Source organism: Desulfosporosinus sp. SYSU MS00001, assembly GCF_049943955.1.
Classification (GTDB): Bacteria; Bacillota; Desulfitobacteriia; order Desulfitobacteriales; family Desulfitobacteriaceae; genus Desulfosporosinus.
This window is the reverse complement of record NZ_JBNFTW010000007.1, coordinates 1-57,671: the sequence shown is the minus strand read 5'-3', so window position 1 is coordinate 57,671 and position 57,671 is coordinate 1. Positions and strand designations below refer to the sequence as shown.

The following is a 57,671-nucleotide window of genomic DNA, read 5'->3' as shown; positions in this document are numbered from 1 at the left end:
GTCAGAGATAACATTTCCTTCAGAATCAACGCCAAAATCCTTTCCCAAACATTTGATGATCAGCTTATCTCCGGAAAGAGCAGCCCCTAACCGTTCTACTGATGCGGGAAAGTTTATCTTACTGATTTCATTTTTCAAAGGTACAAGAACTTGCTTCAATTGCTCTTCCGGGGTCGATTGGCGAACGATCTTTCCTTCTAATTCCTGAATAAGCGTCCTCTCTAAATGAGGGCATCCAGTGAACTGTTTTTCTCCCTTAATTACTGCTGCAGCAAAGGCAAGACAAGTTGCCAAGCCGCATTGTCTGCAATTTGATCTAGGGAGCAATTTGTAAACTTCCAAAGGATTATCCAGTGACATGTGCTTTGCCACCCCCTATTTTGAAACGCTGCATAAGTTCTTCTGAGACTATTTTACATCTCTAAGTTTTTTTGAGGACCTTAAGATTGTAAAGTCAGGTCCTATATAGACTCTATACATAAAATCTAACATAAATTCTATTAAATAATTAATCTTCTAACTCTAATGCTGTTTCTAAAGCTATTTCAATCATATTTCGGAAGGTCTTTTGACGCTCTTCGGAGGTTGTAATTTCATGCGTTATAAAACTATCGCTGACAGTCATTATTCCAAGGGCCCTGACGTTAAATTTTGCAGCTAAAGTATAGAGGGCTGCTGCCTCCATTTCCACTGCCAAAACTCCAAACTTAGCCCAGTGCTTCCAATCATCAGGTTCATCTCCATAAAAGGTATCCGTGCTTAATATGTTGCCGACTCGAACAGGGACTCCTAATTTTAGAGCATTATTATAGGCCTTCATGAGCAAGGAAAAATTAGCCGTTGGAGCATAATCCATATTGTTGAATCTAAGTTTGTTCATGTTGGAATCAGTTGAGGTACTCATTGCCAGAATGACATCTTTAAGATGAATATCCTCCTGCATAGCACCGCATGTACCAATGCGAATTAAATTCTTGACTTTAAACTCGGTAATAAGTTCATTAACATAGATTGAGATTGAGGGCATTCCCATTCCAGTTCCTTGAACAGAAACCCGTTTTCCTTGATAAGTACCTGTAAATCCGAACATGCCTCTTACTTGATTATAACAAACAACATCTTGAAGAAAGGTCTCTGCTATGAACTTTGCTCTCAAAGGATCGCCGGGTAAAAGAACGGTCCTTGCAATCTCGCCCTCTTTAGCGCCAATATGTATACTCATAAACGTCACCTTCCTAAATTAAACAATTCTAATCAATCTTATTTTACCCGATTCTATGACGATCTGTCCACTTTAATGGAATAAGCCCACCAAAAGGCGGGCTTATTCCTAAAACTAATCCATAAATTTTCTTCATTTATCCTCTAAGAAACTATAAGCAGTACGTTCCCAACCGCACTAGAAAAGAAGAAAAAGGTTCCCTCCGATTATGCTGTCCCGGAGGGACAAAGAGGATATACATGAAAAAGACTTAAGGACCAATGTCCTTATGCCTTATTATACAATATCCCCAGAGGTTTGTATTGCGTTGCTTCGTGGTAAGTTTTAGGTAAGGATGAAGATTTGTCAGTCCATAAATTCCGGACAGATTAATATTGGCTTCAGCACCGAACAGGTAACGGCAGTGAAAGGATTTTAACCCTCTGTGTTGCACAGCTGCGAGGAGTGCAAACAAAAAAGGCCACCAATTAGTGACCTTTCTTTTAACCAATGGATCCCGCAAAGTTCCCCCCAGAATTAATGGATAAACGGCTCTGGATTAATTTTCAACATACTCACTAAGAAAATATGAACCAAATCATGTTAGGTTAGCAAACTAATCTCGACAAATCCTCCACTACTTCTGATAAAATGTGTTTCGGGAACAATCCTCTGAAATCTCGACCTAATTTCCTAGCAGAATCAATGACTTACTGATTACCAAAGAAATTTTATGGGACTAACGACAACAGAGTTACGGGGAGGAACTTTGCGGGAAAGCTTTCTTAACGTAAAAGAACTACCTTCTTACTAGGTAGTTATCAATTCAACGAATTCAGCACCCATTAAAACCGCAATGCTGAAAACCTCCGAAGAATCGAAACTTCACCTAGCAATGCCCTAACAAGAACTTAACTGAATCTTTTATTTATTGTTTATGATTTAATTATAATCCTATTCTGTTTTTTGTCAAGTACCTTTTTATCCCAATCAAGAGACATAATCGGTTGGAGTTATTGTGGTGGCGTCAGCGGTCTGAGGAGAGAATAACGTTACTGGAAAACAAATCAGACATAGCATCACAACAAAGATTATCAACTTCCGCAACATTATAGTTTCTCTCCTTCATACCAATGCATACTTTAGGATTTACCTCTTTAGGATTTAGATGAAATTCCCGCCGTCAACAACAATCGTTTGCCCGGTTACAAAGCCGGCATGTGCAATAAGTGCGTAAACAACTTCGGCGATATCATCCGGGGTGGCCACGCGTCCAAGGGGAGTACCGGCTGCAAGATGGGCGATATGTTCATCCTTACCTGCTACCCAACGAGTTTGTACGATTCCCGGGGCTACAGCATTGACCCTAACCTCAGGAGCTAAAACGCGAGCTAAAGATTTATTAATGCTGACAACGGCAGCCTTTGAGGCTGAATAAGCAATAGAGCTGCCTAATCCCGTCAGGCCGGCAATGGATGCCATATTGACGATACATCCCCGAGTTTTCTTAAGTTCTGGGGCGGCAGCACGGGAGCAAAAGAACGTTCCTTTAACATTTACCCCCATTATGTCATCCCAGTATTCTTCCTTTAAACCTTCTAAATCAGTATGATCTACAAAGTGAGTCATACCGGCATTATTAACAAGTATGTCTAATTTCCCAAAGTCGTTAACAACCTTCCTGATCATTAATCTGACGTCTTCATCTTTCGATATATCGGCCCGGTATGTTAGACAACGAACACCCAAACTTTCGATCTCAGCCTTTGTCTTTAAGGCGTCATCTTCCGAACGGGAATAATTAACGGCAATCTGGACCCCGGCTTTAGCAAGAATCAAGGCGATTGCTCTCCCGATTCCCGTACCTCCGCCAGTAATTAAAGCTATTTTTCCTTGCAGCATTTAAACTCCTCCTCTAAGTCTTAAATCTGTATTATATAAATTTAAAATATTGAATTCTAGTATAGCGCACCCTCTAAAACTGTACAAGTTTAATCCAGAGGGTCCTTCCAGACTTTAGGTTGCCAAAAATCGTAAAACTAATCCAAGAAAGTGAACTCGCTTACGCAAAAGCTGAACATCAGGGCTTCAGATACAATAATGTCCAGTGGGCATTATTGCCGAGCTGACTTTCCCAAAAGGAATAGCGAAGAAGGACTCTACCCCACCTGAAGATAACGAAGGACCCACCCCCACTTATAGAAATCTTGAACAAATTCTTAATCTCAGTTCGTCATTCCGGCTTTCTTATACAGCTCATAAAAGTGATGAGTCGGCCCAACACCTTTGCCTATGTCTAAAGAGTGTTCAATCGCAGCAGTAATGTATTCTTTAGCCTGGGAAACTGCTTCATCAAGGGAATAGCCTAAGGCAAGGTTAGAAGTTATAGCTGAAGACAGAGTACAGCCGGTTCCATGAGTATTCTTCGTCGCTATTCGTTTTGAAGCATAATACTTAAAGTCTTGACCATTATAGAGAATATCTGTTGAATCATCCTCCAGATGTCCGCCTTTAAGAAGAACATTCTTAGCTCCCATTTGGCAAATTATTGTTGCAGCCTCTTCCATCTCGGGAAGATTTCGAATTGACATTTTCGTCATCACTTCTGCTTCCGGAATATTAGGTGTTACGATGGTAGCTAAGGGCAAAAGCTTACGAATGAGTGTCACCTCGGCTTCAGGATTTAACAAATGGTAGCCGCTTTTTGATACCATGACCGGGTCTAGCACAATGTTCTGTGGAGAATAGTTTTTTAGAGATTCAGCAATGACCTCAATAGTGGAAATTTGAGAAACCATGCCAATTTTGAGACCATCGACTTCAATATCTTCAAAAATCGCCTTAATTTGAGCTGCTATCACCTCTCTGGAAATATCCTGAACGGCAAAAACTCCTTGTGTGTTTTGAGCCGTGACGGCGGTAATGACGCTCATGCCGAAAATGCCATGTGCGGAAAAGGTTTTTAGATCGGCTTGAATTCCTGCTCCTCCACTACTGTCTGAGCCGGCAATTGTAAGTGCTTTTTTCATTGTTCTCCCCCCATGATTTTTCATCTAATCGTGAGACTCCCACTTCTACAAGTGGGAGTGGCCCCCGTTCTCCGCTTCGGTGGGGGTAGAGTCCCCCACCGAAGCCCCGATGTTCAGCTTTAGCTGAACGAGTTCACTCTTTCAAATAAAAAGAGCCTATCTCCAGAATAGGAGTTAAGCTCTTAATTATTTAACCAAAAAGAGTAACTGCTTACCTACGCTGGCATTATCCAGATCAGGTTTATAGGGTCTTAGACTTTCCAGGGTCTAAATCTCAGCCGGCCTTTCCAGCTCCCCCGCTCTGTGCTTATGTTTTTCTAAAATCTAACACGCTCGAAATCGAAAGTCAACTCTGTGAACTCAGGGGCAAACCATGATTTACGATTTATTTTTAGGAAGCGGTCTCTTCTCGCCATCCATGGCTTCAGAGACACTTGGTCGTCCATGACCGGCGGTCTCTTCTCGCCATCCATGGCTTCAGAGACACTTGGCAGTCCAGGGGGGGATAAATGAAATTATTAAAATACGAGAATAACCGCGAAATGTCTTACAAGTGTGTTATTGTTATTGTAATTACAGATTTAAACTTAGGAGGCATTTCAATGGGAGATCCTTTACTTATGACCTTAATAGTTCTGGTAAGTATTTCGTTACTCTTACTTATTCTCTTAGTATTTCGCTCTTCTCAAAATTCAGCGAACCATTTCCAGGGAAAATTCGAGGTATTGGAGAAGGGCCTTGAACGCAGCGAACGCTTAGTTCATGGTGAAATCTCTAAAAATCGCGAAGAATCAATGCTCAACTCACGTCAGGTGCGGGAAGAACTAAGCCAAACCCTTCATTCCTTCAACGATTCAGTTTTGACTCGCATGGCGGAGATTGCTTCCCTCCAGCGCAATCAGTTGGATATTTTTTCAGATCAATTAGGCTCCCTAACTAAAACCACTGATTTAAAATTGGAACGACTGCGTCATACTGTCGAAGAACGGCTTACACAGATTCAACAGGATAACGCTCATAAATTAGACCAAATGCGCGCCACCGTCGATGAGAAACTCAGTGCTACCCTTGAGCAGCGATTGGGAGAATCCTTTAAATTAGTCAGTGAGCGGCTTGAAGCCGTGTATAAAGGACTCGGGGAAATGCAGACGTTAGCCTCCGGTGTTGGGGATTTAAAGAAAGTCTTAGCAAATGTAAAAACCAGAGGCATTATGGGTGAGATTCAACTGGGGAATTTGCTTGAACAAGTCCTTACCCCCGAACAATATGCAACCAATGTCCCGACAAAACTCGGAAGCAATGACCGCGTTGAATTTGCCCTTAAATTACCGTCACGAGATGATCAGGATAGTGTCCTTTGGTTACCCATTGATGCAAAATTTCCCTTGGAGGACTATGAACGATTGCTGGAAGCACAAGAAAAGGTAAATGTCCCGCAGGTTGAAGAGTTTGGCAAATCCCTGGAGAATCGCCTTAAGTCGGAAGGCAAAAGTATTCATGATAAATATATCGATCCGCCCCACACAACGGATTTCGGCATCTTGTTTCTGCCTGTTGAAGGCTTATATGCCGAAGTTTTGCGGCGCCCGGGTTTATGTGAATTCCTGCAGCGAGAATATAAGGTGATCATTACCGGTCCAACGACTCTCGCTGCACTTCTTAACAGTCTACAAATGGGCTTCAGAACCTTAGCCATTGAAAAACGATCGAGTGAGGTTTGGAACCTCTTAGGTGCTGTCAAAACGGAATTTGGGAAATTTGTGGAGATCCTTGAAAAAACCCAGAAAAAGCTTCAAGAAGCAAGTAATACTATTGATTCGGCAACGAAAAAATCGCGCACCATTGTTCGAAAACTCAAAACCGTTCAATCGCTGCCAGTAAACGAAACAAATCTGCTCTTAGAACAGAATGAAAGTAATATTGAAGACTAATAGGGTTCAGTGCTGTCAGTTTCTTTTTAAAAAATTGGCAGCACTTTTAATCTTTAAGAGATAATTTTTCAGCGAATTCACTAATCGTGAGACTCCCACTTCAAGTGGGGGTAGTTCCCATACCTTGTTTCAGTCGGGGTAAAGCCCATCCTTCAGCGCGATAGCATTTGTTATGGGCTAGGCGCTTTCGGCGTAAGTGTCCACAGGGCACTTACGCAGCCGAAGCCACGATGTTTTGTTTTGCCGAACGAGTTCACTAGCGAATTCATTAATAGGGTTAAAATCACCCGTAAAAAGTAAATGAGCCATCGTAAAATAGCTCATTTCATTCGATAGTGTCATTTAACGTTAACCTTAACTAATAAATCTTGCCCGTTTCCATAATTCATTATAAACTCCCCCAAATTGAAGAAGCTCTGTATGCGTCCCCTGTTCAATTACTCTTCCGTTGCCGAGCAGCAAAATCTCGTCCATGTTCTCTAAACCTAAGATGTCGTGAGTTACCAAAATTATTGTTCGCCCCTCCAGAAGATGAAAGACTTCCCTTTGTACCTCGCCTTCAGTAATCGAATCAAGGCCTGCAAATGCTTCGTCGAGAATTATGATCGGCGCGTTCTTTAATAAGACACGGGCAATAGCTAAACGCTGTCTCTGCCCGCCGGAGAGCTTTAAACCGCCTTCACCGACGTAACTATCATAACCTTGGGGTAAGGACAGGATGAATTCATGGAGCTGGGCCTGTTGAGCAGCCTCAATCAGTTCCTGATCCGTGGCCGACGGTTTAGCCAAAAGAAGATTCTCTTTAATCGTTGCATTAAAAAGATAGGTCTGTTGAGAAACGACAGCGAATAAATCCCTCAGTCGTTCTAAATCGTATTCCGGCAAGGAGTGTTCAGCAAGGAATATCTTGCCCTTCTCAGGTTCCCAAAATCTTAGGACAAGGTTGATGATGCTGGTTTTTCCCACTCCGCTCGGTCCGACGATTGCCGTTTTGCTTCCCTTTGGAATGGCAAAAGCCAAATCTTTCAGAACCCAAGGTTCAGCAGGGTCATAACGAAAGCTCACATCTTGGAAACGCAAATCTAAATTATCTCCTTGGGGAAGAAGATTGCCGTTATCATTTAGCTCTTGTTTGTTCTCTATTAGCTCTAACAAACGATCGGCCGCCGCAAGGTTTTGTTCACAATAATGAGGGAGTAAGGCTAGTGGGGAAATTGCTTCGAAGCTGCTAAACGTTCCAAGAGCCAGCATTCCTAAATCAACTCCCTTTAACCTCCCTGCTTCCACAAGCAGAATTCCCAAGACGAGAACAGACAACATGCCAAGATTGGCAATCAGTCCAATCAGCGATGAGGAAAGTGCTGAAAGCTTCATGAGTTTACGCTCATGCTCGATTATCCTGTCATTTGTCTGTTCAATTTTGTGCAAGTGTTTTCTGACCTGATTATAAGATAATAGTTCGGTCATTCCCAAGAGACCGTCAGCAACTTGGGTATTTAATTCCGCTTTAAGAGAGATAATCCGAGTTGCGATACCCTGTCCCAGTATCTTAATGAGCCAAGGCAGCAATAGTCCCGCCATTAAGAAACCGGCAGCAAGAATATAGGAAAAACGAACATCGAACCTCGCTAAAAAGATACCATATCCCAACAGAACTAAGAAAGCTACAAGGGGCGGGGCAAAAACTCGAAGATAAAAGTTCTGCTGTGTCTCTACATCCCCAACAATTCGGCTTAGAAGATCAGCACTGCGGAAGTGGCTTAAACGAGCCGGGGCGAGTGGCTCGATTTGTTCATAAAATGTTACCCGGATTCTGCTTAAAACACGAAATGTCACATCATGGGACAAATAACGTTCCAGGTAGCGGAAGACAGCGCGCGACAGCCCAAAAAAGCGTACTCCTACGATGGTTACCATCAAATCCAGAATGGGAGGATGCAGAGCAGCTCGCGCCAAAAGATAAGCCGACGCGGCCATTAAACCAATATGACTGGTAACAGTAAACACACTTAAGAATAAGGCTAGCAGTATTCTTGGCCAATAAGGAATCAGCAAACGAATTAACCAGATTATTCTTTGCATAGTGCGAGCCCTCTTGCTTTCTGAACAAGCTGATAATACAGCCCCCGTTTTATCATTAAAACATCATGGTTGCCCGCTTCGACGATGCGGCCTTGATCCAAGACAAGAATACGATTTGCCTGACGAATGGTATTAAGCCGATGAGCGATGATAATAGCGGTCTTCCCCCGTGCTAAGTTCCAGAGAGCTTCCTGAACAGCCTTTTCACTCTCGAGGTCTAAAGAAGACGTCGGTTCATCGAAGATAAGCAGAGGTGGATTTTTTAAAAAAATTCTGGCCATAGCAATTCTTTGAGCTTGACCTCCGCTTAAACGATACCCACCTTCACCCAGGATAGTGTGATACCCCTGGGGAAATGTCAGGATAAACTCATGAGCATTAGCTGCCTCCGCCGCCTTGATGACTTCGCTCATGGTCGCCTCGGGTTTTCCAAGGGTAATATTTTCTATAATGCTGCCGGCAAAGAGATAGGGATTTTGAGGAACATAGCCGATCTGTTCCCGCCAAATATTGGGTGAGATGGCCTGAAGCACTTCTCCATTTACAAAAATTTGACCTTCTGAGGGTTGAATAAAGCCCATTAAAAGTTGAATCAAAGAGGTCTTCCCTGCCCCGCTGGGGCCGACAAGGGCAATAGTTTCCCGGCAATTCAAAGATACAGTGATATCTTGTAATGCCGGAGTATCCTCCTGCTCATAGGTTAAGGTAACATGATCAAACTTAATCTGATAATCGTCTGAAAAAATCCTTGAATGACAAATATTGGAATTAGGCTCGATGATAAGATTTGGCTGAGGCACGTTTAAAATCTCAAAAATCCTTTCAGCAGCATTTATTCCGGATAGTCCAGCATGAAAATTTAAGCCAAGTGTTCTTAGAGGAGTATAAAATTCAGGGGCAAGTAATAAAAGAAACAACCCGGAAGAGAAAGAAAGTGTACCGTAAACAAGTCTTAAGCCAATCGCAACTGCAACAAGTGCGGTACTCATTGTCGCCAAAAATTCAAGAACAAGGGCCGATAAAAAGGCAATTCGCAACACACTCAGTGTTGATTCCCGAAAGGATTCACTGACCCTGGCAATAACTCTAATCTGATCTTTAGCCCGTCCAAATAGTTTTATAGTAGTGATTCCTCGTAAAATGTCCAGAAAATGTCCGCTCATCCAACTCAAACGCTGCCACTGCTGCAACGACTTTTTCTCAGCTAATTTGCCGATCAGTACCATAAAGAGGGGAATCAGTGGTCCTGTTAAAAGAAGAATGCAACCAGATTCCCAATCTAAGGGGAAAACGAAGACTAAGATGATCAGCGGGATACCGACCGCTATGAGAAGCTGAGGCAAATATTTGGCAAAATAATCTTCAAGAGCATCTGTTCCGCCAACTATGGTTGAAATTACTTCACCGCTTTTTTCTCCCCGAACATAGAAAGGACCTAAAGCGAATATCTTCTGCAGCAATCGCTGCCGCAAACCACTTTTAACACGCAAGGCTGCTTCATGGGCACATACTTCGCTTAACCACTGAAAGAGAGCTTTAACGATGACTATGGCCAGAATTAAGACCAAAGCATATTCAACAGCTTTAAAGGGCGCCTTGCCAAGAAATACTTTAGCGACAATTTGAGAAAAATACCAAGCTTGGGCAACGGCCAGGAGTGAAATTCCGACACTCAGACCAACGGTAAGTATAAGGTACCCCTTCACTTGCCTCCCTTCATTTATTAGTCGCTTATCAAACATGCCGTTCATCTCCTAAACCTTAGCGTGACTAAATGAAAAATGAGGGCTTAGTTTTCTATGGCATTCACAGTCGACATAAAGGAATGCATGGAGAACAGGCCCTCAGGCGTATTTTTAATAGTGTAAGTCTTTTTCAGTGACCCGTTTGCGGAAGACCCAGTAAGTCCAGCCTTGATAAAGCAAGACGATAGGAACCATGGTAAAAGCTACGATAGTCATGATTTTCAACGTATAAGGACTGGAAGAGGCATTATAGATTGTCAAACTCCAATTCGGATTTAAACTTGAAATCATAACGTGAGGGAAAAGTCCCCAGAACATTGCAACAGTAAATAAAAGGATTGTCAAGCCATTCAGGACAAAAGAAGCTTTTACCTTTTGCGAACGCAATAAGACATTGGCAAGTATAAGCGTAATACCCGAGGATAACAAGGTGATCCCAGCCCCCAGGCTGGAAAATAGTCCTGTTTGGAAGTACGTGCAGCCTGCCATGATTAGGACGATGAGAATAGCTAATAAGCCAACACTTCGGGCTGTTTTTGCAGCCTTTTCAGCCATTTGCCCAGTAGTTTTAAGACTGAGAAACAGAGCACCATGAAAGACGAAAACAAAAAGTGTCGTTAAACCGCCGATAATTGTATAGGGAGAAAGGAGATCAAAGAACGTTCCGACGTATTGCATCTTCGCATCAATAGGAACTCCCTTAATGAGATTGGCTACAGCAACCCCCCAGAGAATGGCCGATAAAATACTCCCGGTGAAAATTGCCCAATCCCAAGAGGTACGCCAGCCGGGGCTTGAATGACTGCTGCGAAACTCAAAAGCCACTCCCCTGATGATCAAGGCCACTAAGACTAAAAACAAGGCGAGAAAGAAACCGCTGAATAAGGTGGCATACCAATTGGGAAACGCTGCAAATATGGCTCCCCCCGCCGTAATCATCCAGACTTCATTGCCATCCCAATGGGGACCGATGGTATTAATAATTTGGCGGCGATCTACATCATTCTTTCCCAGAATAGGCAAGAGGATGCCTACTCCGAAATCAAATCCTTCGAGGAAAAAGAAACCGACAAACAAAACAGCGATTAGGATAAACCACAGACTATTTAAGTCCATAATGACGCCCCCTTCATTTCATGATTCAGTGTCTCCGGGCTTGCCTCTTCAGGACCTTGTTTAATAAATTTAACGAGGAGATAAACATCGGCAACAGCTAGGATTGAATAGATCAGGGCAAAACCGATCAGAGCTATGAGCATTGACGTCGCAGGTACGGAAGTCGAAACAGCTGCTTCCACTTTCTGCAGACCATAGACAATCCAGGGCTGACGGCCGACTTCTGCCATATACCAACCGGAAGTATTGGCAATATAGGGAACAGGAATTGTAAAAAGCAAAAGCTTTAAAAACCAAGTCTTTTGTTCTAAGCGTTTAGATTTATAGAAATACAAACCTAAAAGAGACATTAAGACCAGCCACATACCGGCAGTAAGCATAATTCTAAAGCTCCAGAACAGAGAAGTTACAGGCGGAATGTAGTTTCCTGGTCCATATTGCTGCGCGTCGGCAGCCTGAAGTTCATTAATTCCTTTAACTTCCCCAGTAAAACTGTCATAAGAAAGAAAACTCAACATGCCGGGAATTTCAAGTTGGGACGTATTTTTATGCCCTTGCTCATCAATAGAGGCAAAAAGCAACAAGCCGGCGGGATTTTCAGTTTCCCAATGTGCTTCTGCTGCGGCCATCTTCATAGGCTGAACCTTCACAAGATACATGCCTTGTAAATGCCCGATACCGGCGACTCCGAAAGTACTAATTATTCCAAAAACTACGGCCATATGAAAAGAACGGCGAAATACGTCCAGATGGTTCTTTTTGATTAGATGATAAGCACTAATTCCCATCACGAAAAAGGCTGCTGTAACAAAACCGCTTAAGACGGTATGTGGAAATTGATAGAAAACATGGGGGTTGGTCACTAAAGCCAGGAAACTTGTCATTTCCGCCCGGCCATGACGCAAAGCATAACCTACAGGCTCCTGCATAAAAGAGTTGGCAATTAAAATCCAAAGTGCTGATAAATTCGAGGAGATAGCTACCAACCAGATACTAAGCAAATGTACCTTTTTGGGCAATCTATCCCAACCAAATACCCATACTCCCAAAAAGGTTGATTCCAAGAAAAAGGCTAGCAAGGCTTCAACGGCTAAAGGTGCCCCGAAAATATCACCGACAAAGCGGGAATACTCAGACCAGTTCATACCGAATTGAAACTCTTGAACCAACCCCGTGACAACGCCCATGGCGAAATTGATCAGGAATAATTTACCCCAAAACTTAGTCATTTTTTTATAAGTCTCATTGCCTGTTCTTACATACCAGGTCTCCATCAGAGCAACTAATACTCCAAGCCCCAAAGTCAAGGGTACGAATAAAAAATGATAGGATGTTGTAACTGCAAACTGTAATCTAGATAATATTAGTTGAGTCATCGCTGCACCTCCGCTTTCATTTTTAACTCAAACTACGCTTATTCAGACATAAGCATCTTTATACAATTTACCACCTCATTTCCTTATCCTTCGTTAATGATTAAAGTTTAGTAAGATAAGTTCATTGATAGAAGTTTGGTTTGGTCGTTGGATGAATCTGATGAATGAATTAGATTAGATTAGATTAGATCAGATTAAACTAGTTTGTTTTTGTATATGTATTATTTACTTCATTGTTATTATACTAATTATAAATAAATTCGTCAACAGAGATAATGTCGAAACGAATAATGCCTAAGCCAGCCCGGAATTCCCAACTGACTTAGGCATATTATTCTTTAAATGGTTCTCAAATTATTTATAACCTTGTCCTTTAAAATAGTTCTTTTCAACAACAAGATCTGCTAAATCAATACCTGCTATTGCTTGATTTTCCTCAGTCTCTGAGGAAGCTTGTCCTACGTATTCTTTATTAGCCAAAACAGCAAAATTCTTATGCGTATTTAAGAGATTTCGTCCAAAGGCAGTGTTTTGATACGTTTTTTCACTAATACCCATTAAAGAAGCTATTGTCGGCATAGTATCAATCTGTCCCCCGGTGATCTTAAGCTCTTGCCCATTCATTCCTTTATGAAAAATGATCAGAGGAATTCGTTTGCTGTCATCAAGCCACCAGCTTTCTTGGGGCTGTACTTGCTTAACTTCATCATCATAATATTTATGAACACCGGTATGATCCCCATAAATAACCACTACGGAATTATCCAAAACTCCTCGTTGGTCCAAAGTATTCAGGAAATTTCCGAGTTGCTCGTCGGTATAATGGACACTTTGGAAATATCCCCCTAGCTTGGATTTGTTTAAGTCATCACTTAACTTGAGAGTTCGGTATTGAGCGGGCAGATCGAAAGGATTGTGACTCGTTAAGGTGACCATAAAATTGTAGAAAGGCTGTTTCTCATTTTCAATAATTGGTGCGATTTGCTTTAAATAGCTTCCATCGCTGATCCCTAAGCCAATTTTCTCAGTTTCCTTAAAGTGAGTTGAATCCAAGGTTTTTTCAAAACCTATAGACTTCAGAGCGGGCATCCAATTCCAATAGGACCCCTTGTCGGGATGAATAGCTACCGTTGCGTACCCTTTATTGGCCAACATTTTGGGCAAAGAATTATAGGTATCATTGGGAAAACGGAAAAAGGCAGCCCCAGTTCGGATGGGATATACGGAAGTGTTGGTCATAAGGTCAGCATCGGAACTCGTCCCATTATTCACTTGTTCATAAAAATTAGAGAAATATAAACTGTTCGCTAATAATTTATTAAGATTTGGAGTAATTTCCTGCCCATTTATTTTTTGCTTAATGACAAAATTCTCAAGTGACTCTACTTGAATCACGATAAGATTCTGATTGGCAAACATACCGAAATATTGGTTTGGCGGCAGATTTTCTTGCTTTTCCTTAAACCAGTTCTTGATTTCAGCGGTTTGCTGTGGGGTAGCCGGTTGGATATTCTTATTTTTATAAAAATTATATAAATCAAATGCATGATAACCTAAAGGCGACAAATTAGACATCGTTTGGTTAGGAGACCAAGAAACTCTAAATAGCATTGTTTTCTTATTTCCGTGAAGATCAAGCTGATAATGCTGATAATAGATGTAAGTAATAGGCAGCAGCAATGTCAGTAAAAAGGCTATTCCGTTTCGAGTCCTATGGAGATAAAATGTTTTTTTACCGAGGCCAAGGGCAAGATATATTACAAGATCTATGATCATAACAACATCAATGGGACGAAGCATAGAAATAATGCTATTTGATAAATTGTCGAGATTTGTAGTCTGACTAAAGATATAGGGGGAAATAAAACTATTAAATCCTCGATAGTACATCAAATCAGAGATTAATAATAGGGTTATTAAGCCATTGCAAAACTGCAGGAACCAAAAGCGTGCCCGCCCCTGGAATAAGAAACTAAAGCTTAAAGGTATCAGGATCATGGAAATATAGACAAGGATGGGCGGAGTTGAACTAAAACTAAAAAATGCCTTCATAAAGCTGAATTTTGAGGAATCATCATTATTAACTAAGCCAAGAAACAAAATAAACTTTATTAAAAGTGTAAAGGTCATGGTGAAAAGTAATATGTTGTTCTTCAGGAACTGCACGAGTCCAAATCTCTGCCGTTTTTCCAGAAATCCCTGAGTTTGAGATGGCGGCAAATTTAAGGGATTGTAGATTAATGGTTCCTCATGTTGTGACAGAATATATCAATCCTTTACTATATATTTAGACACAATTGAAATATTCAAGAAATATCCGAAAATTCCTCTTTTTTTCGCGAAGGAGTTTGTGTATGACACGCCCTCCTTCCCAGAGCAAAATAGTTGGTCTTTCTAGTTACATTAAAGTATTCGGACGATCCTCAAAGACAGTTTGGAAATTCTCATTTTTAATAATTTGGGCTATTAACTCTTTTTTTTCATCAACAGAATACTCATAAAAAATCGGATTGAGATCCCATTCGTGATTTGCAGGATAATAGCGCAAATTTGCTCTAACAGTTTTCTCTGAGCCGTTGTTTTGGAAGACGAGAGTTAAAGCATAATTGTTAAAGTTATATTCAGGATCAAATCCCGAGCCATTAACTGTAACATCGTAAATTTCCATCGTTATTCCTCCCGTTTTACCTCTTGTTTACCCTTTAGTATGTTGCGCCGTTATAGGCATTATGCAAATCCTCTTCTCAAAACATCCTAACGGTTAAATTATTCTGTAAAACAGGTATCCATTGTATTCCGTATTTGGTCCGAGACTCAGTTTTTAAATTGTTCAGATCCAGTTTTGTAATCTCCCCGTTGACTTGAAGAATTTCTAAAGCATCAGCCGCTTTAGCATGAGTGATACCAATGAGAAAACCTGTCTTAGCCGGGTTAATTTTAGTAATTCCGATTCCCTTGCCGGTTCTTCCCTGAGGTTTGAACTCATTAAAGGATGTCCGTTTGACAAATCCTCGCTCAGTTAGGGTTACCAGGTCGCCTAAAGAACCATCCGGTGAGGATACAAGTAATAATGCATCGACAACCCGATCCCCTTCGTTCAAGGTAATTCCTTTAATACCACGCGCTTTACGGCCCATTGGGTTGATATCCGTCAAGGGGTAACGAATCCCTTGACCATTATATGTGGCAAGGAATAACTCTCCTTGATCAAAACCCATAAATACTTTAATTAAACGATCTCCTTCTTTAAGTCCCATAGCATCTGAGCTGCGAGCATGAACAAAGTCCTTAACCGGACTCCTCATCACTTGTCCTTCTTGCGTTACAAAAACAAAGTAACTCTGACTGCTCTGATCTGCCCCTTCTTTTAGAGCTGCAATTGAGACAATGGTTTCCTGAGCTTGCAGCTGCAGCAGATTATTAAGTGGGCAGCCTTTCTCTTTTGGCCCGGCTTCTGGTACCGTCTTGGCTTTGATACTATAAAAATTACCAAGTTGGGTGAAGAAATATAGTGTTTCTTGATCTGTGGCCGGGACTTTTATAGAGACACTATCCCCATCTTTAAAGGATAATAACGGTACTGATTTAAGGTTCTTAGTCGGTAAAGGAATTCGTTTAATATAACCCTGCTGGGTCAGAATTAGTTCAAAGGGATGTTCCGTTTCCTCAAAGGAACTGAGGTCAAACTCGTTTCTCATTTCCTCAGGCAAAATAAGTGTGCGCCGTTCATCACCATATTTATCGGCGATTTCTTTGAGTTCCCGCTTAATAATCTGATAGACCTTAACCACATCAGCCAGGATTCCTTCTAATTCTGATATCAGTTGCAAGGTATTTTCATAATCAGTTCGTATTCCTTCCAGTTCATAGTTTGTGAGGCTCTGGAGCTTCATGTCGAGAATTGCTTGTGATTGTATTTCCGAGAGCTCGAATCTTGTTATAAGCGCCGCTTTGGCAAGTGCCGGCGTTTTACTGGAACGGATAATCTCAATGACCTCATCAAGATGATTAATCGCAATCATCAGGCCTTCAAGAAGATGAATCTGCTTTTTGGCTTTTTCTAAATCAAACTCGGTTCGCTTCGTAACCACAATTTTGCGATGTTCAATAAAGGCCTTATTAATCTCGTGCAACCCTAAAACTTTGGGTGTTCCATCCGCTGTAATAACAAGATTGATGATCCCAAATGTCTCCTCCATCTGGGTATATTTATAAAGATTGCGTAAAATTTCGAGGGGGTCCGCCTCTTTACGGCATTCCACAACCAAACGAATTCCTTCACGATCCGATTCATCTCGAACCTCACTAATCCCATTAATTTTTCCCGAATCAGCATGGGCCTCGATTTTAGATGCTAAGGTTGATTTATTGACTTGAAAAGGAATTTCAGTGATGACAATTAAACTTTTGCCGTTTTTACCTTGCTCTATCACAGCTTTACCGCGCATGGTCACTTTTCCGCGGCCGGTTTTATAAGCGCTGATAATTCCTTGAGTACCTATGATCAACCCACCTGTAGGAAAGTCAGGACCTTTCACTTTTTCCAGGAGCTCCTCGACAGTAATGTCCGGTCGGTCAATTTGCAGGATCAACCCAGCAACAACTTCCCTTAAATTATGAGGAGGAATATTCGACATCATACCAACGGCAATCCCTGACCCTCCGTTAATTAACAGATTGGGAAAAGGGCTGGGAAGAACAACGGGCTCTTTGAGCCGTTGATCATAATTTGCTTTAAAAAGTACGGTGTTTTTATCAAGATCTTGGGTCATTAGTTGAGCTAAAGGGGTCATTCTCATTTCCGTATAACGCATGGCGGCTGCATTATCCCCATCGATTGAGCCAAAATTCCCTTGACCGTCAACCAAAGGATAACGAATAGCCCAGGGCTGGGCCATACGGACAGCAGATTCATAGATCGAAGAATCGCCGTGGGGGTGATATTTTCCCATACAATCACCAACAAGGCGGGCCGACTTGCTATAGGGTTTATCAGGAGACATGCCGATTTCGTCCATAGAATAGAGTATTCGGCGGTGTACAGGCTTTAATCCATCCCGGACATCCGGAACGGCTCTCTGCAAAATTACATGTTTGGAATAGCCTAAAAACGATTCAGGCAGGACTTCTTCCAATGGACGTTGACTAATCGTTTCTTCAGTTACACTCATTGGGATACTCCCCCTTTCACGTTACATATCATCATCTGTAAAAACAATATTTTCCATCAAAAAATCCCGCCGCGGTTCGACCTGTTCACTCATAAGAATTCTCAGTTTACGTTCTGCCTCCAATGAGTCATCTATAGTTACTTGAATCATGCGTCGATTAGCAGGATTCAGAGTTGTTTCCCAAAGTTGTTCGGGGTTCATTTCACCAAGCCCTTTGTAACGTGCAATCTTGGCTGTTTTTCCTAATTCTTTGAGCTCTTTTTTTAATTCTTCTTCATCATAGGCATAGCGGATAATCTTGCCCCGTTCTTTTTCCACTTTAAAAAGAGGAGATTGGGCAATAAAGACTCGACCATTTAAGATGAGAGGCTTCATGTAACGGTAAAAAAAGGTTAACAAAAGGCATCGAATATGAGCTCCGTCAATATCGGCATCTGTCATGATACAAACACGAGCATAATTGCCTTTTTCCAAATCAAATTCTTTGCCAATCCCTGAACCTACTGCCGTAATAATACTGCGTATCTCTTCGTTTTCCAGGATCTTATCTAATTTCGCCCGATACGTGTTAATTACTTTGCCCCGCAAGGGAAGTATAGCTTGAAAACGCCGGTCCCTCCCCATTTTAGCTGAGCCGCCGGCGCTGTCTCCTTCTACTAAGAATAGTTCATTGCGAGTTTTATCTTTACCGCTGCAGGCAGCAAGTTTACCGCTTAAAGCTTTAACCTCTGCATCTCGGGCCTTCTTTTTTAATTCTTTCGCTTTTTTAGCAGCCAAGCGAGCTAAACATGTTGTTAAGGTGCGGTTAATTACTTGTTTAGCAATCGACGGGTTTTGTTCGAGAAACTGACTTATACCCTCGTTTGTTAAGGATTGAACAATCCCTTCAACCTCCAGATTAGAAAGCTTTGTTTTGGTTTGTCCTTCAAACTGAGGCTCTTTGATTTTAAGAGATAAGATACAGGTTAGACCATCCCGCAGGTCATCCCCGATGAGACTCTCATCTTTTTTGAAAAGGTTATTTTTGCGCCCGTAATTGTTGAATGCTTTAGTTAAAGCGGTACGAAAACCCGATTCGTGGGTTCCTCCCTCATCCGTAGGTATGTTATTAACGTAGGAGTGCAAGGATTCATCTTCACCGTCGTTATACTGCAAAGCACATTCAACAATGACCTCGTCCTTCTCTCCGGTAAAATAGATGGTTTTTTTATGGACAGGTGATACTCCGGCCTCTTTCATTAAATGTTCAACAAAACCAACAATCCCTTGTTGTTGCAAAAAGGTCTCGGTCTTCAGCTCTCCCCTGGTATCCGTAAGTATAATCGTCAATCCCCTATTTAGAAAGGATAACTCCATTAAGCGGCTGCGCAAGGTAGTGTATTTAAAAACCGTAGTCTCCTTAAAAATCAAAGGATCCGGTTTAAAGGTTACCGTTGTTCCGGTACCTTTTAATTTCCTGCCAATAATTTTCAAATCAGATTTTAAGTCCCCGCCCTGAACATATTCAACTTGATATTGCTTGCCATCCCTTTTAATTTGTACCGTTAAATACTCTGATAAGGCATTGACAACACTTGCCCCAACTCCGTGTAATCCGCCCGATGTTTTATAAGTATCTCCGCCAAATTTACCACCAGCGTGCAAAGTTTCAAAAGCTAAGCGCACTGCGGAGATTTTTTTCCCCGGATGAATATCAACGGGAATTCCCCGCCCATTGTCTTCAATCGTAATTGAACCATCCCGATTAAGGGTAACCGAGATTCGATCGCAAAAACCTGCTCCCGCTTCATCAATAGCATTGTCAATAACCTCATAAGCAAGATGATGAAGCCCTTTGCTTCCCGTGGAACCTATATACATGCCCGGACGGCGGCGTACAGCCTCCAGGCCCTCTAATACTTGTATGGATTCTGCATTATACTGCGCTGCTGACAAACAGTTCACCTCCGTAGTGATTTTACTCTACTATTGACATTATGTACAATAACACCTATTTCTGCTCCTTGTCCAGTTACTTTAATAAAAAAACTCTGAGCATTACTGTACTGATAACTACAGTTTTTACTCAGAGACAGTATTAGTTATCTGAACAAATCAATATATAAGGACTGCGTATCTCCATCTAAAACCCCCACTCCATCAAGTGGAGATTGAGACGAGGCAAAATTATTCTCCTGATCTCTGGGCTCGAGCTTCCTGATAGGCATGATGAATAGCATCTAATGCTTTACGAGGATTTAAGGCATCTCCGATCAAACTCAATCTTTCAATCTTTCCCAGCAAAGCGTGGTATAGTTCATTCTGAGAGATAGAGCCCACAGCCAGAATCACAGTATCGCAAGGAATTTGACGTTGTTCCCCTTCGCGTTCAATCAGCACGCCATCTGTTGTTATCTCTAAAACTTTCGTTTGGTCCATACATTTAACGCCATAGCGTTTCAAATCGGCAAGCATTGACCAGCGCGTACTTGGACCGATGTCTCTGCCAATTCCCTTGGCCATTTCCAGCAATGTAATTTTCTTGTTACTTTGGGTTAATAAGCGGTATAGTTCTTTGTCAGATTCAGCTTGCTGCAAGATAAGGAAGCGAAGGCTTTCATCATCCAAGGCAGATGGTTCTGCCAAAAAGAGAGCCGTTTCCACCCCAACTGCACCGCCGCCAACAATTATTATGTTCTGACCAGTTGTTTTACGGCCAGCCAATACATCCCAAGCTTGAAGAACGTTCTTATGTCCCTGATTGGGAAGCGGCGGATTGATAGGAATAGACCCGGCAGCGATGATAACTTGATTAAACATGTCTTTTTTTACCGCTTCCAGAATCATGCCCGGCGTAGCCGCAACACCAAATTCAATCTGTACTCCTTGTTGTTTACAGGCTGACTGCAAATACCTGCTGAGATAAAGAAAATCTTTTCGTCCCGGAGGAGCAGCGGCTAGTGTCAATTGTCCCCCAGATTTTTCAGCTTTTTCCCATACAGTAACTTTATGCCCAAGAAGACTTGAAACTCGAGCATATTCCAGTCCGGCAGCCCCGGCCCCAATCACTAGAATTTTATGGGGGTTCAATGTTGGCTGAATTGATCCTAACTCAGCTTCACGTCCGGCTTCAGCATTGACTAAGCAAGCAGCCGGTTTTAAACGAAAAATATTATCGAGACACCCTTGATTGCAAGCGATGCAAGGACGAATGGCTTCCAGGTTTCCTTGCATGACTTTATTCGGGAAATCAGGATCAGCCATGAGCTGCCTGGCCATGCCAATGAAATCCGCTTTACCTTCTTGGAGAATCTTCTCGGCAAGCTCCGGAGTATTGATCCGATTGCATGCAATGACGGGAATTGAAACCGCTTGTTTAATCCCTGCAGCTAAGTAGGTAAAGGCTCCAGGCGGGACATTCATGGTAAGTTGAGGTACGGGTGTTTCATGCCATCCCCCTGTCACATTAAGTGCGTTGACCCCCGCTTTTTCAAGAACCTGACAAAAAGCTCTCGATTCGAGATTTGTATGACTTCCTGGCATAAAATCATTGCCCGCAACCCGAACGACTATTGGATAATCCGCTCCAACAGCTCGGCGAACAGCTTCAACCACTTCTAAACCAAAGGTCATTCGAGCCTGAAGATTTCCACCGTAACGATCTTTACGTAGATTCGTTAAGGGAGAAAGAAACTGAGAGATTAAGTAACCGGCACTAGCTAATATTTCAACTCCGTCAAAACCTGCTGCCTGGGCACGTTTAGCTGCGCTTTTATAGGATGCAATAATTTCTAATATTTTTTCTTGTGTCAATTCCTGGGGGGGTTGGCCTGTAAGCCGAGACGGGATCGCTGAAGGAGCTACGGGAGATTGACCGTTATGGGCTGAGTTAGCGTAACGACCTGCTTGGTAGAGCTGTGGTACAATTTTTGCTCCTTCGGAGTGTACTGCCTCAACTAAACGAATCAGTCCCGGTATACAGCGATCCTCATCCAGCTGCGGCATGCCAAAGGCGTTGCCGATTTTATCTATGCCACAACCACCCACGATAATCAAACCTACACCTCCGCGGGCGCGAGTTCGATAGAACTCAATTAGTCGATCCGTAACTTCGCCTTCCGGGCAGTACCCCAAATGCAGCGGAGTCATGATCAGACGATTACGCAGTTGAAGGGTTCCTATCTTGGCAGGAGAAAACAATCGAGACATCCTGTAATCCTCCTTTTTCTATCTAAAATAGATGTCAGGTATTGTCATTAGGTAAAACCTTTTCCATTCTTGCATTGTCTGTATCTTCGTCCACACCTTAATCGGCATCTGTCCATAAAACCTAACACAACGATGTATCAACTGAAGTATCAATTAATGACAATATTAAGTGAACTCGTTCAGCTAAAGCTGAACATCGGGGTTCCTTTCTAGAGCAACTATAATTTGTCCTAATCTTGGAAAAGCCTCTCCAAAACCTTTTCAAAAATAGCGTATTCTTCTCTGGAAAAACGCTCTTTGATCTCTCGATCCATTGTTTCTGCAAGGTTAGTGATTTCCAAGATATTTGCACGCGCCTTTTCTTTGAGACAAACTAATAGTGACCGTCTGTCTTCGGGATCGTCCCTCCTCTCTACTAAGTCTTGCCTCTCCATGCGATCCAAGATAGAAGTCAGTGTCGACCCATCCATTTCTAAACGTTTAGCAAGATCTTTAAACTTAAGTCCGTCATTCTCCCAAACTACGGTCAAGACGTAAAACTGAGATGGAGTAATACCATAGGGAGAAAGATTACTCTCGTAATAACGATATATTTTTCTCATAACACGACTCAGCTTATAACAAATATATTTTGAGGGACCGCATGAATTATCGGTGATCATTTTTACCTTCAGACCTCCATTTTGTTGGTATTATAATTAATGGTATACAAATAATTGTAATACCATTATAGTTTTGAGTTAAGGAAGTTTCAAGGCATATTTTAAATTTTCAAAATACTGCATGCTGATTTGATCCAGTCCACCCTTCAGCGCGATAGCATTTGTTATGGGCTAGGCGCTTCCGGCGAAAGTGTCCACGGACACTTTCGTCATCGAAGCCTCGATGTTCAGCATTAGCTGAACGAGTTCACTTCAACAGCTTATTTGGAAAGTATTATACTAACGACAATTCAACCTGATTTAAAAAGATTTAACCAAAAAAATGAAGTATTAGGAACTTTTACTTTTTGATAAAATTAACGGGCACGATTTATTGGATCGGCCCGTTAATTTCTTTCATCATCAGTGATTTTCCATTATGGTTGTCTGCTATTTTGAATTGCCGGTTATGATCAACGAATAATCCCGCGATTAATAAAGTCTTGTTTCAAAACCTCTAAACGTTTTGTGCCATCTATACGTTTTTGCCTCATTTCATCTTGGATAGCTTTGGTCTCTTCTATCCCTTTAACGATTGTTTGCCAGGATTTTTCCAGAGTCTCAATACTTACTGAACTTCCCGACGCTAACCTAGCAACCATTTTAGACTGCAGGGCTGTGTTTTCTGCGTTGCGGAGCAGAAGTTCATTCGTCTTTTCATCCAAAGCGCTCATCGCCTTAGCCTGGACCGATTGTCGTTTTAACATAATTGCCTGAACTAAACATTGTTTGAAAATAGGCATAGTAATCACAAAAGCTGAGTTAATCTTACGGATTAAATTATAATTGCCATATTCAATAGATTTAATGGTCGGCATACTTTGAACTGCAACATTTTCAGCCAGCTGTAAATCATAAATTCTCTGTTCCATAATCTCTTGTATTTGCAAGAGGTTATTAACCTTAATTTGATCAAGCTGGTTGCCTGTCTGATTAGCCGCAGCCTGAGCGGTAGGAATAATATTGTTTTTCAGCTCAGCCAGAACGACTTGACCGGCATAGATATATTGACCCAGCTGCTCATAATATTCTGTGTTTCTCATAAACATGTCTTCTAAATGTTTGTTTGCAGTATTGATTTCCGCTTCGTATTGTTTTAGGGTGACAAAGACTTTATCTACTTCATCACCCATAGAGTTATATTTATGGAACAAAGCTTCTACAGAGTTTTTAGCTTTAGAGAACATTTTTGCTAAAAATCCCGGCGATTTTTCTTCAAAGTCCTTAATATCAAATTTGTCCATAATTTTATTCAGCTGCAGCAAGAGTTCACCTGAATCTTCAACTTTCGTAGTTTGCATAGAATGCAAAATAGCATCTGCAAATCTAGAAACCTCTTCCGAAGTATTTTTCCCAAAGCTCATAATTGAACTAACATCTTCAATATTGATTTGGCGAACAATACTGCGTACTTCCGGGCTTTCTTTAACCTTAGCCATAATTTCATTTTTAGTTTGTTCAACATTAAACTCTGGAACGGGCGCCGGAACTAAACTTTTGTCCTCAGTCAATGTCGTTGTAAAGCCTTGGATTTCCATGTTCTTTATACCTCATTTCCTGCTTAATTAAGAGCCTCTCATGACCAATTTTTTTACAACCTCTAATTAATTTCTATAAAATCATAATCTCTTGTCTCGTATATTTCCACCCTTGATCAACTGTACTATAGCTTATTACTATTAAAAAATCTCGAGAAAAACCCTTGCTTATGAGTTGAAGGAGTAGGAATATTGTATAGTTCCGGGAGATCAAGGTCATATTTCAACAAAGGCATCTGAAATACATCAAAAAGGTTTGGCCTGATTAATTGTTCAAGGGTATTATACTTAGTAGGCGTAAAAACAAGAATATCCAGGCCAACTAAATTCAGAAAAGCAATTAATATCGCGTCAAATTCCGAAAAACTTTCTTTATTAGCATCATAAACAATAAGTTTGGGAATTTCTTGGGGAAAATCGAAAGTTTCTATGAGCTTGATCAAAGAATCATCCATGGTCAGGACTGTCATTAAAATCTTTAATTTCATCCGTTCATCAATTTGGAAAAGAAACATATTGGAAAACAGAAGTTCGTTGATTTTAGAAAGCAAAAACCGCTGCAAAGGTGTTCTCAGATACGTGAATTTATAATGTTGACTTTTCATAACTTTATCTTCATCGAGATAACCTTGAGGATTAAATAAATAATTGGCTTGATAAAGTTCCTGTCTGGAATAGGTCACTCTACAAAAAGGTAGAGCTTTGATTAAATGCGTATTTGCTGCCTGGGAAAAAGTTTTCAGGTCTTGCCAATAGGCTGTTAAATCCTCATGAATTCCATTAATCTTAGCGAAGAGATTGGGAATATAGACTTTATGATTTTGAACTTTGAATTCAGGTCTTATTTTAGCTGCTTCCTGCCAAAGTATCTTCAGTTCATCATAGGTTGTTTTCAGAGTAATTGGTTGAGTCAAGTAATGTTCGAATTGCCAAGGTTTATATAGCCCAACATCCTCACTGTAAATAACCTCTTCAATTTCTCTTGAGGCATTATACGCCACAGTACTTTTGCGAATTAATTGTTCTTTTAGAGGAAATGGCACTAATTGTAGACTATTTAAGTTTCTGATCACTTGAGTCATTGTACCATTATTGTCGAAATTTTTGAACGCCGAATCACCATCTAACTCGGAATGAATAAAGAGTACATCGCTTCCGATCCTATGAAAAAAGTTCAATAAATAAACTTCATGAAGTTTGATCGGGCCATAAAAGAGAATTTTAAAACATTGTTCCTGAAGAATTCCTCCCTCCCCATCTTGCGGCAAGGGATCTCTTCCTTCCAGCAGTTTGGGCAGATAGCGGTTAATCCATACTACGAGCTTTAAACAAAAATTCAAGAAAATTGAAGACGTGAAATGCGATTGGCTATCACAAAATAGACTTACCGTATCGATAAATGATTGTTTAAGCGTATTATCAAAGATTGGGGTTTTTATCTGAGGCAAAATATTAGCTTGAAGAATCTTTTCTAAGATATCCTCGCGAGTCTCAAAGGAACCATGAGCAAATTGCTCCGGAATTAAGGAACTTTCCACTGGTGTAGGAGCAGGAACGCCCTCAAGAAACTTCAGATAATAACCCGAACGTTGTAAGGTTCGGTCTAAATTATAGAGGTCGTTATAGTATTCTGCTTGCCAATCATCCGAAGAAACAGACACACCGATATAACGTGTAAATAATGTCGGTAAAATGGGAAACTGTCCAGAAATATACCCACTGCGTTTAGATAACGGAAGAAGGATATCTTGCAAAGGATTATCTGAATGCTTCAATTTTACCACGATTGCAGGATCAGTTTTTATTTTAGAGATTAAATTGGAGGACCCTGACACTGCCTTCTTAGGAGATTGTATAGTTGAGATGTTTTTAGGACGGGCTTCCGGCGCCGGCCGTCTTTGGGGAAAAGAAGGAAGGGGTATTTCTTGGGATAATTTTATAGGCAGACAAAAATGATTTTGCTTATCGACATTGTCAAATCGGTCAATAAAGGTTGTATTAATTATGATGACATCGCAGCCAAGCAGGAACACTAAAATTAGGAAGTATACTTCATGGGTCTTAGGGCTTCCCCAAAAGAGAATTTTAGGCTTAGTCCGAGCTTTTTGGCAAAACTGAGCAAAATCAGTGTACCAAAGCAGAATTTTTGTCACAAAATTCATAGCGATGCTAATATTTTTCGGTTGATCATTAACCATATACAAATTAATTACAATCGCAATAGCCTCGCGAATGGTTTGAGAACTCAAATAATCTATCGTTAGGGAGAAATAACCTTTACCATCAAGAACATTGAGAAGAGCCCCATTGTTATAATCTTTAAGGGAAATTGGTTCCAAAATCCCCTTAATCCTTTCAATAATTTTTTGATCACTCGGCAAGGGAATTACCATGTCCCAAATTTTAAAATTATCCGTGGATTGAAGTCTTTCTGCAAAACTAGCGACTCGACTTAATAATTCTTTCTGATTATCGCAGCCGACAATTCGGTAGAAGTAAGCGGCTGAACCCCCTTCTCTTTCCTGCAAAGGAGACAGTAGATCCTTAAAAAGTTTTTCAATTTCCAGCAACATCATTTGATCATTTTGGCTTGTCTCCACCCTATTTCACCTCTTTAGAAAAGCCATGATTTGTCCTAGACCCAAGAGTCCCATACCTCCGGTTTATATCCTACTGTTGCCAATTTTCCATTACGTACAATCGGTGTTTGATAAAGGCTCGAATGCTTCAATAACATCTCTTCCTTGCCCTGGGGTGTAATAATTCGGTCCATCATTAATAGTTTATAATCTTTGGCCTCAGAATTAATTAAATTATTTAAACCAACTGCAGACTTAACACTTTGCAGTTCGCCTTTACTTAAGCTAAATTGTGCTAAATCAATAAATTGATAAGAAATTCTTCTCTCTTTAAAATAGCGTTCTGCCTTTTTGGTATCAAAACATTTCTTGACGCCAAAGATTTGGATAGTCATTCCTTAGCTCCCCTTACTGTAATTCTCCTAAAATGCATCTGCTTAAATTATGGCATTAATCCAATGAACTGATACTTACACTTACACCAAGCAAGCATTCATAATGAGACAGATTCATCTTTCCTTCTTATTCCAGAATTGAAACTATGAAGCGTCATGCCAAGAATCACAAGTCCAATACCGATAATTGATATGATGCTGGGGTAATTTCCCTTTAAAATGAATATCTCTCCCAAGAGCGAAAAAATGATTTCACCGGACTGAGTTGCTTCAACTGCGGCAAGTTTATGAAGATCGCCTCGGCTAAGATCAGTTGCTGTGAAAAAGAGGACAGTAGCAATTACACCGGACGACAGAGCTACAATCAATGATTGAATAACTTGTTGATGACTAGGAAGTCCAGCACTCATATAGCCATAGATAGAAAGGATCAGCCAGAACGGAAGGCTTGCTAATGTCATTCCCAGAACTCTTTGATAGGTATCCAAACGTTCCCCGCAAACTGCCATCATTTTGCGATTACCTAAGGGATAGGCGAAAGCCGCTGCAATGACCGGAAGCACCCCAAGCAGGAGCTCCCGTAGGGCTAGATGTTGAATTTGCTGACATTGGATAACAGCGACCCCTATCAGTACGATTAGGGAAATCCATAGACCTTTCACGGGAATTCTCGAACGTACTTTTTGTAGCCCATTGCCTGAAGAAACAACTTCAAAAAAAAATGGGGCCAGTAAAGAACCAGCAACAATCGTAATTTGCCACGTACTTGCCACTAACCAAGCAGGCCCGTAAGCAGCGGCAAAACATAAAGGAGCATAAAACAGGCCAAAGCCAACAGTACTCCAACCAAGCCATAACCAAGGCCTTCTTACCAAATCCAAAACAAGTATTTTCAAATTTCCCCGGAGAAGAACAATTAAAAACAGCGGAGGCACCATAAACTCATAGCGAAGAACAGCACTCCACACCCAACTGCCTCCTGCCAGATTCATTGCCCGATTAAGCACAAAGGTGAAAGCAAAAAAAAATGATGCTAAAACACCCAAAATAATGGCTTTCAAAGCTTTCCTCCTCAAAAAAGTCTGTTATTAGGTTTATCCTTTGTCTAGAAATACAACTCTATATTGCTTTTTACTATTTTAAACGTTTTTATGGTATGCGTTAATTTGTTTATACCATTACCATAACATTATTGTATAATATAACGTTATGGAGGACAAGAATCCTCTTTAAAAGGCACTTTAAGCTCTATCCCTTTCTGTCTAAGATTTTCTAAACATTCTTCTAAGTATGCCCTGTTATGTTCAGTGTAAATATGAGCGGATGTCGGAATATCTAATTTTCTCAGCGCAAGACCGGCCCAGGGTCCAATATTTTTACCTCGGTATTCAGGGCCATACCACTTCTGATCTGGGTTGTATCCTCGGCGTTCCATTTCTTTAAGAACAAGACGATGAAAGCTTACAAGTTTTTCGACGTTGTAAGCAAAAACATAATCGACTGTCGAATGCTTTTTTCCCCACCCTTTGCCTCGCAAAGCGCAGCACTCACGGTGTTGTCCAAGAAGTTGGGCGCGAGGCAAGAAGGGTAATAGATCTTGATGCCAGAGCCGCATTGAACCACCCTTCCTTAGCTGCTATAAGAATGAACTTTGAAACATGATCGTTTAATAAATGAATTCTCCGGGATCTAAGTGAACTTCCCGACATATTTCGCTAACGACATTCTTTTCGACCGGTGAGAATTCTCCATCAGCAAAACCGATGGCACAGCATAGTCGGGCAACTAAACGGGCTGCTTCGGGTTTATTTGCGACTTTGCCAACAGCTCTCAATGCTTCGACTTTACCTAACATGGGGTCATTTTTAATTCTTTGAACATATTCGGTAAATCGACTGTCAACATCTCGAATATTTATACCGCGCATTTCTTGACTGGTCCTGAAATAGTCTATGAGTTTCTCTCGTTCTGAAGGATCGATTACTCCGTCTGCCATAGCGACCAAGGCACTCCCAGCCACCAGAGCATCAGTAAGGTCTTTGCCCATATACTTATTAACGACATTTCTGGCATTTTCCGTTTGTTGTTGGAGCCACTGAGCAGTATTGGTATTACTTGCCGCATTCCAACGTTCTCGACAGCTCAAGCAAACAAATTCCATGTTTCTGCTGCCAATAAAACCGGCCAGCAAGCCAACGGGCCCTAGTAAAATGCCCCCTACGAAAGCTTTGCCAATTCCAAATCCTTTCTTTCCTGCTGTTATTTGAGTCGAATGACAGCGCGGACAAGTCAGACCGCCATGATCCTGTGGATACCCTGAATTTCGGGATAGTTCAGAGGAAGGATAGTTTGTCTGTCCATACGGTGTGCTCGCATAAGAACTCCCATAATTTGCATGATCGGCACTGGTCTCTTGTCTATTTCCATAATTACCTGAAGAGAAATTTCTTCCATTACTAAGGTTTCTACTTGTTGCCGGTTGATCTTCTTCAACATCCAACCCAAAATTTCGGCAGAGGGCTGCCAAACCACCTTGGAACCCACTTGCTATGGCATGGAATTTCCATTCCCCGCCGTGGCGATATAGCTCAGCAGCTACAATCGCTGTTTCGACTGAAAAATCCTGACCTAAGTCATAATTTAGCAATAATTCATTGGTGTTTGCATTAATAATTCGAACGTAAGAGCTTTTTATATCGCCAAAGCTTTGTCTCTTTAGTTGAGCATCATTGATGGTAATCGTAAAGGCAATTCTTTCAATATATGATGGCACAGCTTGAAGGTTAATTCGGATCTGCTCATCGTCTCCGCTTCCAGACCCTTTCTTATTGTCGCCGCTATGTTTAACAGAACCCTGGCCACCAGATGGGTTATTATAAAAAACCAAATCCTTTTCATCATTGACAAGTCCGTTGGAACTTAACAGAAAAGCTGAAGCATCTAAATCATAATCATAACTATTCTTAGAAACATTCGGAGCCCACCCCAAGCCAACAATAATTTCTTGCAAATTCGGATGGCTTTTAGTCAAATCGACCTTTTGCCCTTTACTAAGTCTAACGGCCATTTACTTTCCCTGCCTTTCTATTTAAAAAACGTCAAAATCCTAACTAAATTAAATGAAGTTTACCATATAAAACCAAGGCCATGCAAACATTATGCTAAAACTATCTAGCTCGTTAAGCTGCATTGAAAAGTAACTTAAAACATATAAAGCTCCTCCTTGTAGTAAAATAAACAGTTTCTATTTAAACTGTCCACCACCACAAGAGGAGCGTTTCATCCACTTTCTTTTGAAGTTTTGCCAGATATTCTCTAGATATTCTTATGTTTTAGCAAAATAACAAGCATCCGTCTTTAAAGTAAGTATCCATCGGAAATCTAGTCAAAAATGACTAGAGCTAAAAACTCTAAATTCTGGTTCCCCGTATTTTCAATAGCATGTTTTTCGCCGCTGCGAGTAATAATCACATCTCCGGGTTTGACAGATTTTTGCTCTCCATTGTCATTTAAAAGGCCTTCCCCGCTGAGAATGACATAAGTTTCAAAATCTCCGACATGCTCATGAAGGCCAAGAGACGCCCCAGGAAGGAGTACATTTTTGGCAAATAGTCTTCCCTTGCCATTAAATTCATCAACATTAAGCAAATGAGTTATTTGGAGTTCTCCTTTTCCCCCGAAGCGTTCAAAAACTGTTTCTTTTTTTAGGGAATCTCCATGTTTTAACATTTAATGTCACTCTCCTTTGATTTGATTACCGAATAATTATATCATATCCTCTTTTAGATTAAGGAATATTTCCCGATTTTAATTTTACAGACTATTTTCTCAACATAAAGTTTAGTTTCCATCTTGAAGATGTTTATATGATCTATAAAGAAATCTTCAAAAAATATATGTTATAATTTAACAAGTGTTTGTGAGCTAGTGTGTGAATGCCTCAATCTCAAAAGATCTTTCGATTATGTGTCCCTTGATTTTAGCATATATTAAATGTTGATGAAGATAGGATTAATGAAAGTAATCTGGCTAGAAAGGAATGGTATCATGGCTAACAATTTAGAAAAATACGCGTTACTTATCGTAAAAACCGGCTTAAATCTCCAGCCGAATCAGACACTCGTTGTTATGTCTCCTATTGAATGTGCATCATTTGCCCGCTTAATTGCCCAGACAGCTTTCCAAGAAGGGGCAAGAGATGTCATAATTCAATGGAGAGACGAACTCTTTTCAAAAATTCGTTTTCTCAACGCCCCTGATGAAATATTCGATGAATTCCCTGAATGGCAGAAAGATTTTTATCTCTCTTATGTTCATCAGGGAGCTGCTTTCTTAACTATTTCTGCTTCTGACCCCGAACTTATGCAAGGTGTCAGCCCTGAACGCATGATGAAAGCCCAAAAAGCAAGCAGTATGGCTTTAAAAGAATACCGCGAGCATCTTATGAGTAATCAAAATGTTTGGAGTATCGTTTCTATTCCCACCGCAGCCTGGGCTAAAAAAGTTTTTCCAGATCTACAACCTGAAGAAGCACTAAACAAACTATGGGAAACTATTTTCATGACAGTACGAGTTGATACAGAAAATCCGATTATGGCATGGGATAGCCATAAAATCAACCTCAAAAAGAGTCTGGATTTTCTCAATAACTATGCGTTTAAATCACTCCACTACAAGAATTCTCTGGGCACAGATTTAACCATTTCGCTCTCCCAAAAACACCAATGGCTTGGCGGTTCAGACTTCACACCTGAAGGCATTGAATTTATTGCCAACATGCCTACAGAAGAAGTGTTTACATTGCCTGATCGAAATGGAGTTAATGGCACCGTCATTAGTTCAAAGCCCTTAAATTACAATGGAAATTTAATCGAACATTTTTCCTTTACGTTTAAGGATGGGAGAATCGTTGCCTTCTCTGCGAAGAAGGGGTACGACACGCTGAAAAATCTCATTGCAACAGACGAGGGTTCTCATTATTTAGGTGAAGTTGCTTTAGTTCCTTTTGATTCTCCTATCTCAAATTCAAATATCCTGTTTTACAATACACTTTTTGATGAAAACGCATCTTGTCATTTAGCTATAGGTAAAGCCTATCCTGTATGTATTAAGAATAGTGCAGCAATGGATGCAAAAGAATTACAAGGGTTAGGAGTCAATGATTCCTTAATACACGTTGACTTCATGATTGGTACGAATGATTTAGAGATAATCGGAGAAACATGGGATGGAAGAGAAATCCCAGTCTTTCAAAAAGGAAATTTCGCCTTCTAACCCTCATCACATAAGAGCGGATTGTTGGGCTGCCCATAATAGTTCACTTATTTGTTATTCTTTTTTCGATACAAAATAGAACGATGAATTCCTAACTTCTGGGCAGCTTCACCAACACGTCCGCCGCATTCTGCTAAAACTTGGTTTATATATTCTTCTTCTACTGCCTTGATAACATCTTTTAAGGTTCCTTGATATATTCGCTTCTTGGCCGACATATCATTATCCATGAATGATTCAGATCGTGTTAAGCTGTTGATGAAAAAATCTTTCTCGAAATTCAAGATATCACCGGCCGATGTTATGAACAACCGCTCAATAACATTTCGTAATTCTCGTACATTTCCTGGCCAATTATAACTATATAGTGCCTGTGTCGCATTTTTGGACAGTATTTTATGCAAAGTATATTTTCTATTTAAATCTGCCAAAAATTTATTGGCTAAAGCCAAAATATCCTCAGGCCTTTCTTTAAGAGGCGGTAAATTTATAGGTATTACATTTAAGCGATAATATAGATCACTTCTAAATAGCCTTTGATTAATCATAGTTTTCAAATCTCGATTAGTAGCAGCAATAAATCGAACATTAGCTTGATATGTCCTTGTATCACCTAATCTTTTGGCCTCTCCTGATTCTAAAACTCTCAGCATTTTTGATTGCATCGAGAGAGGTAATTCAGCAATTTCATCTAAAAACAACGTTCCGCTATTAGCTATTTCGAACAATCCCGGCTTTCCCTGAGGGTTTGCTCCTGAAAATGCCCCACGAACATAGCCAAAAAACTCCGATTCCAGCAATTCATGGGGAATAGCTGCACAGTTCACGGGAATAAATGTTTCTTTTGAGCGGAGACTATTCCTATGGATGTGTCTTGCCATAACCTCCTTGCCTGTCCCCGTCTCACCAATAAGCATTACAGTACTATCTGTTTTAGCGATAAAATTGCTGCTCTTCAAAATCTGCAGCATCTGCTTACTTTCAGCTACAATTTCTTTATTCTCCATATCGGAATCACTAAGGTATTTAGCAGCAGTTTTATAGAGATGAGCTGTAGTTCTTTCTCTTTCTAAGGCTTCTATATATTGATTAACGACATCAATGTCTCGAGCATTTGTTATAACCATGACAATTTCATCGGATTCATTCATCAATGGTTTGCTCGTCACCATTTGTTGATCACCTTGATGGTTTCTAACAATTCCCGACACAATCGAACGAGTTTTAATAGCCTGCATGGTTGGAGACCAATCGTAGACTCCTCTTTTAACAAAATTTCTAACATTCTTTCCAATTAATTGATCCGTAGTTAATCCCATAAATTTTCCGGTCCCTTTATTCACTAAAAGTACATTGCCAAATCTATCGGTAACAAATATTGAGTCATAAGAGTTATCGAGTATCTGTTGCAAAAAATGCTGGCCAACAGACGTTTTAAAGTCTGTAATAGATTCCTGTTGATTTGTTTTTTGATTTTCAGAGACCATATTATCACCTTCTCTTAATTGATATCTAAGATGAAAGAGAATTTGGTCGAAAAAAGAAAAAGAGATACTATTCTTAACTACAAGTACATAAAGTGCAAAAATTATAGTACTAATCTATTAAATGTGTATTAAATATTCTGAATTTTATATTATTTACTGTTAACATTAGTTCGCCATCTTGCTCTAATAACCTTCTATTCTTATATGTGAAAAAACTTCTATCCCTATCTGAATAAGATCATTATAGAAATTAAAATAAAATAGAACCAATCATAAATTAATTCTTACATTGGTTCTACTTTAAATCCTATGCCTCAACATACTTGAAATAGATAAACGGTTCCGTGGTATTCATCAGCATTAAAAGACTTTAATGACAAGGGCTGCACCGGTATCGCCTGCCGCGCATCCTGCAAATAGACCATACCCGCCTCCGATAATAGTCAATTCTTCAACCATTTCCATGATCGCTCGACCGGCGGTAGGTCCTTGAGGATGCCCGTAAATCAGTGAACATCCATAATTATTGATTTTCATAACATCTATTCCCATTTCATTAGCCATATAAAGATCATTTGCTGTAAAAGGACTGTGAGTTTTGATGGCTTTAACATCCTTAATGGATATTCCGGTCTTATCCAAGGCCATTTTGGCAGCCGGAACAGGAGCCATAGCCATATGAGCTTTTTCAGCACGAGCAAAACCATATGACATTACCTGAATTTGAATAGCTTTGTCAGTACTCAGATTTAGAGCGTTTTCCTGGCTTGTTACTATAACTCCGCAGTTTCCATCTGCAGGGTAGGTCTGAGCTCCATAAGATAAAACTCCTCCGGGAATGACAGGTTTCAATTTCGTTAATCCCTCTAGTGTTGTGGAAGTTACACCTTCATCGGCTTCCAGAACTCCGGTTTTCTTTTTCGTGATCTTGAATTCAACGGGAACCATGTATCGTTTTTGGAACTCGCGATTATTAGCTAATGCATCCTGGTACTGTTCATATCGTCGCATCGTAACTCTATCAATGTCTTCTTTGCTAATTCCGCCGGCTTTTTTAACAACGTTTTCTGCAGTTTGGATCATGGCCACACCGCCCCAAGGATCTTGCGCAAAATTATCCATCATCCAACTTTCTGATATAACCTCACCACCAGGCCCCTGGGGATTGGGCCAGATTGTGAAAGGTCCATTGGAACAACGATCCGTGAGTAAACAAAAGGCAGTATCATATAGGCCAGTCTCAATCGATGCAGCGGCATGATTAATGGACGTCGTAGATGTTGAACAAGCCTGGGGAATGTGAACACCAGGAATATCCGGTGCGCCCATGAGTGCTGCTGCCCATGGAGCAGCATAGAATGAGTGCAATTGTCCGATTGTTTTACCAAAAACAAGATATTCGAAAATTTTCGGATCAATTTTTCGGGTTTCAAACCATTTCTTAGCTGTTAGGGCAGCTAACTCAATGGAATTTTCATTCTGAAGACTACCTTGCCAACGGGCGAAGGGAGTACTGTAGTAGCCGCCATAGGGGATAAAGGCTTTAGTATACATTCAATGACCTCCTTGTATAAATCATATAATTAGCCATAATTATCTTATAGAATCATTCTTTCGACCAAATCTTGACTTTAGGTTAACATCTCAACAATTCTTAAAGACTGCCGGCTGTTTGTTAATAAAAGCTTTTATGCCCTCATGGAGATCTTTGGTATGGAAGACTTTTTCCACATATTGCATTTCCATTTCCATTGCATCCGGCAGAGAAAGCTCGATTCCCTTATTAACCAGATGCTTGGCATAAGATATTGCCACACCTGCTCCTTTGGCTAATTGTTTGGCAAGCTTCAAAGCCTCTTCTAAAGCCTTGCCCTGAGGTACGATTTGATTGATTAAACCAATCTGCAATGCTTCTTCTGCTGAAAGAACTTTACCGGTAAACAACAATTCCTTTGCTTTGGCTTGCCCAACTAACCTTGCTAATCTTTGAGTCCCGCCGAGCCCGGGAATAAGACCCAGATTCACTTCCGGCAAACCAATTTTTGCTTTTTCGTCGGCAATTCTCAGATCACAGGCTAAAGCTAATTCACATCCCCCGCCTAATGCCAGACCATTTAAGGCCGCAATAACTGGCCTTGGTGTTTCTTCAAGAAAGGCAAACATTTCTTTATAGATCGTTGCATTTTCTCTTGGACCGTTTTCCATTTGTTGGGGAAAATCTTTAATATCCGCCCCGGCAACAAAACACTTTGGCCCTGAACCTGTGATTACTATAGCCCGTAAATCCTGATTTTCTTCAACATCTTTCAAAATCTTCTTTAGTTGTGACCTGACCGCCAACGTAAGAGCGTTAACTGGGGGATTGTTGATGGTAATTACGCCCACATCATCTGTGATTGTAAGTTCAACGACATTATTCTCAGCCATAAATACTTCCTCCTGATTTAGTAGGTTATTTATCATAGTCAAACCAGCCGCCGCCGGTTTTCTTACCCAGTCGTCCGGCGCGAACCAAAGATTTTATAGTCTGAGGAGGATTCCACTTCATATCTTTAGATTCGTTAAATAAGTAATCTCCAACATGTACGGAAATTTCAACACCGGTAAAATCCATAAGTTCGAAAGGACCCATTGGATAGTTCAAGCCTAATTTTACGGCTGTATCAACATCTGCTGGAGAAGCAATTCCTTCTTCAACGATGCGAATGGCCTCAAGGAACTGTGGCATCATGATCCGATTGACAATAAATCCCGGGGTATCCTTCTTTACAACTACCGGAGTTTTACCCATAGCCAAAGCCGCATCGGAAGCTAATTTTACCGTCTCATCACTGGTATAATAACCTCGGATAACTTCGACCAAACGCATGATCAATGGAGGATTGAAAAAGTGCATGCCAACGACTTTCTCTGGACGGGAAGTTGCCGAAGCCAAGGTTGTTATTGACATTGAGGATGTATTGGAGGCAAAGATAGTTTGCGGTGGGCAAATTTTATCGAGTTGTGCAAAAGCGCTCTTTTTAACTTCTAAATCCTCAAATATAGCTTCAATGACAAGATCAACGGTGGTAAGATCCTCCATATTGGTCGTCAAAGTTATGCGCTGCAGTACTTCCTCTTTTTGTTGCACGGTCATTTTCTGTTTGGCTATGCTTTTATCAAGAAAACCGGATATTCGCTTAACAGCACCTTCGACAAATCTCTGTTCAACATCACAGAGAACAATTTCAAAACCTCTAACAGCTGCTAAATGAGCGATTCCTCCCCCCATTGATCCGGCACCTAAAACCCCAATTTTTTTTATTGACATCACGCTACCTCCTTATTCTGATAAAGCTTTAATAACTCTTTTATATTTACAGGTGTTTGTTTTAAACTCGGTTCGGCACCTCCTTTCGAAATTAAGTCATTTGTACGTTCTCATTCGCCTTAGCCTAAAAATCTTCTTTCATCTTGTAAGAACACATTTTCGTTACGCTGAAATGTATATAATGCAATTCCCATGCCAAAATACCCTGGGAGCATTCTCCCTGTTTTGCTGCAAAACAGAGACAGTGAAGTCGTTCAGCTAAAGCTGTACATCGGGTCTTCCCACTTGTAGAAGTGAGAGTCTTACGATTGGATAAAGCCTTGTGAAATAAGTCCCTTGTAAAAAATCTTTCCTATCCTTGTAAAAAAATTTTCACTGAATTAAGAAAAACAATAAAAAAATAAGCCTTCCGAAGGATTCTCTTTATCCTGGGAGGCTATTGGAACTTTACAAATTAGCAAATCAAATACGAGGTAATGTTTTAGCAAAATCCCATTGAGAATTTATACTCAAAGATGTAATCAAATTCAAACGGTATACTTGCCGTTCTCTGAAATAGCGCCGGCAATTTCTTGTCTCAAGGAGATCGTATTTTGTATCCTATAATTTGTTAACCGCTGCAAATTTGCCAACTGGTTCTCTAAATCCTTTCCCTGAACCAGGGCTGTTAAAATTTCTCGGGCAGCTTGTTCGATACATCCTATACTGGTGTTAATATAAGCAATAGCCATCTTGAACTTCAGCTTTGCCTGCTCTTCACCTTCATTAAGCAACGATTTTTGTGCCCGAAGCCATGCACTTTCCAGAGCGAAAATCCGGATTGCAATATCTGCCAATCTTCCTAATAGTTCTTGCTGTTTCTGAAGATCTTTTCCATACTTCTCAAGTACATTGCCAAAGGTCAACAAAAAGATATCCTTTGCTGCCTGTACTTTTCCCTCTTCCCCTTCTCTGACTATACTTCCCGCTTCAATTTTTTTCCTGAGCTTATCAACCTCTTCTTGAAGAGGTAAATCTCCCTTCATGGCACGACGAAATAGAGTTGTAGGTATTAAAACTCTATTTATTTCATTAGTTCCTTCAAAAATCCGATAAATCCGTGCGTCTCGGTAAAGTCTTTCAATGGGATATTCGGAACTAAATCCATATCCTCCGTGAATTTGTACTCCTTCATCAACAACAAAGGCCAAAGCTTCCGTAGCAAAAACCTTATTCATAGAACATTCTAAAGCATATTCTTCAATACCCTTCGCAGCAATCTGTCCTCCGTTTTCACCTGAAGTGTCTAAACTATTCATCATGTTTTCCAGAAGACCGCCTGTTCGATAAACCATGCTTTCTGTCACGTAAATTCTAACGGCCATCTCAGCCAATTTCTCCTTTATAAGGCCAAAATTGGCGATTTGTGTTCCGAATTGCTTACGTTCAATGGCATATGAGGCCGCTAATTCAAGGGCATACTTGGCATTGCCCACAGAATTTGCTGCAAGTTTGTAGCGGCCTAAGTTCAAAATATTAAATGCCACCACATGACCCCGGCCAATTTCAAATAGTAAATTTTCTGCCGTAACATGAACATCTTCAAAGATTACAGATCTAGTCGAAGATCCTTTTATGCCCATTTTCTTTTCTTCAGGTCCCGTGGATAAGCCAGGGGAATCTGCGTCTACAATAAATGCTGAAAACTTATCTCCATCAATTTTGGCGTAAACAATAAATATATCAGCCATCGCAGAATTTGTTATAAACTGCTTCGTGCCATTAAGAATGTAATACTTGCCGTCGGAACTTAAATCTGCCCTCGTTTTAGCCGACATTGCATCCGATCCTGCTCCGGGTTCTGTCAAAGCATAAGCTCCTATGATATCGCCGGTAGCGATACCCGGTAAATACTTTTTCTTTTGTTCGTGATTACCAAACATCACAATAGGCATACTTCCGATCCCCGTCTGACCGCCTTGGGTCATAGCGAAAGAACCAGATCGGCCCATACACTCGGCGATAATGGTAGTACTTATTTTGTCCATCTCGATACCACCATAGTCTTCAGAAATATCGGCACCATTTAATCCTAACTCTCCGGCTGCCTTGAGCAGTTCTCTATTGAGTCCCTCTTTTTTAGCTTCCAATTCATCCATTCGGGCTAAAACACTGTCAGTAACGAAGCCGGCCGCCGTTCTGTAAATCATTTTGTGTTCTAATGTAAAATCTTCCGGGGTAAAGATATCTTGGGGATTGGTATGCTCGAAAAGAAAACTTCCTCCTTTAGGTAATTTATTCATTAAACTCACTCTCCCTATTCCTTTCAATTATTAATCCATTAACTTGTACTCAGTTTTGGTATTGAAGCAAACCTTAGAGATTGATCAAGTGTATCTCTTATCTTTAGTGATTAAGCCTTTATGCCCGCTATATTTTCGATACTTTTTCCTCTTGTCTCTGCAATAAAAAATAGAGCAATGAAAGCGGCAATAACTGCAGGAACAGCAAAAAATATAAAGATTCCCCTGAAACCAACTCCTAATTGCTGCACATAGCCTGCAGCGATGGGACCGAAAAAGCCGCCGACTCGGCCAAAAGCTTGGGCCCATGATACACCGGTTGTTCTAAATTCAGTTGGATATCCTTCCGCAAGGAGTGGTTGAGTACCACTGAGTCCCCAATTCATTGCCAAGCCTACCAGCATTCCGCAAATTACAACTTGCCATTGATTTAAAGCAATACCGAGCAAGAGAATTGCGGCAGCTGTAAAAACCCAGCCAAAAATCACGTTGATTCTTCGACCAATCTTATCAGCCGCATACCCTGTACAAATACCGCCAATCATCCCAAAAACATTTTGTAAAACAGCGAAGGAATAACCTTTCACCAAGCCATACCCTTTACCAACGAGAAGTGTTGGCAGCCAACCATTAATTCCATAAATAACGACAGAGCCCATAAAATATATAATCCAGAGAGCTATCGTTGTCTTGCGATAATCCACTGAAAAAATAGCACTTACACCGACTTTGGACGGAGGAGGTGGGATCACTAAACTACCCGGAGCATATTTCCCCGCCTGGCCTTTAGCTGTAATTTCCATGTGTATTATTTCTTGTATGGCATCAATTTCTCTCCCTTTTCCTAGGAGCCAATGTGACGATTCAGGAAGTACAAAGAGCAATATAAAGGCGTAAATAATTGGCATACCTCCGACCAAATAACAAACACGCCATCCATAGGCCGGAACAATATATATGGCTGCTATTCCAGCCACGACCCAGCCCAAAACATAGAACGACATAATCGATGAAGTAAAATATCCTCTATTTTTAGTCGGTGAACTCTCAGACAACATGGTCACGGCAACAGGTATGACCGCTCCAAAACCAATGCCACTTAAAATTCTGAGTAGAGCAAAGGCCTCAAAACTATGGACAAAATAAATAGGAAACGTTAAGAGGGAGAATAGCAGGCAAAAGAATGCAAGTGTTTTTTTTCTGCCTATCCGATCGGAAATAACTCCAGCAATAATTCCTCCAATCATCAAGCCTATAAGACTCCACGAAGCAAGGCTTCCGGTTTGCACCTTTGATAAGCTCCATTCTTTCGTCATTTGAGGCATTGTATAAGAAACGACCATATAATCAAATCCACAAAAAAGGAGGGCAAAACCTATTAAAAAGTAAATTTTAAATGTATATTTTGACAAACCTATACCATCAACGATTTGGGATATGGACATTTTTTCCATCATCTTACCTCCTCGATATTACTTGAAGGAATGGCATCTAGATAATGCCTTTTTCTTTAAAAACAGTGATTTCGCTCTCACTATAACCGAGAAGGGTGTGAAGAATCTTATCCGTATCTTGTCCTATCTTCGGTGCCCCACGCCAAACCTGGGCGGGAGTTTCGCTCATTTTTGGACAAAAGCCAAAGGCTTTCACATTTTCTTCCAAGGTCTCATCGAAGTACTGAATGAAATTGCCTCTCTTCTGATAATGTTCGCTAGCAGCAAGTTCGGCTGAGGTTCTCACGATTCCACAGGGCACTTTCAAACTAAGCAAATATTCCTTAGCCTTTTCAGCATCTCTTACTGCAACCCATTCTGTTGCAATCTGGTTTAACTCCAGGCCTAACTCTGAATTAATTGCCTCAACGGATCCTCCTGCTGCTTCATGGGAATATTTATTCAAGTCGAGTCCCAGAGCCTTAACAAATCGCCCATAAACTGCCGGACCATAGGCTCCAATGTATAAATACTTATTATCTTTAGTTTTAAAGAGGTTGCCCGGTTGAAAAATAGCTACCTTATTTCCTTTTCGTTCTCTAATTCGACTTAAAAGAAAATATTGCACAAAGGTATCATTGAGGACTTTGCTCATCGCTTCGATCTGAGCAACGTCAACCGCTTGCCCCTGACCCGTTTTTTGAGCGTGAATATAAGCCATGAGAATTCCATTAGCTGCAAACATAGCTGTTAAATAATCATTAATAAACGTTGCCGCATGTGATGGCGGCGATGGTTCTGGAAAACCATTAACAAACATATAGCCCCCTTCCGCTTGACCAATCGGATCATAGGAAGGTCGATCACACTCCGAAAGAACACCCCCGAACTGGGGTCTGCCAAAGCCGCTTATATGAGCAATGACTAACTTTGGGTTAACTTCCAAAAGCATCTTTTCTGTTATTCCCAGTTTCTCTGTCCAGACCATATTTTCTACCCAGACATCACAGTTCTTAATTAAAGAGAGAAAAATCTCCCGGCTTTCTGGTATTTTAAGGTTAATTTCAAGTGTCAAACTTAGTTTATTTCTGGCTTCCTGGATCCACCCAGCACTGACCCGCTTATCACCCCGCTTAATAACAGGAGCCTGTTCCCGATAAGGATCACCTACCTTTGGCCTCTCGATATGAATAACCTCAGCCCCGTATTCCCCAAGCAATGATGCACAAAAAGGTGCTGCCACAATACTTCCTGTCATTAACACTCTCATACCTGTTAATGGTCCATAGGTTGGCACAAGAGCCGGCGCAGGAATTCGCTCAATTTCTTTCCATCGTTCCATGGTCTTTTCCCCTTTCCACTAATTAATTTCAACATGAGTGAGAATAAGGATCATAAAACACGTTTGATATGCCAGGAGACACCTATTTTGAAATATTCTGATTATTTGGATTTGCAATTCTCGTGCCATCCCTAAAACAAATATCTCTCCTCCCTGAAGAAGCGGATTTGAAGATATTTTCAAAGACTGGAATAATTTAAAGTCCATTACCTATTGGCAAAATATTTTTCAAGAATGTAAAAATTTTTCCGTATCCAATATAAAAGGTTTATGCTTTTAAAATTACAAAAAAAAATTAGCATCTAAAATCATGCTAATCGCGGCTGACCTAATGTAGTAAGATTATTAGGCTAGGGTTAATAGGTACTTAGTTAAGAGACAATTAGTTTATAATAAGCGCCTGCGCTTAATTATAATTTAACATCTTCGAAAGAGTTGGGCGGCTAATTCCAAGTTTCAGTGCTAATTCACTATTGCTTAATTTTGCTGTAGCTCTCATTCTGCGAACAATTTCTGTATTCATTTCCGCTAAGGTACTAATACAAACACTTATTTTATCCTTATTTCCATCCTTCGAGTCAGCGGAAAAATTATTTTCAACAAATTCTTCGTCAATAAGTTCAAGCATAATAGTTGATGCATCCTTTTCATTATTTGCTAATACCACACATCTTTCTACTAAATTTTGAAGCTGTCTGCTGTTCCCGGGCCAATCTAAATTGGATAGTCTTTTGAGGACGTATGGTGGCAAAGAATTGACTGTTTTGGAGTACTTTTTAGAAAATTTCCTCGCAAACAAAATTACTTGATCCGGAATATCCTCCCTTCTCTCACGCAGAGGCGGTAAAACAACTTTTAAGACACTTAAACGAAAATACAAATCCTCCCGAAATGTTCCTCTCCTAACTAATTCTGTTAAATCTTCATTAGATGCAGCAATGATCCGAACATCCACTGTAACTACACGGTCGCTGCCTATGCGCCGAACTTCTTTTTCCTGAAGTACTCTCAATAAGTTACTTTGCTGTTCAAATTTCATTTTCCCAATCTCATCTAAGAATAGAGTTCCGCCATTCGCCAGTTCAAACAAACCAGGTTTGCCCCCTTTTATTGCACCAGTAAAAGAACCTTCCGCATAACCAAAAAGTTCACTTTTAAATAAATTATCATCGAATGATGCACAATTAACTGCAACAAATGGTTCTTTACGCCTCACATAATGTTCATTATGAATACTCTGAGCCAACAATTCTTTACCAGTACCACTCTCTCCCCGGATAAGTATTGTACAGTCTGTATTTGAATATTTCTTCGTTTTCTCAATAATAGCAGCCATTTTACGGTTCACATAGATAATATCGTTGAACGTATATTTTGCTCTGAATCCTTTTGCCAATAACTCGCTTTTATGCTTAGGTTCTTGAACTTTACTGTATAATCTAGCTTCCAGAAAATTTCTAGCTTGAGTTAAAGCGTTTTTAATGGTTTTTTCTCCGGCAGATACGGAGACGTAAACTAACCCATATCGTTTCACTAAGTTTTTGATTCTCTCTCCAACGCCCAATATTACTTGAATCCCATCGTTACGTGCTTCTTCCATATGATTTTCCAGTTCCGCCCAGCTTTTGTAGACGTAAATTTTAACGTTAAGGCCAAGAACATAACTAAGTTGTCTTACGACGGTGGGGTCCTCAGTTCCGGCAATAAATAAACCTATTTTCTCTCCCGTTGCTTTTGCCTTATCAAGAGCCAGAATTACCTCATACTCCGTGGGATGAATACTAATCATTTGAATGAAAGGTAATTCTTGTCGTAATAATTCCAATGTTGCCCCTCCGCTTAATATTACTTTGATGCGATCAGGATCATTTGTTATAATATCTTTGATTAAACTTACAGCAGATTCGAAAGAAGTCTCTATAATTGAAACAAACATATTTAGTTCACTTTGAACTTGTTCAATAATTTTCGTCGCTTCTTTATCCGGTGAAGTTACAACAATCTCTGTAAGCATGATATCCCCCCAGCGCTAATCCAAATAAAATTCTAAAGGATAAATAATTCAAAACTAACTATATTCCATAACACTATCCTCCTTTACATTTTACATATAATACAAGCAAAATTTATACCAAGACAAACAGCTAATGACAAATATTTTGAATTGTCTTAATTTACCCAATTATTAGGCAATTACGGATAATCCCTTCCTGATATACCTCTAACTCACGAATGTTGCTCGAGTTTTTATCAAAATAGTTGCACTGGTAATACAATTTGGTGCTATTTAAGCGACATTGTTTCAATTGTGAGACTTAACTCCAGAAATCCAAAGTTGGTGCAAATAGTCAAAGGCGTTCTCAGTATAATGAGAACGCCTTTATTTAATGATTTGGCAAGGGACAGCCCCCGTAGCGATTAACAATTACTCTTTTATTTTATCCAGATATCAAGATTATCTTTATATTCGATAATTTTCTCTGCGATTTTTACTCCAACATATTGAAAATAGCTCTCGCCGAAGTAATTTTGATTCTCAACAAACTTCACGCCCGCATTAACTCTGTGGAGCAGAGGTATGCGGTTGGTTTTATTTATATCAAAGTTCTTAATTCCTTTACCAAATTCTTCGCCTAAAATAGCATTTCCCCAATAGACTGGTCCCTTCTCCGGCTTAATTTTAAAGACCCGTCGCAGAAATTCATAGGGAAAGGCACCAAAGGTAATAATAATTTTCGGTTTATAGTCTAAGACAATATCCCTGAACATCTCAATTTCTTCGCCGACTTCAACGCCCCACCAGTTTAAAGTATTGGGAACGATACCACTATCTGTTACTGCGTTCCTAATATATAGGTTTGTTGTATCAATTCTCGTTTGTATTTCCCGATAAACTTTATCCTGTATTTCGGCAAGAACCGGTGTCCATATTTGATGGCGAACTGCTGGATATTTGGGATTTACCAATAACCAAATTGGATAATTTTTATCTCCTGTATCTCTCTTAGCCTTTTCAGTTTGAGATATATAGTTATGGCGTATGAGATTTGACATTTTTACCCCGCCTCTCAATCAATTTACCGATCGTCGATCACTCATCGTTTTAGGTTTACAATCATCTTTAATTAGTGCTGGTATTTTCAAAATAAGCTGGCTTTTTATTGGAGCTGTTCCCGCCATTAAAATTCGAAACAGATTGTAAGAGATGATAGGCAAAATTATCAGTTTCTGTGTTAGTATTTTCACAAGAAAATGCAACCCTTGTCTTCTCAATATCAAGAGCAATCGATTTTAACAGGTCGTCTTCAGACAAGGTAAACTCGTAATCCATTCCTAATTCAGTATCTAGATTCGCTTTTAAAAGTAGTAAATTAATCTCCGGCCTTACTCCGCAGATCATGGCTTTTCCGCCAAACCTCTTTACAGATTTAATAAAAACCTTCAGGGCATTTAGCGATGTTACGTCAAGGGAAATAACATTTTTCATTTCCAAAACATAAAGATTAGCTTTATCAACCAAACTATCAAGTTTTTGTTCTAAATCGTAGGCAGAGCCAAAGTACAAATGACCTTCTATTTGGATGATAAGCAAATCGGTTTTCTCATCTACGACCATTAATTCCTGCCGGTTAATTTTCAAATCCCTTCCCTGTGAAGGAATGAACAATTTGATTGGTGATTTATTTGTGTCCTTGAGATAGAGTATTATGGATAACACTATCCCCGTATAAATCGCATAATCTAAATCCGGCAGCAAGATTGTTGCTAAACAAGTTACCGCCATAGCTAAAGAATCTGAATTAAATTTCCCTAATTTGATAATATTTTTAATTTCTTCTTGGTCAATTAAACTATATGCCGTTACCAGGATAACTCCTGCCAAGCAAGGATTCGGAATATAACAGGCATAGGGTGCAAAGAACAAGAGGACAAGGGCTATCACCACACCTGACAGAATTCCTGACAATCTGCTAACTGCTCCATTATGGTAGTTAATAGCGGAACGGGTGAAGGAACCTGAGGCAGGAAAACACTGGAAGAATGAGGATATTATATTCGCAAGTCCCTGTCCAATGAATTCTTGATTGGCATCAATTCTTTGTCTAGAGGTACTTGAAATAGATTTAGAAATTGAAATCGCCTCGACCAAGCCGATCACAGAAATCGCAACTGCTCCACTAAAAACTTTACTCGCTGAATCAAAACTGAATTGAACCATTTTGAAAGGAGGCAAGGACGAAGGTATAAATCCTGTAAGTTTAACACCCTTTTGATCCAATCCAAACAGGATAATGATTAAGATCGGGATAACAATCCCTATAAGTGCACCAGGCAAGTTTTTATTGATTCTTTTACAAGTCAAAATAATCACGATTGTCAATAATCCCAGTCCTAATGCATAGAGATTGGTTTGATTAATATGAGTTAATACATAGTAAAGTTTCTCCATTGTTGGTAATTGAGCTGAATTTTTAATTGATATGCTCAGTATCGTATTCAATTGTCCAAGGGCGATTAAAACACCTGCGCCCGCGGTAAAACCCACAATAACGCTATGTGATACAAAATTAATGACTTTTCCTAGTTTAATTATTCCATACAACATTTGTAAAGTTCCTACTAAGAACGTCATAAGAAAGAGCATTTGATAAGCATTATCAAGTCCCATATAGTTTCGCATACTTCCTGCAACGAGCAAGCAAATGGCATTTGTAGGACCAGTAACCAAATGTTTTGAACTTCCAAAAGCTGAACCGAAAATAGAAGACACGATAGCCGTGTATAGACCGTAAATTGGATTCACTCCTGCGATCAGAGCATACGCCATCGACTGAGGAATCGCTACTACAGCAACAGTCAAAGCAGCAATTAAGTCTTTGGTGAAATATTCCTTTTTGTAATTTTTAATTGTAGATATCACGGGAATATATCGAAATCCTGTTAGGTTCAAATTAATTCCACCTTTCCTCTGAATAACAACCCTCTAGGTTATCTGTGTTGTTAATAATGCATTAGGGTTGTTATTCCGAACGTTTAAGGCATAACTCCAGTCTCAAAATTTAGCAACAAAAAACCAAGCCTATTGGTGTTAACATATACCTATAGACGTTCAAATCGCCTTAAAAACGGCGGCCTAGAATTCCTCAACACAGATGACTTTGATTGAGACTTAGTTGCAGCCTCATCTTAGGCTGCAACTAAGTCCTCTTTTCTTTTAAGCATGAGATTTTGCAGCAGCTATCTTAGTCAGGGTAGATAACCATAAGGAATTCTGGTATAATTTATTTAGTCACATTTTTTAGCGGCCTTCGAGGCTGCTTTTTTTATTTTTTTAACTCTAACCCAATCGTCGGAATTTTTGTTCCTGTTTCTAAAACTGTCCATTTACGCATGCTCTCTTCCTCCGCTTCTTTGTTCCAATTGATCAGCTAAGATAACCCCGAAGGATGCTACCATAACCATGATCGCTAATATACCTGTTAACATTGCTCTCACCTCCAAATTAAATATTTCACTAATTTAATAAAAGGTTAACATTATGTTTTTATTCTGTCTATGGGAAATCAATATGCTCACCATCAATTAACGCAATGGTGAAAACGATAAATAATGTAATTATCGATTTACTTCCACAATACTTCAGTTATCCTTTTGATTACTTTATGGATTTTTTTCCTTGCTCAGATTCATTACTTGCAATATAATCTACAAAATACCGCCATATATATCTTATATTGTCTACAATTCGACATTACCATTCTCTAAAATGATTAGCGATGGTTTAGGTATCCAGTTGAAAGCAGTAACTAACCAATAATTATTACCGATGCTGAAAGAATGATCCTAAAAAAAAAATCCCTAAAAAGAAGTAGAAGCCTTCTTTTAAGGACAAAATTTCATCCAGATCCTTAATAACGCTGGTTCTTGTGCCACGTTTAATTAACGCAGCAAAAAAGAGGTAACCACTTATTCGGTCACCTCGACAAAATCAAAACCTGTTTTAGTCTAGCTTTTTCATCAGGGCTTCTTACAATTGGATTGAATGTGTAATAATAATTCCTAGCAATTTTCCAGATAATTATCTATAAATTCTTGCGGAAGCTTTTTAATCAGCATAACTGGTATCGTTGACTTATTAAGTAAATTATGAGCTAAACTGCCGAAGATTAACCCCTTAAAACTTGATAAACCACGCGTTCCAATAATAATTTGATCAAAAGAATTAGTATTTGCATAATCAAGGATTATATCTTCAATGTGAGATGTATCATTAGGAGCATCGCTTGAGCCCTTAGTGTATATTTCTTTATGGGCAACATTATATCCCTGGTTGAAGAAGATTTGATTTGTTTTACGAAGAATCTTATAATATTCCTTCTTAGTCTCGTTACCCGATTCAGAAAGAACATGCTTCATCCATTCAGAAGTAGGAGTAGCCGGCCAAGTATCTCTCCAATCATACGCTTTAAATAAAGGAGATTCATTTTCCTCAATGACTCTTAATACCGTTAATTGCATATCTGGCATATTTTGCAATAGTGTAGCTGTGTAAACCGCTGCAGAAAATGCCTGATGCGAGCCATCAGAGTAAAGAAGTACTTTAAACTGAGAATCATTCATAATTTCAATCTCTCCTAATAAAATATAGGACTATTTTATCATAATTACGAGTTCTCAGTCTCTAGTGTTTTAAAATTTTTTTCGGAGTATTTTGACTCCCATTTTGAGCTCATCTATAGTTAAAGCCCAGATATGATTACAATCAATAATCAACTCTGAAATTGCTTTCGAGCCGGTTAGGCAGTTTATAATTAACTAACTTATCCAGCCACATGAAAAACGCCTGAAGCTGCCGAGAGTATAATAATAATTTCCAACCCTACCATAATTGCATAGGGGATATCTTTTTTTATAGAATAATTGACAAACAAGGTAATATAACCAATAACAGAAACTAGTCCTAAAAATGCTAATCCAACTAAATTCATATAATCAGCATGGCTGACCATTGTTAACCAACTCCAACCCGAAGGAGCATGAGTAAGTTTTGCATATTCATGAACTGAAAGCCCCCAATACTGAGGCATTTGCGAAGGCGCAACCATTGGATTAAATAAACCCGCCATATACAGAATAAACGTAACAGCCATAATACCTATGCCGGCCCAGGAACATACTAATAAAATATTTGCATATCGATTCTGTTCAGGACTAACCATTGAACTTAGAGCAGCATCCGAAGGACTGACTACACTTTGAGCACGGCCATTGGAAACAGAAGCTTGACTATTCATAATTTTTACCCCCATCCTAATCCATCTAATAAAGATTTTAACCCTGCAAATAATAACATAAGGATTACAATATAGCGGATTGATTTAGGTTTTGTAATACTGAGAAGCCGAACACCTACACGTGATCCAACCATAATGCCAAGAACTGAAGGAATAGTAATTATTGCAAGTACTGCACCTTGATTTAAATAAATCCAGGCCGCTGAGGTATCAGTGATTGCCAGTAGTGACATACTCGTACCAACTGCTATTTTGAGAGGAGCACCTAGCAGGAGATTCAATACAGGAACGTTAGCCCAACCTGCGCCAATTCCAAACATTCCAGCGATAATCCCAATAAGGCAGAAGAGCAACAAACCTTGAGGCAGTCTCCAAACCGTCCAGTTTATATCTTGGCCGCTGGAAGACTCATAATATGCGCCCCCGATATTCAGATAGCGAGCTAAGGAATCCGGACGGCCGATCTTGGGGATTTCACTATTTTTCGAAAACACGAATACTAAGGCAATACCTGTAATTAAAACGCCTAATAATATTTTCAATATATTCTGTGGAAGAGCAAGTCCTAAATAAGCTCCTGCGATACTTGAAGAAGAAGCAAGCAATGCCAGGGGAATCACTAATCGCAAACTGGCCATATTTGCTTTGAGGAGCTTTGGCCCGGCAGACAATGAACACGCAAGTGCAACAAATAAACCCGTGCCGCGAATGAAATCAAAGTTAAAAGGAAAAAAGCTGCTAATGATTGGTACAAATAGTGTGCTTCCCCCAATCCCTGCTAAGGCCGAAACAATACCTATAAAGAAGGTTGTTACCATCAAGGCAAGCGGCCACACCCACCAAGGCACACCTGGTGTACTAGCCGCATTCGCCACAGCAAGACTAGTTGATGCAAATATTGAACTGGTGTGGGCGAAAAATTGTCCGATCATATTCTGGGCCTCCTATATACGTTAAATTTTCTAGGCATTAAGTCTTAAACTTATATATTTTTTAAATCTCGCACCCCCTACTTTTTTAATATGTGAGTCTTCTCACAAATAGAGTAACATTTGTCTTCGCCTCGTGTCTATAGGATAACAATATGTTCATAATCGATTTTATCTATGGTTCGAGCCCTATAAAGAGTCCCTAAAAAAAACAAAGGTCCGTAGGAACGTACTCACTACAGACCTCTATCAATTTTGGCTAGAACTTCTGTCAGTTCCAACTCATTTTCACAAGAGAATAATTTTATTGAAAGAAACTTTACTCAATTCAGTAAAGAGCGAATGTCTAAAGTGATCCTTTAACTTTACCTGATAATAGTTAACTCGAACCACTCCCTCTTTTAGAAGTAGTAGTCTTACAATCGGATAAATTGATTAATTTAGTTCTAAATTGCACTAACGATTAGACTAAGTCCATACTAAATTTATTATCAGCCAAAATGAACATATTGAGGTTTAATGAATAGTTAATAGTTAAAAGTTCTTTTAACAGTTAATGATTCTATGATTAATAAAATGCTAAATCCAAATATCGAGGTTATCCTTATGCTCAATAATTTTATCCGCTATTTTTGTTCCAACATAATGAAAGTATGTCTCTCCGTCTTTAGGGCCAGAATAATTTGGATCTACCGTGAATTTCGCGGTTTCAATCACTCGCCGAAGCAACGGAATTCTATTTGTTTTCGTAATATCAAAATTATTAATTGCTTTTCCAAATTCTTGGCCAAGATTAGCAGTACTCCAAAACTTGGGTCCTTTTTCAGGTTTAATCTGATAAACTCTTCTCAAAAATTCAAAAGGGAATGCACCGAAGGAAATAATAATTTTGGGCTTTGATTCGGCGGCAATTTCCTTAAAGATCTCAATTTCTTCAGCTACTTCAACGCCCCACCAATTTAGAGTATTTGGAACCAGCTCGCTTACTCTAACTGCGTTTCGAATATAAATATTCGAAGTATCTATCCTTGAGTGCAACACTCGAAATACCTTATCCTGTACCTCAGCAAGAACGGGAGTCCATATATTGTGTCGAACAGCAGGATGTTTGGGATTGACAAGCAGCCATATAGGGTACCCTCTATCCCCTGTCTCCTGTTTTATTTTTTCTATCGCAGGAATGTATCTGTTAAGAGTTAAGTTAGACATATGAAAATCCCTCCTCTCAAGATTTAAACATCTAAATGTGATCAGTTCTTCAACTTGGGTCAGGAATCTGCTTTTAAGCAAATGTCTTTAATTTATAAATAATGCTTTATCAAATATTTAATCAAATTTCTTAGCAACCCATAGATATGCTTTCTTAACTGTATCTCTCCTCTATTTGAAAGATGATGGCAGTATTGTCTCCCTCCTCGCCTTAAGTATGTACTTATACTCACAATTAAAGATTATCATTGTGTTAAGGTATTGTCTATAACTAGGCAATATTATCGTAATAAGATTATTCTATTGATAGAGCACATATAAGTGTCTTTTTATTCCATTTTAGTTAATCTTGCCATACCATTGCATCAACTTTAGCTATAATTTTGTGTTAATAAGGATAACAGCCTTTGACCTATCGTAGTTATAAAGAAGTAAAATAAAGAGAAAACGCTTGAAAATCAAAGGTGATTAGAAATATTTAAACCTTGAAATTGTCTTAAAACTTCCGAGTTTGTTAAATTGTGTAGTTCTTCTGAAATATTTTTAAAATTTTATTCAAAAATTATTATAATATTTCTTAATTATCTAGGATATTTTTTCTTTGAAATTAATCTTAATATGGGCTATTTCTATCGATTATGATTGTTTTACTTCCTGTCACTGTCACTGATAACTTATCTGTTAAAAACAAACCCTGAAGTTTGAAGTCTTCAGGGTAGTTGCTGTTACTTAACATCTTATTTAATTCTAATTAAATCCTATTTAATCCATATATCTAGGCTATCTTTATTCTCTATTATCTTTTCAGCTATTTTTTTCCCTACATACTGAAAATAGTTTTCTCCATAATAATTATGATCTTCGATAAATCTCCCACTTTTTACGACTCTGCGCAATAAAGGTATGCGATTAGTTTTCGTGATATCAAAGTTTTCCAGAGCTTTACCAAATTCATCACCTAAATTTGAGGTACCCCAAAATTTAGGTCCCTTTTCCGGATATATTTCATAGACTCTTCGTACAAATTCAAAAGGAAATGAGCCAAATGTTATTAGGATCTTAGGTTGATAATCCACAACCATTCCCCTGAAAATCTCAATTTCTTTAGCTAATTCCGTCCCCCACCAATTTAAAGTATTGGGAATTATTCGGCTGTCGCCAACAACTTTTCTCGTATATAGTTTCGTTGTGTCAATTCTCGTACGCAAGTCTCTATAAACCTTATCTTGTATCTCAGCAAGAACTGGTGCCCATATATTATGGCGTACAGCGGGATGTTTAGGATTTACTAATAGCCAAATAGGATATGATTTATCTCCGGTCTCCCGTTCAACTAATTCAGCCGGATTTGAAGTTGTTGTATTAGTTTCATTTAACGATGACAAATTAACCCCTTCTTTCAGTATTCAGTCATGCATATAAAAGCCCCAAAGAGAAATTCTCATTTAGGGCAAGTTATCCAGTTCCTGCTTCATAAGTTAAAAAAATATATTACCGGTACGGCCACTGATCATATGTGCAATTTGGGAGTTCTCTTCTCTTGTGTCCGATAAGAAATTACTAATAAATTCTTGAGGCAGCTTCCTAATTAATAATACTGGGATTGATGACTTATTTTGTACCTTATGAGCTAAGCCCCCGAAAATTAACCCTTTAAATATTGAGAAACCATGTGTTCCCATAATAATCAGGTTATATGAGTTTCTTTTAGAATAGTTTAAAATTAAATCTGCAGTATCAGAGGTATCTGACTTATCAATATTGGAAAATAATAGTTGATGGTTTATTTGGGACGAATTTTCCACAAATATACGATTTGTTTTCGATACTAAACGAGCATATTGATCTCTATGATCTTCCTCAGAATTAATCAACTGCTTAAACCAATCATCTTCAGGAATTTTAAGATAAGTCTGTGACCAGCTAAGCTCCGATTCAGACTCCCAGTAAATCCTCTTATACTTTCGTCTTAATTCCCTCCAACTAAACTCACTCCCCATAAAACGTTCATGACTTTCATGTATTTGAAGAATTGTCAATTTCATATTCGGAATATTATTTATAAGTGATGCGGCACATACAGCGGCAGAGATTGATTGTGCTGATCCATCAGAATAGAGCAAGACATTAAAATTTGAACTCTCCATATAAATAGCCCCTTCCCTGAATAACTTGAGCTAGTAATATTTCGCACTTATTGGCCATATAGATAAATTCTATAAAACTTCCGTTTTTATTTCGAAAATAATTATTCAGCATTGTTTCGATTTTATGGTATAATTAACATGTCAAATTTCTTAGCAGCCTTTCTAAGGCTGTTTTTTTTCTATCAAATTGATTCACACCGTATCATGATACCACATTAATAAAAGCATATCCTTTTGAAAGTACTTATTTTTAGCAAAACAAAAACAGTAAGAAGATTTTATAATAGGTTAAAAAAGATATCAATTTTTTCTCAGATTTTACCTTAATCCGATACTTAGATTTGTATTTTTTGCATTCACCCCTCCTTTTTCCTTGTGACTTTACTAACAAGTACAGATTAGCATTGTATTTACATGGTGTCTATATCAAATCAATATGTTCATAATCAATATAATTAATAACTACAATCTTTCCTCATCACTGAATCAGAACTTTGGTTATTAATTCTAAGACTATAAGAATAATAATACTTATACAAAAAGGCTTTGGAGTGAATTTCTTCTTCCAAAGCCTTTTAAGCTTAACTGAATATCTTTATAATACATTATGTTGATATTTTGAGAATAAAATATTTAAATAAATAATTAATATTTATTTTCAGTTTTCTTTAGATGTTGTTAAAATTCTTCAGAAGCCAGATAGTTATCAATAAAATCCTGGGGAAGTTTTTTTATTAATAAAACAGGAAGCTTAGATTTATCAAGTACTGTATGGGCTAAACTACCATAAATTAAACCTTTAATTGTTGAAAGACCTCGAGTACCCATAATTATTAATTCAAAAGGATTACTATTAGCATAATCGGTAATCATTTTTACTGTCTCAGAAATGCTAACAGATTCATTCGGACTTGTTTTTTTGTAAAGGATTTGTTCATTAACATTTGCTGACCGTTTCTGATAGATCTCATTAGTCTTTTTTAATATGCTTGCATATTGTTTTTGGCTCTCAATGCTTGACTCAGATTCATTAAGTACACCACTCATCCATTCCGGACTTGGGTTCTCTGGCCATGAATCAAACCATTTATATTCATTTTCAGCTAAACGTCCCCAATGATAACGCTTATATTTCGGTCGCAGCTCTAACCAGCTGTAACTCATTTCTTGTGATTCATCATCGCTTTCTTGTACTTGAAGGATAGTTAATTGCATATTAGGAATCTTTTTTAAAAGCGTTGCTGTATATACCGCCGCTGAAAAAGCTTGATGTGAGCCATCAGAATAAAGTAAAACTTTAAACTTAGAATCGTTCATACAAACACCTCTTTCTCCATGATGGATATTGTGATAATATAATACATTAGACTGATGTACTAGTTGAAATACTCAAATGGTTTTATGCTAATTAATTCCTTATTTATAATTTCTACGATATAAAAAATTATAGCATATTATTATGCTCATAAACAAGTAGAGACAAATTCTAAATAAAGTTATTATTTAGTAAGATTTATCTCTAAAAAAATACCTCAAAGAATATTTCTTCGAGGTAATCAAATGATGCATATTAAAATTTGATCGGGAATGTCTTAAAATATGAAAATGCCGATTATTCCTGATGCTAAGATAAGATATGCCGGATGTATTTTCGTCTTAATTAATAAGATAAAAGCTGCCACTAATAAGATGCTGCTCTTAATGTCAATAAATTGACTACCTCCGATAATACCATTACTTACGGCAAATTTAATAGCAGCATAAGCGATTACTCCAACGATTGTCGGCCTCAGTCCATAAAAAGCAGCTTTTACATAGGGATGATTCTGGAATGTAAAAAACAGTTTTCCGACAACAAGGATAAGTAATAATGATGGTAAAGTTACTCCAATACACGCAACTGCGGCCCCTATTAAACCTGCTAATTTATAACCCACTACTGTTGCTGTATTACTGGCAATTGGACCGGGAGCCATTGCAGATACTGCAATTAAGTTAGTAAATTGACTAATATCTAACCAGTGATGATTTTGCATTTCAGTCTGGATAAGAGGGATCATGGCATAGCCGCCACCAAAACTGACTAACCCAAGCTTGAAAAAAGTAACGATCATTTCTAAATACAAACTCATAATGTTTCACCACTAGCTTTCTTATGAGATAGTCTTTTATCTTGTTGATCCTTAACTTTTACAATCACAATGCCTATAAAAGCTCCTAAGAAGATTACCAGGATTAAGTTGAGACTCTTGAATAGTAAGAGTGATATGATACATATGGCGCAAATTGCAGCACTTATTTTATCCACTACTGAAACGTGTCCCATCTTAAAAGCCGCAGAGGCAATTAAAGCAACTACAATAGGTCTAATTCCCTGCAGAGCAGCCTGAACGTAAACGTTTTGTTGAAATGAACTAAGTAAAGCACCTAAAATTATAATAATCACAAATGTAGGAATAACAATTCCAATTAATGCAGACAAAGCACCAGGAATGCCGCCGATCTGGTAACCAACAAATGTAGCAGAGTTAACAGCAATCGCCCCTGGTAAGGACTGTGAAACTGCGAAGATATCAACGAGGTTTTCACGATCTATCCATTGTTTTTTATGGACAATTTCTTCTTCCATGATAGGAATCATGGCAAATCCGCCGCCAAAAGTAATGGGGGAAATTTTAAAAAACACCATAAATATTTCGTATAAAAATTTAAATGTGATTTTTCTTTTTTCCATTTCCTTTTCCACTTTGACTCCTCCTATGCAAAAGCAAGTTACGCAACATTAAGATTATTAAGTTAACAGATTTTACTCTCCCTCCTTCCCACCTCTTAAGCCTTTTATCTATAGTTGGGAGTTAATTTCGTAGTTGAAGTTGAAGATATTTAGGAGGGCATTACACTATAAGATTTAATAACGTTTCACTTGTTTTGTTTCCTCGAAGTTTGTAATAGAGATTATTTTCACTTGGAGATCTATAAAAGTTAATCCTGCTAGCTAAGGATTAGTGAAAGAGAAATAGATTATTTATGTCTGTTAGTAAAGAAAAATAACATTTCGAATCTTGATTACGAACTTACCGCCTTAGCTAAAAATCTTGATAGATTTTTAACGTTTGTCAGGTATCATACATTTATTACCCTTAATCTTTGTTATAATAAGCTCGCTGCACTGATATTGAATTTATGAGATAAGATTAACACTGTGAGTATTCCGAGTCAATATGGTCGTAATCAGGATATGTTATGATGAGATTTTTTTATGAGAATATTCTGTTAATTATTTGTATCATATTCTGCTGATTTAATTAGCAACTTTATGTTTTTACAAAGGTCTTTTCTTTTGCATCCAATTTACTTCATTCTATATTAGAAGATAAAACTCTATCATTTAATTAACCTCCTCACATCTAGGCTTTAATAGCAATTTACAAAGGATTGATTTCACGAAATATGTAATTTAATTTAAGTTTTATAATTAACATTTATTATTGTCAGATGTTTTTCTTTTAATCCACGGGCTAATCTGCGAATTCATAGGATTGAGGACAGCCGAAAGTTATACTTCTGACAATATATTGAGTAGTTTAGAATAAGAAAAACGCAAAAACCTTTTTATAAAAATGTATATTAAAAAAAGAAGACGAGTATAAACCTTTCGAAATCTCGAAAAGTCATACTCGTCCCTCTGGGAGTTAACCTATTAATATAGTAGCAATTTAAGGCTTAAAGGTATTGAATCACTTAAAATTTAACGTCGAACATGTCGATAACAGGACGTTTGAAGACTGACCATTCTTTGGTTTGTGGATCCCATTTCATGTTAACGAAACAATGCCAGTTTTCTTCGTCAATTACCGGTTTGTCTGTTCTGATATAGTATCCAGGCCAACGTGTTTCATCACGGAAGGTTA

The 57,671-nt window shown here is 39.1% G+C and carries 43 protein-coding genes and 1 riboswitch (1 of these 44 running past the window's edge); of the genes, 2 read left to right on the top strand and 41 right to left on the bottom strand.

The genetic code is table 11. From position 1 onward, the window contains the following. The 4 genes from ACPUYX_RS13560 to thiD form a co-directional block, all read right to left on the bottom strand. Nucleotides 1-360, bottom strand: the 5' portion of a protein-coding gene (locus ACPUYX_RS13560) for a DUF3786 domain-containing protein (protein ID WP_426380173.1). 444 nt of this gene lie to the left of the window's left edge; the window shows 360 of its 804 coding nt (coding positions 1-360); it begins with the start codon at nt 358-360; its stop codon lies beyond the left edge, outside the window. A 148-nt stretch (nt 361-508) separates the two neighbouring features. Continuing rightward, a complete protein-coding gene (gene deoD / locus ACPUYX_RS13555; RefSeq protein ID WP_426380172.1) occupies nt 509-1,222 on the bottom strand; it encodes a purine-nucleoside phosphorylase in 714 nt (237 codons plus the stop codon). Nucleotides 1,223-2,365: 1,143 nt separating this feature from the next. Continuing rightward, nucleotides 2,366-3,103: an SDR family NAD(P)-dependent oxidoreductase gene (locus ACPUYX_RS13550; RefSeq protein ID WP_426380171.1), complete on the bottom strand. Its 738-nt coding sequence runs from the start codon at nt 3,101-3,103 to the stop codon at nt 2,366-2,368. A 323-nt stretch (nt 3,104-3,426) separates the two neighbouring features. Then, nucleotides 3,427-4,230: a bifunctional hydroxymethylpyrimidine kinase/phosphomethylpyrimidine kinase gene (gene thiD, locus ACPUYX_RS13545; RefSeq protein ID WP_426380170.1), complete on the bottom strand. Its 804-nt coding sequence runs from the start codon at nt 4,228-4,230 to the stop codon at nt 3,427-3,429. A 194-nt stretch (nt 4,231-4,424) separates the two neighbouring features. Further along, nucleotides 4,425-4,538: riboswitch (TPP riboswitch) on the bottom strand. Between the two features lie 294 nt (nt 4,539-4,832). On the opposite strand from thiD, the gene ACPUYX_RS13540 reads away from it, so the two are divergent. Further along, on the top strand, nt 4,833-6,161 hold the full coding sequence (locus ACPUYX_RS13540; RefSeq protein ID WP_426380332.1) for a DNA recombination protein RmuC: 1,329 nt from the start codon (nt 4,833-4,835) through the stop codon (nt 6,159-6,161). Nucleotides 6,162-6,338: 177 nt separating this feature from the next. On the opposite strand, the gene ACPUYX_RS13535 is transcribed toward ACPUYX_RS13540, so the two are convergent. From ACPUYX_RS13535 to ACPUYX_RS13450, 18 genes are all read right to left on the bottom strand, one after another. Continuing rightward, entirely contained in the window at nt 6,339-6,503 is a 165-nt protein-coding gene (locus tag ACPUYX_RS13535; protein WP_426380169.1) for a hypothetical protein, read from the bottom strand. Nucleotides 6,504-6,515: 12 nt separating this feature from the next. Further along, nucleotides 6,516-8,243: a thiol reductant ABC exporter subunit CydC gene (gene cydC / locus ACPUYX_RS13530; protein WP_426380168.1), complete on the bottom strand. Its 1,728-nt coding sequence runs from the start codon at nt 8,241-8,243 to the stop codon at nt 6,516-6,518. After that, the gene (gene cydD, locus ACPUYX_RS13525) at nt 8,231-9,985 is read right to left on the bottom strand and encodes a thiol reductant ABC exporter subunit CydD (protein ID WP_426380167.1); all 1,755 of its coding nucleotides are present in this window, start codon (nt 9,983-9,985) and stop codon (nt 8,231-8,233) included. Before cydD ends, cydC begins: the two co-directional genes overlap by 13 nt. Before the next feature lie 114 nt (nt 9,986-10,099). After that, complete coding sequence (cydB, locus tag ACPUYX_RS13520) at nt 10,100-11,104, bottom strand: cytochrome d ubiquinol oxidase subunit II (RefSeq protein WP_426380166.1); 1,005 nt, start codon at nt 11,102-11,104, stop codon at nt 10,100-10,102. Continuing rightward, nucleotides 11,095-12,480: a cytochrome ubiquinol oxidase subunit I gene (locus ACPUYX_RS13515; RefSeq protein ID WP_426380165.1), complete on the bottom strand. Its 1,386-nt coding sequence runs from the start codon at nt 12,478-12,480 to the stop codon at nt 11,095-11,097. The genes cydB and ACPUYX_RS13515 overlap by 10 nt, the downstream gene beginning before the upstream one ends. A gap of 354 nt (nt 12,481-12,834) precedes the next feature. Further along, nucleotides 12,835-14,280: an LTA synthase family protein gene (locus ACPUYX_RS13510; protein WP_426380164.1), complete on the bottom strand. Its 1,446-nt coding sequence runs from the start codon at nt 14,278-14,280 to the stop codon at nt 12,835-12,837. A gap of 598 nt (nt 14,281-14,878) precedes the next feature. Beyond that, nucleotides 14,879-15,148 carry a hypothetical protein gene (locus ACPUYX_RS13505; RefSeq protein WP_426380163.1) on the bottom strand — a complete coding sequence of 90 codons (270 nt, stop codon included), beginning with the start codon at nt 15,146-15,148 and terminating at the stop codon, nt 14,879-14,881. 76 nt (nt 15,149-15,224) lie between these two features. Then, on the bottom strand, nt 15,225-17,651 hold the full coding sequence (gyrA, locus tag ACPUYX_RS13500; RefSeq protein ID WP_426380162.1) for a DNA gyrase subunit A: 2,427 nt from the start codon (nt 17,649-17,651) through the stop codon (nt 15,225-15,227). A gap of 21 nt (nt 17,652-17,672) precedes the next feature. Beyond that, a complete protein-coding gene (locus tag ACPUYX_RS13495) occupies nt 17,673-19,586 on the bottom strand; it encodes a DNA gyrase/topoisomerase IV subunit B (protein ID WP_426380161.1) in 1,914 nt (637 codons plus the stop codon). Nucleotides 19,587-19,817: 231 nt separating this feature from the next. Beyond that, entirely contained in the window at nt 19,818-21,839 is a 2,022-nt protein-coding gene (locus tag ACPUYX_RS13490) for an FAD-dependent oxidoreductase (protein WP_426380160.1), read from the bottom strand. Between the two features lie 230 nt (nt 21,840-22,069). Further along, a complete protein-coding gene (locus tag ACPUYX_RS13485) occupies nt 22,070-22,441 on the bottom strand; it encodes a MarR family winged helix-turn-helix transcriptional regulator (RefSeq protein ID WP_426380159.1) in 372 nt (123 codons plus the stop codon). A gap of 512 nt (nt 22,442-22,953) precedes the next feature. Beyond that, nucleotides 22,954-24,078: a toxic anion resistance protein gene (locus tag ACPUYX_RS13480; protein ID WP_088224997.1), complete on the bottom strand. Its 1,125-nt coding sequence runs from the start codon at nt 24,076-24,078 to the stop codon at nt 22,954-22,956. 125 nt (nt 24,079-24,203) lie between these two features. Further along, nucleotides 24,204-26,678: a YceG family protein gene (locus tag ACPUYX_RS13475; RefSeq protein WP_426380158.1), complete on the bottom strand. Its 2,475-nt coding sequence runs from the start codon at nt 26,676-26,678 to the stop codon at nt 24,204-24,206. Nucleotides 26,679-26,713: 35 nt separating this feature from the next. Then, on the bottom strand, nt 26,714-27,052 hold the full coding sequence (locus ACPUYX_RS13470; protein ID WP_426380157.1) for an arsenate reductase family protein: 339 nt from the start codon (nt 27,050-27,052) through the stop codon (nt 26,714-26,716). 98 nt (nt 27,053-27,150) lie between these two features. Further along, nucleotides 27,151-28,113, bottom strand: a complete 963-nt coding sequence (locus ACPUYX_RS13465; RefSeq protein WP_426380156.1) for a DMT family transporter — start codon at nt 28,111-28,113, stop codon at nt 27,151-27,153. Nucleotides 28,114-28,259: 146 nt separating this feature from the next. Beyond that, nucleotides 28,260-28,667, bottom strand: a complete 408-nt coding sequence (locus ACPUYX_RS13460) for a TIGR02328 family protein (protein ID WP_426380155.1) — start codon at nt 28,665-28,667, stop codon at nt 28,260-28,262. A gap of 51 nt (nt 28,668-28,718) precedes the next feature. Further along, nucleotides 28,719-30,119 (bottom strand): TerD family protein, encoded by a 1,401-nt coding sequence (locus tag ACPUYX_RS13455; protein ID WP_426380154.1) that lies wholly within the window; start codon nt 30,117-30,119, stop codon nt 28,719-28,721. A 314-nt stretch (nt 30,120-30,433) separates the two neighbouring features. Continuing rightward, nucleotides 30,434-30,781 (bottom strand): cupin domain-containing protein, encoded by a 348-nt coding sequence (locus ACPUYX_RS13450; protein ID WP_426380153.1) that lies wholly within the window; start codon nt 30,779-30,781, stop codon nt 30,434-30,436. Nucleotides 30,782-31,066: 285 nt separating this feature from the next. Between ACPUYX_RS13450 and ACPUYX_RS13445 the strand changes: the two genes are divergently transcribed. Then, a complete protein-coding gene (locus ACPUYX_RS13445; RefSeq protein ID WP_426380152.1) occupies nt 31,067-32,326 on the top strand; it encodes an aminopeptidase in 1,260 nt (419 codons plus the stop codon). A gap of 47 nt (nt 32,327-32,373) precedes the next feature. Here ACPUYX_RS13445 and ACPUYX_RS13440 read toward each other — a convergent pair whose 3' ends face one another. From ACPUYX_RS13440 to ACPUYX_RS13350, 19 genes are all read right to left on the bottom strand, one after another. Then, a complete protein-coding gene (locus ACPUYX_RS13440) occupies nt 32,374-33,813 on the bottom strand; it encodes a sigma-54 interaction domain-containing protein (protein ID WP_426380151.1) in 1,440 nt (479 codons plus the stop codon). 360 nt (nt 33,814-34,173) lie between these two features. Continuing rightward, the gene (locus ACPUYX_RS13435; protein WP_426380150.1) at nt 34,174-35,367 is read right to left on the bottom strand and encodes a thiolase family protein; all 1,194 of its coding nucleotides are present in this window, start codon (nt 35,365-35,367) and stop codon (nt 34,174-34,176) included. Between the two features lie 90 nt (nt 35,368-35,457). After that, nucleotides 35,458-36,240, bottom strand: coding sequence for an enoyl-CoA hydratase/isomerase family protein (locus ACPUYX_RS13430; RefSeq protein WP_426380149.1), 783 nt, complete (start codon nt 36,238-36,240; stop codon nt 35,458-35,460). 25 nt (nt 36,241-36,265) lie between these two features. Next, nucleotides 36,266-37,123 carry a 3-hydroxyacyl-CoA dehydrogenase family protein gene (locus ACPUYX_RS13425; protein WP_426380148.1) on the bottom strand — a complete coding sequence of 286 codons (858 nt, stop codon included), beginning with the start codon at nt 37,121-37,123 and terminating at the stop codon, nt 36,266-36,268. Nucleotides 37,124-37,650: 527 nt separating this feature from the next. Beyond that, nucleotides 37,651-39,405 carry an acyl-CoA dehydrogenase family protein gene (locus tag ACPUYX_RS13420; protein WP_426380147.1) on the bottom strand — a complete coding sequence of 585 codons (1,755 nt, stop codon included), beginning with the start codon at nt 39,403-39,405 and terminating at the stop codon, nt 37,651-37,653. Nucleotides 39,406-39,515: 110 nt separating this feature from the next. Next, the gene (locus tag ACPUYX_RS13415; protein WP_426380331.1) at nt 39,516-40,859 is read right to left on the bottom strand and encodes an MFS transporter; all 1,344 of its coding nucleotides are present in this window, start codon (nt 40,857-40,859) and stop codon (nt 39,516-39,518) included. A 37-nt stretch (nt 40,860-40,896) separates the two neighbouring features. Then, nucleotides 40,897-42,180, bottom strand: a complete 1,284-nt coding sequence (locus tag ACPUYX_RS13410) for a CaiB/BaiF CoA transferase family protein (RefSeq protein WP_426380146.1) — start codon at nt 42,178-42,180, stop codon at nt 40,897-40,899. Nucleotides 42,181-42,586: 406 nt separating this feature from the next. Further along, entirely contained in the window at nt 42,587-44,194 is a 1,608-nt protein-coding gene (locus tag ACPUYX_RS13405; protein WP_426380145.1) for a sigma 54-interacting transcriptional regulator, read from the bottom strand. Nucleotides 44,195-44,613: 419 nt separating this feature from the next. Continuing rightward, complete coding sequence (locus tag ACPUYX_RS13400; protein ID WP_426380144.1) at nt 44,614-45,234, bottom strand: hypothetical protein; 621 nt, start codon at nt 45,232-45,234, stop codon at nt 44,614-44,616. A gap of 67 nt (nt 45,235-45,301) precedes the next feature. Further along, nucleotides 45,302-47,131 (bottom strand): SulP family inorganic anion transporter, encoded by a 1,830-nt coding sequence (locus ACPUYX_RS13395; RefSeq protein ID WP_426380143.1) that lies wholly within the window; start codon nt 47,129-47,131, stop codon nt 45,302-45,304. Between the two features lie 1,109 nt (nt 47,132-48,240). After that, the gene (locus ACPUYX_RS13390; protein WP_426380142.1) at nt 48,241-48,801 is read right to left on the bottom strand and encodes a universal stress protein; all 561 of its coding nucleotides are present in this window, start codon (nt 48,799-48,801) and stop codon (nt 48,241-48,243) included. 200 nt (nt 48,802-49,001) lie between these two features. Continuing rightward, nucleotides 49,002-49,475 (bottom strand): DUF1634 domain-containing protein, encoded by a 474-nt coding sequence (locus ACPUYX_RS13385; RefSeq protein WP_426380141.1) that lies wholly within the window; start codon nt 49,473-49,475, stop codon nt 49,002-49,004. Between the two features lie 5 nt (nt 49,476-49,480). After that, nucleotides 49,481-50,407 carry a sulfite exporter TauE/SafE family protein gene (locus ACPUYX_RS13380; RefSeq protein WP_426380140.1) on the bottom strand — a complete coding sequence of 309 codons (927 nt, stop codon included), beginning with the start codon at nt 50,405-50,407 and terminating at the stop codon, nt 49,481-49,483. Between the two features lie 576 nt (nt 50,408-50,983). Next, entirely contained in the window at nt 50,984-51,613 is a 630-nt protein-coding gene (locus ACPUYX_RS13375; RefSeq protein ID WP_426380139.1) for a hypothetical protein, read from the bottom strand. A 758-nt stretch (nt 51,614-52,371) separates the two neighbouring features. Further along, nucleotides 52,372-52,998 (bottom strand): hypothetical protein, encoded by a 627-nt coding sequence (locus ACPUYX_RS13370; RefSeq protein WP_426380138.1) that lies wholly within the window; start codon nt 52,996-52,998, stop codon nt 52,372-52,374. Between the two features lie 93 nt (nt 52,999-53,091). Beyond that, nucleotides 53,092-53,760, bottom strand: a complete 669-nt coding sequence (locus ACPUYX_RS13365; RefSeq protein WP_426380137.1) for a universal stress protein — start codon at nt 53,758-53,760, stop codon at nt 53,092-53,094. A 678-nt stretch (nt 53,761-54,438) separates the two neighbouring features. Beyond that, nucleotides 54,439-55,077, bottom strand: coding sequence for a universal stress protein (locus ACPUYX_RS13360; RefSeq protein WP_426380136.1), 639 nt, complete (start codon nt 55,075-55,077; stop codon nt 54,439-54,441). Between the two features lie 275 nt (nt 55,078-55,352). Next, the gene (locus ACPUYX_RS13355) at nt 55,353-55,892 is read right to left on the bottom strand and encodes a chromate transporter (protein WP_426380135.1); all 540 of its coding nucleotides are present in this window, start codon (nt 55,890-55,892) and stop codon (nt 55,353-55,355) included. Continuing rightward, a complete protein-coding gene (locus ACPUYX_RS13350; protein WP_426380134.1) occupies nt 55,889-56,506 on the bottom strand; it encodes a chromate transporter in 618 nt (205 codons plus the stop codon). Before ACPUYX_RS13350 ends, ACPUYX_RS13355 begins: the two co-directional genes overlap by 4 nt. Nucleotides 56,507-57,671 lie beyond the last annotated feature (1,165 nt).

Bases quoted from the DNA above. Each gene is read 5' to 3' on its own strand.
- ACPUYX_RS13375 (WP_426380139.1), bottom strand. From the start codon at position 51,613: ATGTCTAACTTAACTCTTAACAGATACATTCCTGCGATAGAAAAAATA.
- ACPUYX_RS13415 (WP_426380331.1), bottom strand. From the start codon at position 40,859: ATGGAAAAAATGTCCATATCCCAAATCGTTGATGGTATAGGTTTGTCA.
- ACPUYX_RS13480 (WP_088224997.1), bottom strand. From the start codon at position 24,078: ATGGAAATCCAAGGCTTTACAACGACATTGACTGAGGACAAAAGTTTA.
- ACPUYX_RS13400 (WP_426380144.1), bottom strand. From the start codon at position 45,234: ATGTCAAATCTCATACGCCATAACTATATATCTCAAACTGAAAAGGCT.
- ACPUYX_RS13450 (WP_426380153.1), bottom strand. From the start codon at position 30,781: ATGTTAAAACATGGAGATTCCCTAAAAAAAGAAACAGTTTTTGAACGC.
- ACPUYX_RS13440 (WP_426380151.1), bottom strand. From the start codon at position 33,813: ATGGTCTCTGAAAATCAAAAAACAAATCAACAGGAATCTATTACAGAC.
- ACPUYX_RS13365 (WP_426380137.1), bottom strand. From the start codon at position 53,760: ATGGAGAGTTCAAATTTTAATGTCTTGCTCTATTCTGATGGATCAGCA.
- ACPUYX_RS13355 (WP_426380135.1), bottom strand. From the start codon at position 55,892: ATGAGTTTGTATTTAGAAATGATCGTTACTTTTTTCAAGCTTGGGTTA.
- ACPUYX_RS13435 (WP_426380150.1), bottom strand. From the start codon at position 35,367: ATGTATACTAAAGCCTTTATCCCCTATGGCGGCTACTACAGTACTCCC.
- ACPUYX_RS13515 (WP_426380165.1), bottom strand. From the start codon at position 12,480: ATGACTCAACTAATATTATCTAGATTACAGTTTGCAGTTACAACATCC.
- gyrA (WP_426380162.1), bottom strand. From the start codon at position 17,651: ATGAGTGTAACTGAAGAAACGATTAGTCAACGTCCATTGGAAGAAGTC.
- ACPUYX_RS13535 (WP_426380169.1), bottom strand. From the start codon at position 6,503: ATGACACTATCGAATGAAATGAGCTATTTTACGATGGCTCATTTACTT.
- ACPUYX_RS13360 (WP_426380136.1), bottom strand. From the start codon at position 55,077: ATGAACGATTCTAAGTTTAAAGTTTTACTTTATTCTGATGGCTCACAT.
- ACPUYX_RS13425 (WP_426380148.1), bottom strand. From the start codon at position 37,123: ATGTCAATAAAAAAAATTGGGGTTTTAGGTGCCGGATCAATGGGGGGA.
- ACPUYX_RS13510 (WP_426380164.1), bottom strand. From the start codon at position 14,280: ATGCTTCGTCCCATTGATGTTGTTATGATCATAGATCTTGTAATATAT.
- ACPUYX_RS13405 (WP_426380145.1), bottom strand. From the start codon at position 44,194: ATGCTTACAGAGATTGTTGTAACTTCACCGGATAAAGAAGCGACGAAA.
- ACPUYX_RS13455 (WP_426380154.1), bottom strand. From the start codon at position 30,119: ATGGCCGTTAGACTTAGTAAAGGGCAAAAGGTCGATTTGACTAAAAGC.
- ACPUYX_RS13505 (WP_426380163.1), bottom strand. From the start codon at position 15,148: ATGGAAATTTACGATGTTACAGTTAATGGCTCGGGATTTGATCCTGAA.
- ACPUYX_RS13540 (WP_426380332.1), top strand. From the start codon at position 4,833: ATGGGAGATCCTTTACTTATGACCTTAATAGTTCTGGTAAGTATTTCG.
- ACPUYX_RS13390 (WP_426380142.1), bottom strand. From the start codon at position 48,801: ATGAATGATTCTCAGTTTAAAGTACTTCTTTACTCTGATGGCTCGCAT.
- ACPUYX_RS13470 (WP_426380157.1), bottom strand. From the start codon at position 27,052: ATGACTATCCAAATCTTTGGCGTCAAGAAATGTTTTGATACCAAAAAG.
- cydC (WP_426380168.1), bottom strand. From the start codon at position 8,243: ATGCAAAGAATAATCTGGTTAATTCGTTTGCTGATTCCTTATTGGCCA.
- ACPUYX_RS13380 (WP_426380140.1), bottom strand. From the start codon at position 50,407: ATGATCGGACAATTTTTCGCCCACACCAGTTCAATATTTGCATCAACT.
- ACPUYX_RS13445 (WP_426380152.1), top strand. From the start codon at position 31,067: ATGAAAGTAATCTGGCTAGAAAGGAATGGTATCATGGCTAACAATTTA.
- ACPUYX_RS13430 (WP_426380149.1), bottom strand. From the start codon at position 36,240: ATGGCTGAGAATAATGTCGTTGAACTTACAATCACAGATGATGTGGGC.
- ACPUYX_RS13550 (WP_426380171.1), bottom strand. From the start codon at position 3,103: ATGCTGCAAGGAAAAATAGCTTTAATTACTGGCGGAGGTACGGGAATC.
- ACPUYX_RS13485 (WP_426380159.1), bottom strand. From the start codon at position 22,441: ATGAGAAAAATATATCGTTATTACGAGAGTAATCTTTCTCCCTATGGT.
- cydD (WP_426380167.1), bottom strand. From the start codon at position 9,985: ATGTTTGATAAGCGACTAATAAATGAAGGGAGGCAAGTGAAGGGGTAC.
- ACPUYX_RS13490 (WP_426380160.1), bottom strand. From the start codon at position 21,839: ATGTCTCGATTGTTTTCTCCTGCCAAGATAGGAACCCTTCAACTGCGT.
- ACPUYX_RS13460 (WP_426380155.1), bottom strand. From the start codon at position 28,667: ATGCGGCTCTGGCATCAAGATCTATTACCCTTCTTGCCTCGCGCCCAA.
- deoD (WP_426380172.1), bottom strand. From the start codon at position 1,222: ATGAGTATACATATTGGCGCTAAAGAGGGCGAGATTGCAAGGACCGTT.
- ACPUYX_RS13385 (WP_426380141.1), bottom strand. From the start codon at position 49,475: ATGAATAGTCAAGCTTCTGTTTCCAATGGCCGTGCTCAAAGTGTAGTC.
- ACPUYX_RS13410 (WP_426380146.1), bottom strand. From the start codon at position 42,180: ATGGAACGATGGAAAGAAATTGAGCGAATTCCTGCGCCGGCTCTTGTG.
- thiD (WP_426380170.1), bottom strand. From the start codon at position 4,230: ATGAAAAAAGCACTTACAATTGCCGGCTCAGACAGTAGTGGAGGAGCA.
- ACPUYX_RS13420 (WP_426380147.1), bottom strand. From the start codon at position 39,405: ATGAATAAATTACCTAAAGGAGGAAGTTTTCTTTTCGAGCATACCAAT.
- cydB (WP_426380166.1), bottom strand. From the start codon at position 11,104: ATGGACTTAAATAGTCTGTGGTTTATCCTAATCGCTGTTTTGTTTGTC.